This window comes from Pseudomonas sp. A39, assembly GCF_058145955.1.
In genome coordinates, this window is sequence record NZ_JBYVMD010000009.1 from 55984 (window position 1) to 110816 (window position 54833).

59 protein-coding genes are annotated in these 54833 nt (G+C 61.6%); 33 read left to right on the forward strand and 26 right to left on the reverse strand.

Translation table 11 applies throughout. From position 1 onward, the window contains the following. Positions 1–29 precede the first annotated feature (29 nt). Positions 30–377, forward strand: coding sequence for a hypothetical protein (locus AC3ZU9_RS09370; RefSeq protein ID WP_015886112.1), 348 nt, complete (start codon positions 30–32; stop codon positions 375–377). Here the strand turns inward: AC3ZU9_RS09370 and trxA are convergent. The 3 genes from trxA to AC3ZU9_RS09385 all read right to left on the reverse strand — a co-directional run bounded on the left by trxA (position 374) and on the right by AC3ZU9_RS09385 (position 2595). Continuing rightward, on the reverse strand, positions 374–1246 hold the full coding sequence (gene trxA, locus AC3ZU9_RS09375; protein ID WP_015886111.1) for a thioredoxin: 873 nt from the start codon (positions 1244–1246) through the stop codon (positions 374–376). The genes AC3ZU9_RS09370 and trxA overlap by 4 nt on opposite strands. Positions 1247–1486: 240 nt before the next feature. Beyond that, a complete protein-coding gene (locus AC3ZU9_RS09380; RefSeq protein WP_231808202.1) occupies positions 1487–2143 on the reverse strand; it encodes a class I SAM-dependent methyltransferase in 657 nt (218 codons plus the stop codon). Then, entirely contained in the window at positions 2140–2595 is a 456-nt protein-coding gene (locus AC3ZU9_RS09385; RefSeq protein ID WP_015886109.1) for a YbaY family lipoprotein, read from the reverse strand. Before AC3ZU9_RS09385 ends, AC3ZU9_RS09380 begins: the two co-directional genes overlap by 4 nt. Before the next feature lie 140 nt (positions 2596–2735). On the opposite strand from AC3ZU9_RS09385, the gene nrdR reads away from it, so the two are divergent. The 11 genes from nrdR to AC3ZU9_RS09440 all read left to right on the forward strand — a co-directional run bounded on the left by nrdR (position 2736) and on the right by AC3ZU9_RS09440 (position 10944). Beyond that, positions 2736–3206, forward strand: a complete 471-nt coding sequence (gene nrdR, locus AC3ZU9_RS09390; protein ID WP_015886108.1) for a transcriptional regulator NrdR — start codon at positions 2736–2738, stop codon at positions 3204–3206. Continuing rightward, on the forward strand, positions 3203–4339 hold the full coding sequence (gene ribD / locus AC3ZU9_RS09395; RefSeq protein WP_043205972.1) for a bifunctional diaminohydroxyphosphoribosylaminopyrimidine deaminase/5-amino-6-(5-phosphoribosylamino)uracil reductase RibD: 1137 nt from the start codon (positions 3203–3205) through the stop codon (positions 4337–4339). Before nrdR ends, ribD begins: the two co-directional genes overlap by 4 nt. A 48-nt stretch (positions 4340–4387) precedes the next feature. Continuing rightward, a complete protein-coding gene (locus tag AC3ZU9_RS09400; RefSeq protein ID WP_015886106.1) occupies positions 4388–5050 on the forward strand; it encodes a riboflavin synthase in 663 nt (220 codons plus the stop codon). 15 nt (positions 5051–5065) lie between these two features. Next, positions 5066–6157 (forward strand): bifunctional 3,4-dihydroxy-2-butanone-4-phosphate synthase/GTP cyclohydrolase II, encoded by a 1092-nt coding sequence (gene ribBA, locus AC3ZU9_RS09405; protein WP_015886105.1) that lies wholly within the window; start codon positions 5066–5068, stop codon positions 6155–6157. 90 nt (positions 6158–6247) lie between these two features. Then, positions 6248–6724 (forward strand): 6,7-dimethyl-8-ribityllumazine synthase, encoded by a 477-nt coding sequence (gene ribH / locus AC3ZU9_RS09410; protein ID WP_003176356.1) that lies wholly within the window; start codon positions 6248–6250, stop codon positions 6722–6724. Further along, positions 6721–7221 carry a transcription antitermination factor NusB gene (gene nusB / locus AC3ZU9_RS09415; RefSeq protein ID WP_015886104.1) on the forward strand — a complete coding sequence of 167 codons (501 nt, stop codon included), beginning with the start codon at positions 6721–6723 and terminating at the stop codon, positions 7219–7221. Before ribH ends, nusB begins: the two co-directional genes overlap by 4 nt. Before the next feature lie 18 nt (positions 7222–7239). Continuing rightward, positions 7240–8205 (forward strand): thiamine-phosphate kinase, encoded by a 966-nt coding sequence (gene thiL / locus AC3ZU9_RS09420; protein WP_015886103.1) that lies wholly within the window; start codon positions 7240–7242, stop codon positions 8203–8205. A gap of 62 nt (positions 8206–8267) precedes the next feature. Then, positions 8268–8996, forward strand: a complete 729-nt coding sequence (locus AC3ZU9_RS09425) for a type 2 periplasmic-binding domain-containing protein (RefSeq protein ID WP_102060252.1) — start codon at positions 8268–8270, stop codon at positions 8994–8996. 129 nt (positions 8997–9125) lie between these two features. Next, positions 9126–9743 (forward strand): GTP cyclohydrolase II, encoded by a 618-nt coding sequence (gene ribA / locus AC3ZU9_RS09430; RefSeq protein WP_046035696.1) that lies wholly within the window; start codon positions 9126–9128, stop codon positions 9741–9743. Beyond that, positions 9740–10159, forward strand: coding sequence for a nuclear FMR1 interacting 1 family protein (locus AC3ZU9_RS09435; protein ID WP_015886100.1), 420 nt, complete (start codon positions 9740–9742; stop codon positions 10157–10159). The genes ribA and AC3ZU9_RS09435 overlap by 4 nt, the downstream gene beginning before the upstream one ends. Further along, entirely contained in the window at positions 10156–10944 is a 789-nt protein-coding gene (locus AC3ZU9_RS09440) for a cobalamin-binding protein (protein WP_015886099.1), read from the forward strand. The genes AC3ZU9_RS09435 and AC3ZU9_RS09440 overlap by 4 nt, the downstream gene beginning before the upstream one ends. A gap of 19 nt (positions 10945–10963) precedes the next feature. Here AC3ZU9_RS09440 and AC3ZU9_RS09445 read toward each other — a convergent pair whose 3' ends face one another. The 7 genes from AC3ZU9_RS09445 to AC3ZU9_RS09475 form a co-directional block, all read right to left on the reverse strand. Beyond that, entirely contained in the window at positions 10964–12859 is a 1896-nt protein-coding gene (locus AC3ZU9_RS09445) for a TonB-dependent receptor domain-containing protein (RefSeq protein WP_490090630.1), read from the reverse strand. A gap of 77 nt (positions 12860–12936) precedes the next feature. Next, positions 12937–14835, reverse strand: coding sequence for a 1-deoxy-D-xylulose-5-phosphate synthase (gene dxs, locus AC3ZU9_RS09450; RefSeq protein WP_102060250.1), 1899 nt, complete (start codon positions 14833–14835; stop codon positions 12937–12939). Between the two features lie 110 nt (positions 14836–14945). Then, positions 14946–15833 carry a (2E,6E)-farnesyl diphosphate synthase gene (gene ispA, locus AC3ZU9_RS09455; protein WP_046035700.1) on the reverse strand — a complete coding sequence of 296 codons (888 nt, stop codon included), beginning with the start codon at positions 15831–15833 and terminating at the stop codon, positions 14946–14948. Continuing rightward, positions 15830–16072, reverse strand: coding sequence for an exodeoxyribonuclease VII small subunit (locus AC3ZU9_RS09460; RefSeq protein WP_003176346.1), 243 nt, complete (start codon positions 16070–16072; stop codon positions 15830–15832). Before AC3ZU9_RS09460 ends, ispA begins: the two co-directional genes overlap by 4 nt. 75 nt (positions 16073–16147) lie before the next feature. After that, positions 16148–17287, reverse strand: a complete 1140-nt coding sequence (locus AC3ZU9_RS09465) for a Fic family protein (RefSeq protein WP_490090631.1) — start codon at positions 17285–17287, stop codon at positions 16148–16150. Between the two features lie 89 nt (positions 17288–17376). Next, on the reverse strand, positions 17377–17757 hold the full coding sequence (locus AC3ZU9_RS09470; RefSeq protein WP_490090632.1) for a MerR family transcriptional regulator: 381 nt from the start codon (positions 17755–17757) through the stop codon (positions 17377–17379). Further along, positions 17696–18340, reverse strand: coding sequence for an NAD(P)H-dependent oxidoreductase (locus AC3ZU9_RS09475; protein WP_490090633.1), 645 nt, complete (start codon positions 18338–18340; stop codon positions 17696–17698). The genes AC3ZU9_RS09470 and AC3ZU9_RS09475 overlap by 62 nt, the downstream gene beginning before the upstream one ends. 211 nt (positions 18341–18551) lie before the next feature. Between AC3ZU9_RS09475 and AC3ZU9_RS09480 the strand changes: the two genes are divergently transcribed. Next, positions 18552–19340 (forward strand): PDDEXK nuclease domain-containing protein, encoded by a 789-nt coding sequence (locus AC3ZU9_RS09480; protein ID WP_102060248.1) that lies wholly within the window; start codon positions 18552–18554, stop codon positions 19338–19340. 179 nt (positions 19341–19519) lie between these two features. Next, positions 19520–20839 (forward strand): sensor histidine kinase, encoded by a 1320-nt coding sequence (locus AC3ZU9_RS09485; RefSeq protein ID WP_080943302.1) that lies wholly within the window; start codon positions 19520–19522, stop codon positions 20837–20839. Between the two features lie 52 nt (positions 20840–20891). Here the strand turns inward: AC3ZU9_RS09485 and ycaC are convergent, their stop codons facing one another. Beyond that, a complete protein-coding gene (ycaC, locus tag AC3ZU9_RS09490; protein WP_064052209.1) occupies positions 20892–21524 on the reverse strand; it encodes an isochorismate family cysteine hydrolase YcaC in 633 nt (210 codons plus the stop codon). 448 nt (positions 21525–21972) lie between these two features. Here ycaC and AC3ZU9_RS09495 point away from each other — a divergent pair, with 448 nt between their 5' ends. After that, positions 21973–22209, forward strand: coding sequence for a DUF6124 family protein (locus tag AC3ZU9_RS09495; protein WP_490090634.1), 237 nt, complete (start codon positions 21973–21975; stop codon positions 22207–22209). A gap of 56 nt (positions 22210–22265) precedes the next feature. Here AC3ZU9_RS09495 and fic read toward each other — a convergent pair whose 3' ends face one another. Then, entirely contained in the window at positions 22266–23387 is a 1122-nt protein-coding gene (gene fic / locus AC3ZU9_RS09500; protein WP_046035704.1) for a protein adenylyltransferase Fic, read from the reverse strand. Positions 23388–23480: 93 nt separating this feature from the next. Between fic and AC3ZU9_RS09505 the strand changes: the two genes are divergently transcribed. Next, complete coding sequence (locus AC3ZU9_RS09505) at positions 23481–23717, forward strand: hypothetical protein (protein WP_102060244.1); 237 nt, start codon at positions 23481–23483, stop codon at positions 23715–23717. 227 nt (positions 23718–23944) lie between these two features. On the opposite strand, the gene AC3ZU9_RS09510 is transcribed toward AC3ZU9_RS09505, so the two are convergent. The 9 genes from AC3ZU9_RS09510 to exaC all read right to left on the reverse strand — a co-directional run bounded on the left by AC3ZU9_RS09510 (position 23945) and on the right by exaC (position 33362). After that, on the reverse strand, positions 23945–24721 hold the full coding sequence (locus tag AC3ZU9_RS09510) for a LexA family transcriptional regulator (protein ID WP_015886088.1): 777 nt from the start codon (positions 24719–24721) through the stop codon (positions 23945–23947). A 213-nt stretch (positions 24722–24934) separates the two neighbouring features. Continuing rightward, complete coding sequence (gene ppa / locus AC3ZU9_RS09515; protein WP_003219382.1) at positions 24935–25462, reverse strand: inorganic diphosphatase; 528 nt, start codon at positions 25460–25462, stop codon at positions 24935–24937. A 109-nt stretch (positions 25463–25571) separates the two neighbouring features. Further along, positions 25572–26387 carry a M90 family metallopeptidase gene (locus AC3ZU9_RS09520; RefSeq protein WP_093544212.1) on the reverse strand — a complete coding sequence of 272 codons (816 nt, stop codon included), beginning with the start codon at positions 26385–26387 and terminating at the stop codon, positions 25572–25574. A 6-nt stretch (positions 26388–26393) separates the two neighbouring features. Next, a complete protein-coding gene (locus AC3ZU9_RS09525) occupies positions 26394–27050 on the reverse strand; it encodes a DedA family protein (RefSeq protein WP_043205963.1) in 657 nt (218 codons plus the stop codon). A 309-nt stretch (positions 27051–27359) separates the two neighbouring features. After that, a complete protein-coding gene (locus AC3ZU9_RS09530) occupies positions 27360–27818 on the reverse strand; it encodes a GNAT family N-acetyltransferase (protein ID WP_015886085.1) in 459 nt (152 codons plus the stop codon). 92 nt (positions 27819–27910) lie between these two features. Beyond that, on the reverse strand, positions 27911–28744 hold the full coding sequence (eutC, locus tag AC3ZU9_RS09535) for an ethanolamine ammonia-lyase subunit EutC (RefSeq protein ID WP_064052202.1): 834 nt from the start codon (positions 28742–28744) through the stop codon (positions 27911–27913). Then, entirely contained in the window at positions 28741–30135 is a 1395-nt protein-coding gene (locus AC3ZU9_RS09540) for an ethanolamine ammonia-lyase subunit EutB (RefSeq protein WP_015886083.1), read from the reverse strand. The genes eutC and AC3ZU9_RS09540 overlap by 4 nt, the downstream gene beginning before the upstream one ends. A gap of 64 nt (positions 30136–30199) precedes the next feature. Continuing rightward, the gene (gene eat / locus AC3ZU9_RS09545) at positions 30200–31633 is read right to left on the reverse strand and encodes an ethanolamine permease (RefSeq protein WP_122810764.1); all 1434 of its coding nucleotides are present in this window, start codon (positions 31631–31633) and stop codon (positions 30200–30202) included. 208 nt (positions 31634–31841) lie between these two features. Continuing rightward, positions 31842–33362: an acetaldehyde dehydrogenase ExaC gene (exaC, locus tag AC3ZU9_RS09550; RefSeq protein ID WP_015886081.1), complete on the reverse strand. Its 1521-nt coding sequence runs from the start codon at positions 33360–33362 to the stop codon at positions 31842–31844. Positions 33363–33635: 273 nt separating this feature from the next. On the opposite strand from exaC, the gene AC3ZU9_RS09555 reads away from it, so the two are divergent. The 4 genes from AC3ZU9_RS09555 to AC3ZU9_RS09570 are packed head-to-tail and all read left to right on the forward strand — an operon-like array spanning position 33636 to position 37853. Then, a complete protein-coding gene (locus AC3ZU9_RS09555; RefSeq protein ID WP_490090635.1) occupies positions 33636–35543 on the forward strand; it encodes a sigma-54-dependent Fis family transcriptional regulator in 1908 nt (635 codons plus the stop codon). A gap of 57 nt (positions 35544–35600) precedes the next feature. Continuing rightward, complete coding sequence (mpl, locus tag AC3ZU9_RS09560) at positions 35601–36950, forward strand: UDP-N-acetylmuramate:L-alanyl-gamma-D-glutamyl-meso-diaminopimelate ligase (protein ID WP_015886079.1); 1350 nt, start codon at positions 35601–35603, stop codon at positions 36948–36950. After that, positions 36947–37576 (forward strand): flavin prenyltransferase UbiX, encoded by a 630-nt coding sequence (gene ubiX, locus AC3ZU9_RS09565; RefSeq protein WP_010206807.1) that lies wholly within the window; start codon positions 36947–36949, stop codon positions 37574–37576. The genes mpl and ubiX overlap by 4 nt, the downstream gene beginning before the upstream one ends. Beyond that, on the forward strand, positions 37569–37853 hold the full coding sequence (locus AC3ZU9_RS09570; protein WP_015886077.1) for a YceK/YidQ family lipoprotein: 285 nt from the start codon (positions 37569–37571) through the stop codon (positions 37851–37853). Before ubiX ends, AC3ZU9_RS09570 begins: the two co-directional genes overlap by 8 nt. 189 nt (positions 37854–38042) lie before the next feature. On the opposite strand, the gene AC3ZU9_RS09575 is transcribed toward AC3ZU9_RS09570, so the two are convergent. The 3 genes from AC3ZU9_RS09575 to AC3ZU9_RS09585 form a co-directional block, all read right to left on the reverse strand. Next, positions 38043–38684 (reverse strand): oxidoreductase, encoded by a 642-nt coding sequence (locus AC3ZU9_RS09575; RefSeq protein WP_015886076.1) that lies wholly within the window; start codon positions 38682–38684, stop codon positions 38043–38045. Between the two features lie 29 nt (positions 38685–38713). Continuing rightward, a complete protein-coding gene (locus tag AC3ZU9_RS09580) occupies positions 38714–40432 on the reverse strand; it encodes a C13 family peptidase (RefSeq protein WP_490090636.1) in 1719 nt (572 codons plus the stop codon). A 104-nt stretch (positions 40433–40536) separates the two neighbouring features. Then, positions 40537–40992, reverse strand: a complete 456-nt coding sequence (locus tag AC3ZU9_RS09585; protein WP_003194496.1) for a MaoC family dehydratase — start codon at positions 40990–40992, stop codon at positions 40537–40539. Between the two features lie 176 nt (positions 40993–41168). On the opposite strand from AC3ZU9_RS09585, the gene AC3ZU9_RS09590 reads away from it, so the two are divergent. From AC3ZU9_RS09590 to AC3ZU9_RS09605, 4 genes are all read left to right on the forward strand, one after another. Next, complete coding sequence (locus AC3ZU9_RS09590) at positions 41169–41522, forward strand: CidA/LrgA family protein (RefSeq protein WP_015886074.1); 354 nt, start codon at positions 41169–41171, stop codon at positions 41520–41522. Continuing rightward, a complete protein-coding gene (locus AC3ZU9_RS09595) occupies positions 41519–42235 on the forward strand; it encodes an LrgB family protein (protein ID WP_015886073.1) in 717 nt (238 codons plus the stop codon). The genes AC3ZU9_RS09590 and AC3ZU9_RS09595 overlap by 4 nt, the downstream gene beginning before the upstream one ends. Before the next feature lie 21 nt (positions 42236–42256). Beyond that, positions 42257–42847, forward strand: coding sequence for an LON peptidase substrate-binding domain-containing protein (locus AC3ZU9_RS09600; RefSeq protein ID WP_015886072.1), 591 nt, complete (start codon positions 42257–42259; stop codon positions 42845–42847). Positions 42848–42947: 100 nt separating this feature from the next. After that, on the forward strand, positions 42948–43163 hold the full coding sequence (locus tag AC3ZU9_RS09605; protein WP_043205960.1) for a hypothetical protein: 216 nt from the start codon (positions 42948–42950) through the stop codon (positions 43161–43163). Here AC3ZU9_RS09605 and AC3ZU9_RS09610 read toward each other — a convergent pair. Together AC3ZU9_RS09610 and AC3ZU9_RS09615 are read right to left on the reverse strand one after the other, a co-directional pair. Further along, complete coding sequence (locus AC3ZU9_RS09610) at positions 43157–44473, reverse strand: bifunctional DedA family/phosphatase PAP2 family protein (RefSeq protein ID WP_490090637.1); 1317 nt, start codon at positions 44471–44473, stop codon at positions 43157–43159. The two genes, AC3ZU9_RS09605 and AC3ZU9_RS09610, sit on opposite strands and share 7 nt — an antisense overlap. A gap of 64 nt (positions 44474–44537) precedes the next feature. Beyond that, the gene (locus AC3ZU9_RS09615) at positions 44538–45221 is read right to left on the reverse strand and encodes a DNA-3-methyladenine glycosylase (RefSeq protein WP_015886069.1); all 684 of its coding nucleotides are present in this window, start codon (positions 45219–45221) and stop codon (positions 44538–44540) included. Positions 45222–45396: 175 nt separating this feature from the next. Between AC3ZU9_RS09615 and AC3ZU9_RS09620 the strand changes: the two genes are divergently transcribed. From AC3ZU9_RS09620 to AC3ZU9_RS09660, 9 genes are all read left to right on the forward strand, one after another. Continuing rightward, on the forward strand, positions 45397–46662 hold the full coding sequence (locus AC3ZU9_RS09620; protein WP_015886068.1) for a glutamate-5-semialdehyde dehydrogenase: 1266 nt from the start codon (positions 45397–45399) through the stop codon (positions 46660–46662). After that, on the forward strand, positions 46662–47306 hold the full coding sequence (gene nadD, locus AC3ZU9_RS09625) for a nicotinate-nucleotide adenylyltransferase (protein WP_043205958.1): 645 nt from the start codon (positions 46662–46664) through the stop codon (positions 47304–47306). The genes AC3ZU9_RS09620 and nadD overlap by 1 nt, the downstream gene beginning before the upstream one ends. A 69-nt stretch (positions 47307–47375) precedes the next feature. Beyond that, entirely contained in the window at positions 47376–47870 is a 495-nt protein-coding gene (rsfS, locus tag AC3ZU9_RS09630; protein ID WP_003237041.1) for a ribosome silencing factor, read from the forward strand. Positions 47871–47879: 9 nt separating this feature from the next. Continuing rightward, on the forward strand, positions 47880–48347 hold the full coding sequence (rlmH, locus tag AC3ZU9_RS09635) for a 23S rRNA (pseudouridine(1915)-N(3))-methyltransferase RlmH (RefSeq protein ID WP_003176297.1): 468 nt from the start codon (positions 47880–47882) through the stop codon (positions 48345–48347). A 15-nt stretch (positions 48348–48362) separates the two neighbouring features. Next, complete coding sequence (gene mrdA, locus AC3ZU9_RS09640) at positions 48363–50261, forward strand: penicillin-binding protein 2 (RefSeq protein ID WP_093544218.1); 1899 nt, start codon at positions 48363–48365, stop codon at positions 50259–50261. A gap of 31 nt (positions 50262–50292) precedes the next feature. Next, a complete protein-coding gene (gene rodA, locus AC3ZU9_RS09645) occupies positions 50293–51396 on the forward strand; it encodes a rod shape-determining protein RodA (RefSeq protein ID WP_015886065.1) in 1104 nt (367 codons plus the stop codon). 17 nt (positions 51397–51413) lie between these two features. After that, positions 51414–52424, forward strand: a complete 1011-nt coding sequence (mltB, locus tag AC3ZU9_RS09650) for a lytic murein transglycosylase B (protein WP_093544220.1) — start codon at positions 51414–51416, stop codon at positions 52422–52424. Beyond that, positions 52424–53428: a septal ring lytic transglycosylase RlpA family protein gene (locus AC3ZU9_RS09655; RefSeq protein WP_490090638.1), complete on the forward strand. Its 1005-nt coding sequence runs from the start codon at positions 52424–52426 to the stop codon at positions 53426–53428. The genes mltB and AC3ZU9_RS09655 overlap by 1 nt, the downstream gene beginning before the upstream one ends. 180 nt (positions 53429–53608) lie before the next feature. Beyond that, a complete protein-coding gene (locus AC3ZU9_RS09660; RefSeq protein ID WP_015886062.1) occupies positions 53609–54766 on the forward strand; it encodes a D-alanyl-D-alanine carboxypeptidase family protein in 1158 nt (385 codons plus the stop codon). Positions 54767–54833: the final 67 nt, after the last annotated feature.

Sequence of the window (54833 nt, forward strand, 5' to 3'; positions counted from 1 at the left end):
CTTGTCGGAAAAATGCAGGAGTAAGGACGATGTTGCGAATTCGTGGAACGGTCGGCGACCTGCCGGTGGACTTGACCCTGGAGCTCGATGACGGCGATTGGGCACGGCTGGGCGCGCACTTGCAGGCTACGCCCGTCGCCAGCCCGGCCGCCGCGCCCGTGGCTCCGGTCAAACACAATGATGAGCTGTGGCAGGGCGCCCAGGCGCTGTTGCGCAAGGCCGGACAGCTCAGTGGCCTGGAGTTGCTTGACCAGTTGGAAGGCCTGGCCGGCGACGCCTCGGCGGGCAAGCGACTGTTGGTACGCCTGCGCCACAGCGCCCAGGTGAAGGTTGCCAGCGGCGGGGATACGCCGCTGTACAGCTGGGTCGGCGATTAGTACAGCGCGGCGAACAACTTGCGGCGGTACACGGTCACCAGCGGGTGGTCGTTGCCCAGCAGTTCGAACACCTGCAGCAAGGTCTTGTGCGGCAGGCCTTCGCTGTAGCTGCGGTTGCGGATAAACAGCTTGAGCAAACCTTCCAGCGCCGCGTCGTACTGTTGGCGCGCCAGTTGCTGGATCGCCAACTGATAGGCCGCTTCGTCGTCCTGCGGGTTTTGCGCCAAGCGGCTTTTCAAGTCGGCGGCGTCCGGCAGGTCGGCAGCCTGGCGCAGGAAGGTGATCTGCGCCTTGGCCCCGGCGAGGGCGGCTTTGTGATCGTCGCTCTTCACCGCGTCCAGCACGGTCTGGGCTTCACCCAATTCACCGCGTTCGGCCAGGCAGCGGGCGTACAGGATCAACGCCGCGGCGTTAGTGTTGTCTTCGCCCAGCAGCGTCACCAGGACGGCCTCAGCATCGCTGATGCGACCTTCGGCAAACAGTGCCTGGGCCTGCTCCAACGGATCCGCCGCCGCCGGTGGTGGCATCTGCACATGGGGCTCGAGCATCGCTCGCACCGCCGACTCCGGCTGCGCTCCGGCGAACCCATCCACCGGCTGGCCATCCTTGAACAGCACCACCGTCGGCAGGCTCTGAATGCCAAACCGCGCAACGATGTCCTGCTCGGCCTCGCAATCGACCTTGGCCAGCAGCAACTCGCCCTGATAACTCTCGGCAACCTTCGCCAGCATCGGCATCAACGCCTTGCATGGCGCGCACCACTCGGCCCAGAAATCCACCAGCACGGGTTTTTCGAAGGAGTTCTGGATCACGGCCTGGTCGAAATTGGCGGTGGTGACGTCGAAGATATACGGCGTGGGTTCACTCATGGGGCGTCTCGAATAAAGCGGGAATGGGGCAACTATAAGGGCTGGCGCTGGCTACCGGAAGCGGCTTGGAGTTCAAACGCGTGATGCCTGCCACGGTAGTGAGCGGGCTTGCCCCGCGCTGGGTGGCGAAGCCGCCCCAATCCGGTCACCGCAACCTTCCAGACAGAATTCAGCCGCCTGTTTTGGGGCGGCTCCGCCACCCGGCGCGGGGCAAGCCCGCTCACTACAGGAGGGATGCTTTCAAGAGCGCCGCGAATGGTACAGGCTCACCTTACGAAACTCCCAAGGCTCGGCCAGGTCCGGCAATGTCAGCGCATCAAGGATCTCCAGCCGCTGGTAATCCGGGTGCTGGAAGTCCCTCACGCGCGAATCCGCCACCAACGCTTCGCGGCCCCGCGTGAGGAACTGGTCCAGCAGCGGCAGGTTCGCCCGGTCGTAGAGCACATCGGCGACCAGGATCAGGTCGAAGCGATCGGCTTCGGCGAAAAAATCGGCGGAGTAGCCCAGTTCTACACCGTTAAGCTCGGCATTCGCCCGGCATGACGCCAAGGCCAGTGGGTCCAGGTCGCAGGCCACCACTTCCCGTGCGCCAGCCTTGACCGCTGCAATCGCGGCCACGCCGGAACCCGCGCCGAAGTCCAGCACGCGCTTGCCCGCGACCCACTCAGGGTTCGCCGCCAGGTAGCGCGCCAGCGCCAGGCCGCTGGCCCAGCAAAAACTCCAGTAGGGCGGTTCATGCAGGATGCGGCGGGTTTCTTCGGGGCTGAAGGCGCGGTCCATGTTGTCGGCATCCAGCAGCCACAACGACAGCTCGGTGCCCGGCAACGGGCAGGGCACCAGCTGTGCGTCGCCGATCAGTTCGCTCAGCGCCGCTTGCAGGTCCAACGGTGGCGTCATGGTGCCTTGACGAGTTGCAGGGGGCCGGTGCTCTGGGTGATCGCCTGGGTGATGCGCACGGCGGGCAGGTGCAGGATCAGCTGGCCGGACTGGCTGGCGCGGCCGCGCAGTTCAACCCGCGCACCGGCGGGGAAGGCTTCGGGGTTGTAGCGCAGGCGGAAGGCCAGGGGCTGGCCATTGCCGGTCAGCACACTGCTGGCCAGCAGTTGTTGCGGACGCGAACGGTCGTCGATCACCAGCAACGCCATCTCGACTTCAGCGCCGGCCGGCACGTTGGTTAGGCTGCCGCTGATTTCACGCTGGTAGGCGGGCAGGGGACCGGTGTCTTCAATGCCGGGGACTTTTTTCTCTTGCGCCGGTGCCGGTTGAGGGGCGGCAGGCTTGGGGGCTTCGCTGCTGCAGGCGACCAGGACACTGAACAGGGTGAGCAAAACAAGTGGTCGTAACTGCATGTACGGCTCCAGAAAGGACAAAATCCGTGGCTTGAAAAATATGAAACATAATAGCCAGCCTATATACCGTAAAGGCTATGGCTTGTCTTGCCACGGGGATGCGCTACCATGGCCCTCCCTTTATTTGTTGCCTGCCCACCATGCACTGTCCCTTCTGCGGTGCCAACGACACCAAGGTCATTGACTCGCGTCTGGTCGCCGAGGGCGATCAAGTGCGTCGCCGGCGCGAATGCCTGGCCTCTGGCTGCGGTGAACGTTTCACCACCTTCGAAACCGCCGAACTGGTGTTGCCACGGCTGATCAAGTCCGACGGCAGCCGCCAACCCTTCGACGAAGAAAAACTGCGCGCCGGTATGCAGCGCGCCCTGGAAAAACGCCCGGTGAGTGTCGAGCGGCTGGAGGCGGCGCTGGTGCATATCAAGCACAAGCTGCGTGCGACCGGCGAGCGCGAGGTCAAGAGCCTGGTGGTTGGAGAACTGGTAATGGGCGAGCTACAAAAGCTCGACGAAGTTGCCTATATCCGTTTCGCCTCGGTGTATCGACGCTTCCAGGACCTCAATGAGTTCCGCGAAGAGATCGACCGCCTGGCCCGTGAGCCTGCCAAAGAATGAATTCACCCTCTGCCGAACAAGCTGTGCTCGACGCCCATTACATGGCCCGCGCCCTCGAACTGGCGCGCAAGGGTCTGTACACCACCCACCCCAACCCTCGGGTGGGCTGCGTGATTGTGCGCGATGGGCAGGTCGTCGGCGAAGGCTGGCACGTGCGCACCGGCGAGCCCCATGCCGAAGTTCATGCCCTGCGCGCTGCCGGTGACAAGGCGCGCGGCGCCACCGCCTATGTGACCCTCGAACCTTGCAGCCACTATGGGCACACCCCGCCGTGCGCCGATGCGCTGGTGAGTGCCGGGTTGGCGCGGGTGGTCGCGGCGATGCAGGACCCTAACCCGGAAGTCGCCGGGCGCGGCATGCAGCGCCTGGCCCAGGCCGGGATCGACGTGCGCAGCGGTGTGTTGGAAAGTGAAGCGCGGGCCCTCAACAGAGGGTTCCTCAAGCGCATGGAGCAGGGCCTGCCGTTTGTGCGGGTCAAGCTGGCGATGAGCCTGGACGGCCGCACCGCGATGGCCAGCGGCGAAAGCCAATGGATCACCGGCCCCGCCGCCCGCGCTGCCGTACAGCGCCTGCGCGCCGAGGCCAGCGTGGTGCTGACCGGCGCCGATACGGTGCTGGCCGACGGTGCGCGCCTGACCGTGCGCGCCGCCGAACTCGGCCTGGATGACGCCACCACCGCCCTGGCCATGTCGCGCCCGCCATTGCGCGTGCTGATCGACGGCCGCCTGCGAGTGCCGCTCAACGCGCCGTTCTTCAAGGCCGGCCCGGCGTTGGTCATCACCTGCGTGACCGCCGAAAATCAGTTCCCCCGTGGCCCTGAGTGCCTGGTGGTGCCGGGTGTCGAAGGCCAGGTCGACTTGCGCTCGGCACTGGTCGCGCTGGCTGCGCGTGGCGTCAACGACGTGCTGGTGGAAGCTGGTCCAAGCCTGGCGGGTGCGTTTGCCCAACAAGGCCTGGTAGACGAATACGTGATATTCGTCGCAGGCAAGTTCCTCGGCTCCGCCGCCCGGCCTTTGCTGGACTGGCCGCTTGATAAACTGGCCGACGCCCCCCAACTCAAGATCACTGAAATGCGCGCTGTAGGCGACGACTGGCGGGTCACTGCCATCCCTGTGCCAGCAGCGAGCGTATAATTCCCGGCCTGCGCTTGAGCGTCAGCCCCTCGTTTTCAGGAGAACGAAATGTTCACCGGCATTATCGAATCCATCGGCAGCATCCGTGCAATGACCCCCAAAGGCGGCGACGTGCGCCTGCTGGTTGAAACCGGCAAGCTCGACCTCGGCGACGTCAAACTGGGCGACAGCATTGCGGTCAGCGGCGTGTGCCTGACCGTCATCGAACTGCCGGGCAACGGTTTTGCCGCCGACGTCAGCCGGGAAACCCTGGACTGCACCGCGATGAACGATCTCAAGGCCGGCAGCCCGGTCAACCTGGAAAAAGCCCTGACCCCGACCACCCGCCTGGGCGGTCACCTGGTCAGCGGCCACGTCGACGGCGTCGGCGAAGTGGTCGCCCGCAGCGAAAATGCGCGGGCCGTGGAATTTCGTATCCGCGCGCCCAAAGAGCTGGCCAAATACATCGCCCACAAAGGCTCGATCACTGTCGATGGCACCAGCCTGACCGTGAACGCCGTGAACGGCGCCGAATTCGAACTGACCATCATTCCCCACACCCTCAGCGAAACGATCATGGCCTCGTACCAGCCGGGTCGCCGGGTGAACCTGGAAGTCGACTTGCTTGCCCGTTACCTGGAGCGCCTGTTGATGGGCGATAAGGCCGCAGAGCCAACATCCGGGAACATCACCGAAAGTTTTCTGGCCGCTAATGGCTACCTGAAATCCTGACCAAGGGGGTGCCCTGTGGCGCTCAATAGTATCGAAGAACTGGTTGAAGACATCCGCCAAGGCAAGATGGTCATCCTGATGGATGACGAAGACCGCGAGAACGAAGGCGACATCATCATGGCCGCCGAGGCCTGCCAGGCTGAGCACATCAACTTCATGGCCAAGCATGCCCGTGGGCTGATCTGCATGCCCATGAGCCGCGAGCGTTGCGAGTTGCTCAAGCTGCCATTGATGGCGCCGCGCAATGGGTCGGGTTTTGGTACCAAGTTCACCGTGTCGATTGAAGCGACTACCGGCGTGACCACCGGTATTTCTGCCGCTGACCGCGCGCGCACGGTGCAAGCCGCCGCCGCCAAAGACGCCAAGGCCGAAGACATCGTCAGCCCAGGCCACATTTTCCCGCTGATGGCCCAACCGGGCGGCACCCTGGCCCGCGCCGGCCACACCGAAGCCGCCTGCGACCTGGCACGCATGGCCGGTTTCGAGCCAAGCGGCGTGATCTGCGAAGTGATGAACGACGACGGCACCATGGCTCGCCGTGCTGAACTTGAAGCCTTTGCCGCCGAACACAACATCAAGGTGGGCACCATTGCCGACCTGATTCACTACCGGATGATCCACGAACGTACCGTTCAGCGGATTGCCGAGCAGCCACTCGACAGCGAACTGGGCCAATTCAATTTGGTCACCTACCGTGATTCAGTGGAAGGCGACGTGCACATGGCCCTTACCCTGGGCACCATTTGCGCCGAAGAGCCGACCCTGGTGCGCGTGCACAACATGGACCCGCTGCGTGACCTGCTGATGGTCAAGCAACCGGGCCGCTGGAGCCTGCGCGCCGCGATGTCCGCGGTGTCCGAGGCGGGCAGCGGTGTGGTGCTGCTGCTCGGCAACCCGGTGGATGGCGACGTCTTGCTGGCGCATATCCGCGAAACGGCTGACCACGCGCCGGTGAAAAAGCCGACCACCTACAGCATCGTCGGTGCCGGTTCGCAGATCCTGCGGGACCTGGGCGTGCGCAAAATGCGCCTGATGAGCGCACCGATGAAATTTAATGCGATATCCGGTTTCGACTTGGAAGTAGTAGAATACGTGCCCTCCGAATAAAGGCTGGCGGTTTTCGCCCTTTGTTCGCGGTTCAAATATCACTAAGGGACGCGTCATACACGCGTCCCGGCTCTTTAAGAGATTTGTCGAATGACCCTGAAGACCATCGAAGGTACCTTCATCGCCCCCAAAGGCCGCTACGCCCTGGTGGTTGGCCGCTTCAACAGCTTCGTGGTTGAAAGCCTGGTAAGCGGTGCCGTGGACGCCCTGGTTCGCCACGGTGTGAGCGAGAGCGACATCACCATCATCCGTGCCCCTGGCGCCTTCGAAATTCCACTGGTTGCGCAAAAAGTTGCCCAGCAGGGTGAATACGCGGCGATCATCGCCCTGGGCGCGGTCATTCGTGGCGGTACCCCGCACTTCGAATACGTGGCCGGCGAATGCACCAAGGGCCTGGCCCAGGTGTCCATGGAGTTCGGCGTACCGGTCGCTTTCGGCGTACTGACCGTTGATTCCATCGAGCAAGCCATCGAGCGCTCCGGCACCAAGGCCGGTAACAAAGGCGCTGAAGCTGCCCTGTCCGCGCTGGAAATGGTCAGCCTGCTGTCGCAGTTGGAGGCCAAGTGATTTCCGACGAGAGCGACAACTTCAACCCGCGTGACCCACGCCCAGCCGATGCCGGCAAGCCATCCAAGAACGAGAAGCGTCGCGCTGCTCGGCAGTTGGCGACCCAGGCGCTGTATCAGCGTCAGATAGCGGGCGCTTCGTTGAACGAAATCGAGGCACAGTTTCGCGTCGACAACGATTTCACCTTCGCCGACCTGCCGTACTTCCACGACATCCTGCACGGTGTGCATGCCCACCTGACCGAGATCGATGCAGCCCTGGCGCCATGCCTGGACCTGACCATCGACGAGCTGGACCCGGTTGAGCTGTGCGTGATGCGCCTGTCCGCCTGGGAGCTGCTGTATCGCGTTGACGTGCCGTACCGCGTGGTGATCAACGAAGGTATCGAACTGGCGAAAGTCTACGGTTCGACCGACGGCCACAAGTTCGTCAACGGCGTGCTCGACAAGCTGGCACCACGCCTGCGTGAAGCCGAAGTGAAGGCGTACAAGCGCTGAATCGCGCTTGAAACCTGAATGGGCGAGTTTGAGCTGATCCGCAACTACTTCGCCGCCGCGCCTTGTGCGCAAGGCGGCGAGGGGATTGCCCTGGGGATCGGCGATGACTGCGCCTTGCTGGCGCTCCCCACTGGGGAGCAGTTGGCAATCTCCACCGATACACTGGTGGCCGGGGTGCATTTTGCCGACCCCTGCGACCCCTTCCTGCTCGGCCAGCGCTCGTTGGCCGTGGCGGTGAGTGACCTGGCCGCCATGGGCGCCCATCCCCTCGCGTTTACCCTTGCCCTTACCACACCGACGGTCGATGCCGATTGGCTGCAACGCTATGCCCAAGGGTTGAATGCCATGGCGCAACGTTGCGGCGTGGGGTTAGTGGGCGGCGATACCACGCGTGGCCCCCTGAGCCTGACCTTGACCGTGTTGGGTCGTGTGCCGGCCGGGCAAGCCTTGACCCGCAGCGGCGCGCGACCGGGCGACCTGCTGTGTGTCGGCGGCGAACTGGGCAACGCCGCCGGCGCCTTGCCGCTGGTATTGGGCCAGCGCAGCGCCGATGCGGCGATCGCCGATCCGTTACTGGCTCATTACTGGTCGCCGCAACCGCAGTTGGCCCTGGGGCTGGCGCTGCGCGGCAAGGCCACGTCGGCGATGGATATTTCCGATGGGCTCCTGGCCGATTGCGGGCATATCGCCACGGCATCACAGGTCAGCCTGTTGATTGAGCGCCAGCGTTTGCCGTTGTCCACGGCGCTGCTGGCGTTCGTCGGTGATGACGAAGCGCGGGTGGCGGCCCTGAGCGGGGGGGACGACTACGTGCTGGCGTTCACCCTGCCGCCCGCCGAACTGGCACCACTGCTGGCCGATGGGTTGCCGATCCATGTGATCGGCCGGGTCGAGCCGGGGCAGGGCGTAACCCTACTCGACGCAGACGGGCAGGACATCACCCCAGCCATTCGTGGCTATCAACACTTTCGCGAGGCGCCGTAACCGGGCGACCTGCGCTACCCTATAGCCTCATACGGATGCAAAACCTGTAGGAGGTCATCATTATGGATGTGCGCCGCTGGCTGAGTGTTCTGCTGTGTTGCGTCGCCCCCTTGGCGCAGGCACAGGAGGCCGCGGTGGCTCCCGGTAAAGTGTCGCTGGCCAGTGAGGCCTGGGATGACTACACCAATGCCGATGGCAGCGGCCTGGCCTGGGACTTATTGCGACAGGTATTTGAGCCCGCCGGGTTCAAGCTGCAAACCCGCTCTGTGCCCTACACCCGCTCGGTTGGCCTGGCCCAGCGCGGCGAGGTGGATGGCTGGGTCGGTTCCTATCCGGGCGAAGTCAAAGGCGTGGTGTACCCGCATTGGCGCTACGATTCCGACCACATTTATGCGCTGGGGCTGGCGACCACGCCCACGCCGACCCTGACCACGCTGGCCAACTACCGCCTGGCGTGGGTGCGCGGCTACAAGTTCGAGGCGTACTTGCCGAATGTACAGCGCTTCAACCAGATCGAACGCCGCGATGGCATCCTGCCGATGCTCCAGCACGGCAGAGCGGACTTTTATATCGACTCCCTCACCGAGTCCAAATTCGTACTCAGCCAGGCGAAAGACCCCACACAGTTTAAGCTCACCCCTGTCGTTGAGTTGCCGCTCTACGTCGGGTTTACCGACAGCGAGCGAGGGCGGGTGTTGGCGGGCGTGTTCGACCAGCGTATGGACGCGTTAGTAAAAAGCGGCGAGCTGAGACCGATTTTCGAGCGCTGGCACCAGGCCTATCCCTTCTAACCTGCATAGAACCAGGACGAAGGCCAATCGAACCGATTGATCTTTATCAGCGATAATTCAGCTTAAGCGTCTGTAGGAACCTGCTGTTACAATGGCCGCCTTTGTAAAAACTGAAATCAGGAGCACACGGTGCCCGTCGTTTTCGTCGCTGCTTCCAAGCTGCCTACCCCTTTTGCCACGTTCACCATGAACGGCTTTCTCGAAGAAGCCACCGGGCGCGAGCACGTTGTGCTTAGCCTGGGCGATATCGCTGATGGCGCGCCGGTACTGGGCCGGGTGCACTCCGAATGCCTGACCGGCGATGCGCTGTTCAGCCAGCGTTGCGACTGCGGTTCGCAACTGGAAGCAGCCATGCGGGCCATCGCCCGTGAAGGCCGGGGCGTGCTGTTGTACTTGCGCCAGGAAGGCCGTGGCATTGGCCTGATGAACAAGATCCGCGCCTATGAGCTGCAAGATGGCGGTGCCGATACCGTCGAGGCCAACGAGCGCCTGGGCTTTGCCGCCGACCAGCGTGACTACGCGATCTGCCTGCCGATGCTGGAGCACCTGGGCGTCAACTCCCTGCGCCTGATGACCAACAACCCGCGCAAGGTCAAAGCCTTGACCGAGATGGGCATCACGGTCGCCGAGCGCGTGCCGCTGCACACCGGACACAATCCGCACAACAAACTCTACCTGGCCACCAAGGCCAGCAAGCTCGACCACATGATGGGTAACGAGCACCAGGGCGAGGTCGACCGCGCGTGACCCGTGGCCAGGTGAAACGGCGGCTATCCTTCAATTGGTGGCAGTACCTGGCCCTGGCGTTGCTCCCATTGTTTGTGATCAACCTGGTGTTTGGCCAAGCCGAGTCCCTGCTACCCGTGCTGGCCATGCCCTTCTTTATCGCCGGCGTGGCCTCGATGTTCCTCAGCCTGCGTTATTTCAACGGCTATAAACATGCGTTGATCGCCACCTCCAAAGCCCTCGATACTCCCGAAGAACCCGCTGCCTGGATCACCCTGGCGGCCCGTCGGCGCACGGCGTTGCTGATCGCTGCCGTGCCGGCCTGGATCGGTGCGTTGTCGGTGTTCGTCGGCCTGGAAGCGGTGCCGCTGTTCCTGCTGGCGCTGTCGACCGTGGTGCTGTTCTACCTCTATCGCATTCCCCGTCAACTGGGATGAGGTGTCACTGGCTGGCGGTGGTGCTGCTGGCATTCAGTGCCCAGGCGCTGGCGATCGAACGGGTCGTGAGCCTGGCGCCGTCGCTTTCTGAAATCGTGGTCGAACTGGGCGCCGCCGATCTGTTGGTGGGCGTGCTGGACGGCGGCGAGCGCCCGGCGGCGTTGGCGCAAGTGCCGTCGGTGGGGCATTACGGCCAGTTGGACATGGAGCGCCTGCTCAGCCTCAAGCCCGACCTGATCCTGCTCTGGCCCGGCAGTGTCGGCCCCGCCCAGCGTGAGCAGTTGCAGCGCCTGAATATCCCGGTGTACGTCGCCGAACCTCATAGCCTTGAACAACTCACCACTCAGGTCCAGGCCATCGCCGAGCAATTGGATCGCCCTGAGGCCGGACGGCAACTGGCCGCGCAATTGCGCCAACGCCTGGCCGAACTGCGCCAGCGCTATCAGCGTGCCGAGCCGCTGCGGGTGTTTTACCAAGTCTGGAATCAGCCGCTGTACACCGTGGGCGGTGGGCAGATCATCAGCGATGCGCTGACGGTGTGCGGTGCACGCAATGTGTTCGATGACCTCAAGCTGCCTGCGCCGCAGGTCAATATCGAGTCGGTGCTGCAGCGTAATCCCGAGATGATCCTGGTGGGTGATCAGGCTCAGCAGGAGGCCTGGAAGGTTTGGCCGACGATGGCGGCGCGGGTGCGGTTAGTGCCGGACAAAGGCCTGGAGAGGCCCAGTGGGCAGATGTTGGAGGCGGTGGGGCGGTTGTGTCAGGTGATTGCGCCGAACCTGTGATACCGCCGCCGCAGGCACCTCAGATCTCAGGCGTCCACGTCACCCCAAACATCCACACCCGACCCTCTTCGCGATAATCCTGATTGTTTAAAAAGCCCGGGTCGTTATAGCTGTAACGCGCCCGCGCATAGGACCTGTCCAGCAGGTTATCGACCTTCAACGACAGCGCCACTTGCCGATTCAACGCCCAACTGCTGCGCAACCCAAGCAAGGCATAGCCGCCCAGGCGGTGAGTGTTGTCTTCATCGTCATAGCTGCTGCTGATGGCCTGCCAGCTGGCGCCCAGCCCCAGCGTGTCGAATTGCCGATCCAGATCCAGGTTCAACGTCCGCCGCGCCCGGCGGGCCAACGTGTGGCCGCTGTCGCGGTCGCGTGGGTCGATGAGCGACAACCCAAGGTTGCCTTGCCAGCCAAACAGCTCCTGCTTGAGTGCGGCCTCAAAGCCGTTGATACGCGCCGACGCCACGTTCTGCGGCTTGCCGGAGCGGTCGAGGATGATCGCATCGCTCAAGTCGGTGCGGTACAGCGAGGCTTCAAGGCGCGTGCTGTCGCTCAGTTGACTGCGCCATTGCAACTCGTAGCTCTTGGAGGTTTCGGGCTGCAGGTCGGGGTTGCTGTACTGCGTGTCGGGGTAGTACAGGTCGTTGAAGGTCGGCGCGCGGAAGCCTTCGCTGTAGGTCAGCAGCAGGTCGTTGTCCGGGTTGACCGGCACTGTCACGGTGCCGCTCCAGCTGTTCTGCCCGCCGAACTGCTGGTTTTGGTCGCGCCGTAGCCCCAGTTCGGTGGAAAACCACTCGCCATGGAAGCGATGCTGTACGAAGGCGGCGCGGTTCCAGCGACTGTTTTCGGTGAAGGTGGTGGAGCCGTGGATGCGATCTTCGTACCAGTCGCCGCCAAGTATCAGGCTGTTCTGGTCATTCAGCGTCAGGTCGTTCTGCCAGTTGACCGAATCGCGGTAGGTGTTGAACACGCTGAAGTCATCGCTGAGGGTGTCGCGCTTGGTATCGCGGTTCTCGCTATGGCCCAGCTCCAGGCGCGATTGCCAGTGCTCGTTGAGCGTGGCATCGACATAGCCGCTGGCGCTGCTCACGGCGTAGTCGGTGTAGGGCTTTTGCCCAACTGTTTGCCCGGTGGCGAGGTCGTAGCGGCCGAAGCTGTTGTCGTATTCCGATTTGCCACGGTTATCCAACAGGTTGAAACCCGCCTCCAGCGCATCGCTGAAGGAATGGCTGAGGTTCAGGCTGAGGGACTGGTTGCGGTAGGCATCATGGTCGCCATCGCTGGGGAATGAGGTGTGCGTCGAGTTGATCCCGGCGGTGTCATCCAGGCTCGCCCCCAGGTTGAAACGCGTTTGTTCGTCGCCGCCGGAGAGGCCGAGGCTGCGCTCCCAGGTCTGATGGCTGCCAAACCCGAGTTTCAAGCGCGGCTGTACGCCTGGCTCGGCGTTGCGCCGGGTAAACACCTGGATCACCCCGCCAATCGCATCGCTGCCATAGATCACCGAGCGTGAGCCGCGCAGCACTTCCACCCGTTCGATCTGGTCGACATTGAGGTATTGCAGGCCGCTGTCGCCGGAGGTGGTATTGGCGATGCGCTGGCCGTCCACCAGCACCAGGCTTTGCGCGGATTTGGTGCCACGCATATAAATCCCCGGCAGGCTGCCACGGCCACCGCTGGGCGCGACTTGTACACCGGGCACGCGGCTGAGGAGGTCGGTGAGGCGGGTAGGCTGCAGGCGGTCGATGTCGTCGCGGGTGAACACCGTGTTGGCGGCGCTGCTGTCGTTGCGGGCCTGCACCTGGCGGTTGGCGCTGATGACGACGTTGGGGAGTTTCAGCGCGTCGTCGCGGGTGTCGGCCAGCAGGTCCGGGGCGCAGAGAAGCAGCAAGGGCAGAGCAAGGCGAAGGCGATTCATCGGCTGTCCGTAGCTTCAGACGTGATACATAAACCATGTGGGAGAGGGCAAGCCCCTCCCACCTGTTGAGCCGGTTTCTACAGCGCCAGCAGTGTCATGCGTTCGCGTACTGAGGTTTCAATGCCCGCTTCATCCAACCCACACTCCGCCAGCATCTGCGCCGGCTTGGCGTGTTCGACATACACATCCGGCAAGCCCAGGTGCAGCACGGACTTGAGGATATTCTCCCGCGCCAGGAACTCGCTGACCGCCGCACCCGCGCCGCCCATGATGGCGTTTTCTTCGACGGTCACCAGCAGTTCATGGCTGCCGGCGATCTCGCGCACCAAGGCCTCATCCAGGGGTTTGACGAAGCGCATGTCGACCACGGTGGCGTCGATCTTCTCGGCCACCTTCAGTGCTTCGGCCAATTGCACGCCGAACACCAGGAACGCGGTCTTGCTGCCTTGGCGACGCACGATGCCCTTGCCGATCTCGATAGGCTCCAGGTCCTTCTCGATCACGGCATTCGGGCCATTGCCACGCGGGTAGCGCACGGCGGCGGGGCCGTTGTACAAGTGGCCGGTGCTGAGCATCTTGCGCAGTTCGTTCTCGTCGCTCGGCGTCATCACCAGCATGCCGGGGATGCAGCGCAGGTAGGACAGGTCGAAGCTGCCGGCGTGAGTCGGGCCGTCTTCGCCCACCAGGCCGGCGCGGTCGATGGCGAACAGTACGTCGAGGTTCTGCACCGCGACGTCATGCACCAACTGGTCGTAACCGCGTTGCAGGAACGTCGAGTAGATCGCCACCACCGGCTTGGCGCCTTCACAGGCCATGCCGGCGGCGAAGGTCACCGCGTGCTGCTCGGCAATCGCGACGTCGAAGTAGCGCAGCGGGAAACGCTCGCTGAACGCCACCAGGTCGGAGCCTTCCTTCATCGCCGGGGTAATGCCTACCAGGCGTGGGTCGGCAGCGGCCATGTCACACAGCCATTCGCCGAACACACCGGAGTACTTCGGCCCGCTGGCCTTTTTCGGCGCAGCGGCGGGAGCGTTCAGTGGGTCGAGCTTGGTGATTGCGTGGTAACCAATCGGGTCGACCTCCGCCGGGGCGAAGCCTTTGCCTTTTTTGGTGACGATATGCAGGAATTGCGGGCCCTTGAGGTCACGCATGTTGCGCAGCGTGGCGATCAGGGTGGGCAAGTCATGGCCGTCGATCGGGCCGATGTAGTTCCAACCCAACTCTTCGAACAGGGTGCCCGGGACCAGCATGCCCTTGGCATATTCTTCGGTGCGCCGGGCAATTTCCCATGCGCCTGGCAGACGCGAGAGCACCTTCTTACTGCCTTCACGCATGCTTGCATACGTGCGGCTGGAGAGGATTTTTGCCAGGTAATTGGACAGGCCGCCGACATTGCGCGAGATCGACATGTCGTTGTCGTTGAGGATCACCAGCATGTTGGCGTCCACTTCCGGCGCATGGTTCAGCGCTTCGAAGGCCATACCGGCGGTCAGCGCGCCGTCACCAATCACGGCAATCGCCTTGCGATCGCTGCCCTGCAGGCGGGCGGCAATCGCCATGCCCAGCGCTGCACTGATGGAGGTACTGGAGTGGCCGACGCCAAAGGTGTCGTATTCGCTCTCGGCGCGGCGTGGGAAGGCGGCAATGCCGTCCTTCTGGCGCAGGGTGCCCATTTGCTCGCGGCGGCCCGTGAGGATTTTGTGCGGATACGCCTGATGGCCCACGTCCCACACCAGCCGGTCATCCGGGGTGTCGAACACGTAATGCAGGGCGATGGTCAGCTCGATGACGCCCAGGCCGGCACCAAAATGCCCACCGGTCTGGCCGACCGTGTAGAGCAATTCCAGGCGCAACTCATCGGCCAGGGTTTCCAGCTCGGCTTCACCCAGTCGACGCAGGCCGACCGGCGTGACAGCACGGTCAAGCAGGGGCGTGGACGGGCGCTTGCGGGGAATCTCTTGAAACGTCGTGGGCATCAGGCGAATCGTTATAGGTATAGAAGAGGCGGCAGTTTACCTCAAGCATCGCAAACTGCCCACGCAGAGCGCCGAACTTGGCCGATATGCGGCCGTAAAGGCCGCGCGTGTCAGTGGCGGCGTTCGACGATATACCGCGCCAGGTCACGCAGTGGCTCGGCCGCCGCGTCGAATGGTCGCAGGGCGTCCAGGGCCTGGTCACGCAGCTCCAGGGCATAGGCTTTGGCCGCAGCAAGCCCGAGCAGCGCAGGGTAAGTCGGTTTGTCCCGTGCGATATCGGCGCCCTGGCGTTTGCCCAGGGTTGCGGTGTCACTTTCTACGTCAAGAATGTCGTCCTGCACCTGGAACGCCAGGCCGATGGCCAGCGCGTAGGTCTTCAGCGCCGCCAATTGAGGCGCTTCAGCACGCCCGCTGGCCAGCGCGCCCAAGTGCACGGCGGCTTCGATCAAGGCGCCGGTCTTGTGGCGGTGCATGTGTTCGAGGGCTTGCTGGTCCAGCTTGAGGCTGACCGAACCCATGTCGATCGCCTGCCCGCCCACCATGCCTGCCGGGCCCGCAGCGTGTGCGAGTGCGGTCACCATGCGCAGGCGGAGCTCGGCATTGACGCTGCTCAGCGCCGGGTCCAGCAACGCGCTGAACGCCAGGCTCTGCAAACCGTCACCGGCCAGGATCGCATACGCTTCATCGAAGGCTTTGTGGGTGGTGGGCTGGCCGCGCCGCAAATCGTCGTCGTCCATCGCCGGCAAATCGTCATGCACCAGGGAGTAGGCGTGAATCAGCTCGACCGCGCAGGCCGCGCCGTTCGCCTGTTCGGCCGGCGCACCGAGTGCTTCACAGGCCGCATACGCCAGCAACGGGCGCACACGCTTGCCGCCATTCATCACGCTGTAGCGCATGGCCTCATAGAGGCGCTTCATTTCCGGGCTTGGCGCAACAAACAAGGGTTCCAATGCCGCATTGACCCGGGCTTGGCTACTGGCCTGATACGCGTCGATCATTCGGGCTGTTCCGCATCGAAAGGTTCTTCGGCCAACTCCCCGTCACGTTCCAGCAGTACTTGCACCTTCTGCTCCGCCTGCGCGAGCGCGCTCTGGCAGTCACGGGTCAGGCCGATGCCTTGCTCAAACGCGGTCAACGAGTCTTCCAGCGACAACTCACCGTTCTCCAGACGCTCGACCAGGGTTTGCAGGTCGGCGAGGGATTGTTCGAAATCGAGTGCAACTTTTTTGCGGGCCATGGCGGCTATTCCGGTAGACGGTAAACCGGCGCGACACTAGCAGACATGGGGATTCTGGGCAAATGAGTGGGGGTGTCACCTGTTCGCTGTATTGACTTGATACCGCGTGCTGCGGCCGCCTCCGGGGAGTCGAACCAGGCAGTTCTTTTCCAGCAAATCAGCCAGATGCCGCGTCGCCGTGGCCTTGGACACCTTTGCCACTGCTTGGTACTGCGCCGCGCTGACACCGTGCTCAAAACCCTTTTCACCGCCATCGAGCAGGCGGTTGAGCACCTTGATCTGTTCGGCAGACAACGCGAGGTCGCGGTGCTGCTGCCAGAACCGGCTTTTGTCCAATACCCGGTCAATCCGCACCATGGCTTGCTGCAGGCTGCGCAGCAGGGTCTTGAGGAACCATTCCAGCCAGTCGGTAATATCCAGCGTGGCTTTTTGGCTGGACTCCAACGCTTTGTAATAGCCTGTGCGGTCCTCAAGAATGCTGGCCGACATGGCGTAAAAGCGGATGGCCTGGTGTTCGCCCTGGGCCAACGCCAAGTCGGTGATGGTGCGTGTCAGTCGACCATTACCGTCATCGAACGGGTGTAGCGTGACAAACCAGAAATGCGCCACGCCGGCGCGGACCAGCGGGTCCAGTTCCGGTTGATTCCGGCTGGTTTCGAACCACTCGAGGAAGTCTTCCAGCGCTTGCTCCAGGCCTTTGCGCGGCGGTGCCTCGAAGTGCACCATCGGCCGATCAAGCCGCCCCGACACCACCTGCATCGGCTCATCGCCACGCAATGCTCCAACATTCAGTGCACGTGCGGCATAACCCGCTTCCGGTGCTGGAAACAGCCAATGATGCCAGTTCAAAAGACGGGCGAGGGTAAAGGGCTGGGCGTATTGCTCGGTGGCGTCCATCATAAGATCGGCCAAGCCTTCACTGCGACGGCTGACGCTGGCGTCCTTCAACGGCTCCAGGCCCAGGCGCCGTGCCAGTGATGAGCGCACCGAGCCCACATTCAACTGTTCCCCCTCGATGGCCGAAGAGGTCAGGATGTTTTGCAGCAACGCATCCAGCTCGTTGTGCGCGTTAACCGCCTGGCTGACGGTGCCGAGCATGCCCAGCAGCTTGCCTTGCGCTTGCCCGCACTCACGTAGCAAGGCCGCCAAGCGTCCTGGTTGCCAATGGAAGTGCGGCCAGTCGGGGTGTTGCCAGATCCAGAACGGGTGGTCCATGGGAGGTACCTGGTTGCGTGAGCCGAATAAAAACGTTATTCGGCTCATGTAGTGAGCCGATTGTGCCTCCTATTCGGCTCATCGTCCACTCAGGCAGATGTTGTGGCCGGTTGAGCGCAGCGGCCTCCTGCATCCTTTAGCTGGGCTTCGAACGCAAGCAATCCTGCCTGCGTCTTTTGCAGTGCTGCAATCTGAGTGGCCAATTCGTGTTTCTTCTCGGCGATTGCCTGGTCCGCCCGCTCCCAGGGCAATACATCGCCTACGTGGCCTGCAAGAATCTCCTGCAACTCCTTGAGCTTGAACCCCAATTGCTGCGCGCACTTGATAAACATCAGCAGCTCAACGCTTTGCTCCGAATACACCCGGTATTGACCCTGGCGCTGCGGCGGCGGCAACAGGCCGATCGCCTCATAGTGACGAATCGCCTTGATGGTGGTGCCCGCCAACTGCGCGGCTTTGCCGATGTACATGAAAACTCCCTTTTTCAAATAGTCCGCCGGCCTGCTTCAGCCACTTCGCCCGATGCGCCGGTGTAGACCCCAGTATCGGCCCGAACATCAAGGTCTTGATTGGCTTGATGCCGCAAAACGCCAGCGTAGTCGCACGCATCTGGTGAATGCCCGGCATGCGATAGACCCAGCGGTAATACCACGGGGGCGTGTCCAGGGTCACTAACAAGTGCGCGGTGCGTCCTTGCAGCAGTTTGTCAGGGAATGCCTTGCCCGCTCGGTATTTGAAGGCAAAACCGGGTAGGAAGATGCGGTCGAGGAAACCCTTCATCAACGCCGGGATACCGCCCCACCAGATCGGAAAAACAAATACCAGATGAGTCGCCCAGAGGATGTCGGACTGGGCGCTGAGCAAATCGGGCTCCAAGGCTTGAATGTCGCTGTAGCCGTTGTGAAGCACCGGGTCGAAAACGAGTTCACCCAGGCGTAGCACACGTACCTCATGGCCGGCGTTTTTCGCCGATTGGGTGTAGGTGTCTGCGAGGGCCGAACAGAAACTGGTGCTAGAGGGGTGGCCGAGGATGAGCAGGGTGCGATGAGCCACGGAGAGTGTCCTGGAAAAAAAGAGGCTCAGGGTAGGGGCTGCCGTATAGGGGAGAGTCAAGATTTGACGCCGAGAGGGGACGATTTTTAATCGCCAGTAGGACGATTCCGAGTCCTTCGCAAGCGCCTTCCTGATGCGGGCTCCAGCGCTTGTGAGAGCAAAATCCCCTGGCTAGGCTTCCTCCCGTTGCTAATACGAGAGTGAGCCAGGCATGAAAGAGCGATCGATTGGCGTGACCACGGCCCCCGAGGGTTACCACGATTGGCTGGTCGATCTCAAAAGTCGCATTCATACCGCTCAGCAGCGCGCTACGCTGGCGGTAAACCGCGAGTTGGTGCTGCTTTACTGGCAGATCGGCAACGATATCCTGACCCGCCAGGCGAAGCAGGGCTGGGGCGCCAAGGTCATTGAGCGCCTTGCGCAGGATCTGCGGGCCGCCTTCCCGGAGATGAGGGGGTTTTCACCGCGTAATCTCAAGTACATGCGCGCTTTTGCGGAGGCTTGGCCAGATGTGGAGTTTGTGCAACAAGCTGCTGCACAATTGCCCTGGGGGCATAATTTAGTCCTGCTGGACAAACTCCCCGGTCCCGAAACCCGCCGCTGGTATACCTCCCAGGCAATCAAGCACAACTGGTCGCGCAATGTGCTGGTCATCCAGATTGAGGCCCGCCTGCTGGAGCGCAGCGGCAATGGCGTGAGCAATTTTGAGAGCCATCTGCCCAAGCCTCAATCCGATCTGGCGCGCGAGTCCCTCAAAGATCCTTATCGCTTTGATTTTCTCAGCCTGACTGCGGATGCGCATGAGCGTGATATCGAGAGCGCCTTGATCAAGCACGTCACCGATTTTCTGTTGGAGCTGGGTGCGGGCTTTGCCTTTGTGTCGTTGCCGGCAGAACTGCAAACCAGCCTGCCTACTATTGAACAGATCGAGCGTGAGTTGGCCGGTGACGGTGCTCCCGTTCAAGAGAAAGAGTCACCCATCCAGGCTGGGAACGAATAATCGCTCAGTGCTTCTAAGCAACGGCTTCATTCACACCGTTTACCGCCGGAGCGCCCAAAAAACACAACCAACCCTCGAAGGCTGCCTGACTGAGGCACGGAAATAAGGTTCTCTTCATTTACCTTGCTGCGCCGTGCTTCGCCGAGCATCATTCTTTTCCCTGGACCCGACCGCGACGTATGCAGATGCCTCATCTTCCTGCCCCGCTCCCCGCCAACGAGCAGGAGCGCCTCTGGTCCCTGGAATCTCTGGGCATCCTAGACAGCGCGCCTGAACCTGGTTTTGATGACATTGTGTTGCTGGCAACCAACCTGTGCGACGTACCGATTGCGTTGGTATCGCTGGTGGACAAGGAGCGCCAGTGGTTCAAGGCTTGTATCGGCCTCGACGTTCGTGAGACGCACCGCGACCTGGCGTTTTGCGCGCACGCCATCCTGTCTCCCGATGAGGTGCTGGTGGTCGAGGACGCCGCCCTGGACGCGCGTTTCGAACACAGCGCGCTGGTGTTGGGGCCGCCGTATATCCGCTTTTACGCGGGCGCACCGATTCGCGATGATCGTGGTTTTGCACTGGGCACGGTCTGTGTCATCGATACCCGGGCCCGCACGCTGACGGTCGCGCAACACAATGCCTTGTTGGCGCTGGCCCGGCAAACCGCCTCGTTGCTGCAACTGCGTCTGCTCAGTGAACAGCGGGAATTGCGTGCCCGGCACCTCGAACACGAACTTGCTCAAGCGCAGGCGCTGGGGCGCCAGGCCGAACAGTTCATGCACCATGCCAAGCGGGTTTCCTCGCTTGGCATGGTGGCGGCCAGCATCGCCCACGACTTCAACAACCTCCTGCAAGCGTTGAGTGCCAGCTTGCAGATGGTGCGATTGCGCGCGCGCCGCCCGGACGACGTCGAGCGCTTCAGCGATGCCGGCCTGCAAGCGGTGGATCAAGGCCGTTTGCTGGTCAATCACCTGCTGACCAGCGTGCGTCACGACAGCCCCAACTTGATGTGCATCGACGTCAATGAGCGCCTTGAAAGCATGCGTGACGTGTTGCTGCGGACGGTTTCGGACGGGGTCGAGCTCTCCCTCGACCTGGCGGCTGCCGGCACCGGTGTGTTGTGCGAAGAGGCACAATTGAGCGCCGCGGTGATCAACCTGCTGGCCAACGCCCGCGATGCCCTGGGCGGCAATGGCCGCGTGAATATCCGCTCACGGCTGGTCAGCGTCGAGCAGGACGAAGCGCTGGCTGCGGGTAATTACCTGCTGCTCAGCATCACCGACAACGGCCCCGGTATGCACGAGGAACTGGCTGCCCAGGTCTTCGAGCCGTTCTTCACCACAAAATGCGCGGGCAAAGGCACCGGCCTTGGGTTGTCCCAGGTATTGGAGTTCGCCCAACGCGCGGGAGGCACGGTCAAAGTGCAAACCGCCCCAGGCGCCGGCACCACGATGAACCTCTATCTGCGGGCCCTTGGCCGTATCGACGCCAACCTGCCCGTCGGCTGAAACGCCGAAAGCCTGCTTTTAAGGGCAGGCTTTCGGTATGCAGCGGTTTACGTCAGTCCTTGCGCGCTGTCAGCGCAGAGTAACCATTCATCAAGTTGCGATAGTTGGGAATACGTTGCGACAACAGATTCCCCAGGCCTTCGATATCGTTGCGCCAGTCGCCCTGCAACTCACACGCTACCGAAAACCAGTTCATCAACTGCGCTCCGGCTTGCGTCATCCGGCTCCACGCCGCCTGCTGCACCGTGGTGTTGAAGGTGCCCGACGCATCGGTCACCACAAACACGTCAAACCCCTCCGCCAGCGCCGACAACGTCGGGAACGCTACGCACACATCCGTGACCACACCGGCAATGATGATCTGCTTACGGCCGGTGGCCTTGATCGCCTTGACGAAGTCTTCGTTGTCCCACGCATTGATCTGACCAGGGCGCGCGATGTACGGCGCATCCGGGAACATCTCTTTCAGCTCCGGTACCAGCGGGCCGTTGGGGCCTTGCTCGAAGCTGGTGGTGAGGATCGTCGGCAGGTTGAAGAACTTGGCCAGGTCGGCCAGGGCGAGCACGTTGTTCTTGAACTCGTTGGGCGAGAAGTCCTGGACCAGGGAGATCAGGCCGGTTTGGTGGTCGACCAGCAGAACGATGGCGTCGTCTTTGTTCAAGCGGTTGTAGGTTGCAGTGCTCATGGTTGAATCCTTTTTGTTTAAGTAGGGAAGGGCGTTGCGTTCAACATGGGCATAGATTAATGGGTGGGTGGCGAGGGATAAATCGGGTGAAATAGGTAATACAGTCAACTCATAGGAGACAATGCTTGCATGGCCAGCAGTACCGATCCCTTTCATTTGCAGGACGTTTCCTAGAGAATCCCAGCCGCTTGCGCCAGCAAAATCCCGCGACTAGGCTGCGGTTTGTCACTGCCTATTCAGTGATCGGGTTTAGTCGCCCGGATTCGATTGGCGCATAAGCACCCCATGAGCCAGGCACTCTTTCGCCTGCATCTTATGGTGGCTGTGCGCAGGGCACCTCTGGGTGCGCCGGGGTTCCAATCGACCGGTCGACTAACCTGCGTACAGCTGCCGCCTTTTGTTTAGTCGCGGGAAGTGGCAGCTCCAAATTATCGATTGGAGTGTTGCTATGGATAATGTTGTTTCGGATTCGCCGTCATCGGCAGCGACCAACCCATTTACCGTCAATGAAGAGCTGAGCTTCGAGGATGCCTGGGTGCGTGTAGCGGAGTTGCTGCAGTGTGCGGTCGCTACGTCCCAGGTGCTTGGGCAACAGCTGGCTGCGCCGCAGAGGGCAGTGATGCATTTGGTGGAGATGGCGAAGATGGTGGCGGATCGGGCTGTGGAGTGTATGCAGCCTAAGTAAGACAACTTCGCCTGTTCAGCCTTCAACGTTCAGGCGATTCAATCTTTAAGTACAGCTCAGGCGTATAGCCTGAAGTCGTTGCTGTCGCGAATCAGTAGCTGCATCAGCTTGGGATGAATGAAGAGCTTTTCCTTGCCGATCTGAACCTCTTCTAAAACGCCAATAAAGACCAATTCTTTGAGGTAGCGAGAGGCGGCCTGGCGTTGAGCGATCTGCTTGTCGACGACGTTGCTGATGCGGCAGTAGGGCTGTTCAAAAATCACATCCACTAATTCGCGGGAATAGGTTTTTGGCAGGCGCTCACGGACAAACTGGCTGGTGTGCTCGGATAGGCTGCGAATGGCCGCAATTTTGGCGGTGGTCCATCGAGCGGTTTCTTCCACGGCGGTGAGCATGTACAGCAGCCAGGGCTCCCAGGCTTGTTCGCGCGTGACATCAAGTAGTAGTCGGTAGTAATCGGCTCTATGCGCAATGATGAAATGACTCAGGTAGAGAATCGGCAGATTCAACAGTCCTTCCTGAATCAAATACAGGGTATTGAGCACCCGCCCAGTACGGCCATTGCCGTCGGTGAACGGGTGAATGGCTTCGAACTGGTAGTGCCCCACGGCCATTCGTACCAGAGGATCGAGGTCGGTCTCGTTGTGTAGAAAACGTTCCCAGTTGGCTAGCAAGTCGCGTAAGCGATCTTCACCCTCTGGGGGGGTATAGATGATTTCGCCGGTACGATCATTGGCCAATTGGACGCCAGGGACTCGGCGGATGTCCATGTTAACGCCCTTGAGCGTACGACAGATCTCTACGGCCGTACCGGTGGATAGTGGTCGCTCAGCCAACGATTGGTAGCCGTTATGCAGAGCTTTGCGGTAACGCAACGCCTCTTTGGTCGCCGGGTCTGCATGGTTGGCGCCATCCTGAGCGTGCTGGAAGAGCAAGTCCGTAGTGGTGACGATGCTTTCGATCTCAGAACTGTCCTTGGCCTCCAGCAACGGGATGGTGTTTATCAGCATCGTTTGGTTAGGGATCAGCTCGGCCGCTTGTTTCAATTCGGCCAAGGCTGCACGGGCTTCAATGCAGCGTTTGAGTACTGCCCGGGTTTCCAGCTCAGTTGTCGGCGGCAATGGCGGAAGCTGGTTGTAGGGTTTATCGGCCTGCCAAGGAAAATGGGATTGAGTCATCGGGGCGTGCGCTCACTAGGTCGTCCAATTAACGGCTAGGCCGCTCTCGTGAGCGCCTTTCTCATGTCGTCAGTGTAAGCATGTGAGCAGAACGTGTCGCTGTTTTTGTATTTTTGCGACATGTTTCCTGCTCGTGTCGCTGGTAACGACATGTTGAATATCGACCAGCCTGCAACCGACACCCAGGGTATGAACCAAGCTGCGGTTACACTGATTCAGTTGGATCTCAACGCTAAGTTTGTCCAGTGGATCAGCCTTGAGTGGTGTGGGCATCCAATTCGATGCCGGCTTGGCTTGCCAGGCGGTCGTGGTAGTGAGTTGCTCAACTAACTAATAATAAATATTGCAGGCATTAAAAAGCCGGCTTGTGGCCGGCTTCTCGGGGACTGCTTCAGCTTGTTTTTGACAAGCCTCACCAGCCTTCAAATCGCTCAGCCCACATCGCGTCTGGCTGAATAGTAGGGGCATCCGCGGGAACTCCTCCGCTTCGCCGAGCAGGGTGGATAGCCTCAAGCCACCCCCTGCCAAATGTGCGGCGCATGATACCCACATTCATTTCAAATGCCCACCTCCGGATCCGATTTAGAGCCTTCCCAGCCGATTAAATGCTCATCCAGCGGCACGGGTGGGCGACGGTTGTTCAGTGTGGACCACCAGAATACCCAGCCCAGGATCTCGACGTTCTGCTCAAAACGTTGCTCATGAGTCAGGTACTCGTCGGGATGCTCGCCAGCATTGTGGCTGCGCATGCGCAAGCCGCCACCGGGTCGGTTGTAGAGGTATTTGATGCGCAGCATGCCGTCGTGCTCTACCGCGTAAATCTCGCCGTCGATGATTTGGGTGCGGCCTCGGTCGATGGCGAGGGTGGCGCCTTGTTGGATGATGTCGATCATGCTGTTGTCGACCATGTAGGCGCCCAGGGCGCGGTCGGGGTTTACGGTGAGGGTCTGGAGGGTGTGCAGGGAGACGCGGATGCGCTCAGTTGAGGTGAATGAAGGGTGGAGGTCGATCTCCACGTCGATTTTTTCCGGGAGACAGGCGGGGCCTGTGAGGTATTTGCCGCTTCCTTCGCGGGTGGTGGGCAGTCCTTTTCGGGTGTCCGGGCCTTCCAGCAGGAAGTTGGCCGGTGGGTGTTTGGGGCCTTCGCCGGTGCGCAGCCAACGGCTGGAGATGCACAGCAGTTCTGCGATCTCGTTGAGTCGACCCATGGGTACACCGCGCTTGAACCAGTTGTTCACGTGTTGAGGCGTGACACCACGGTTTTTGGCGAAGTCGGAGGCGGAAAGATGAACTTCCCGCAGTAGCGCTTTTAAACGATCACCTGATGTATTCATAAACGCAGAGTTTACTGGCCGGGAATACAGATCAAATAAACCATGCGTTGAGTTGCGGTTGTAGGTCTTTGCTTAGTTGTAGCTTGATACTTCGGATTTTGAATGAAGTTAAACAGTGTTTATAAAACATTGAACTTGTCGTTTAGCGTTTCCCACAAAAAAGCCCCGAATGATCGGGGCTTTTTCAATTGCCGAAGCAATGAGGAACCGGTATCAGCCTTTGTAGGCAGCAACCGACTTCAGGATCTCGGCGCGGGCGGCGTCTGCGTTGCCCCAACCGTCGATCTTCACCCATTTGCCTTTTTCGAGGTCTTTGTAGTTCTCGAAGAAGTGCTTGATCTGTTCCAGCAGCAGTGGCGGCAGGTCGGTGTATTCCTTCACGTCGACGTACAGCTGGGACAGCTTGTCGTGAGGGACCGCGATCACTTTGGCATCGCCGCCGCCGTCGTCGGTCATGTTCAGGATGCCGACTGGGCGTGCGCGGATAACCGAGCCTGGAGTAACCGGATAAGGGGTTACGACCAGCACGTCGAGGGGGTCACCGTCGTCAGCCAGGGTGTTAGGGATAAAACCGTAGTTGGCCGGGTAGAACATCGGGGTGGCCATGAAACGGTCAACGAACAGGCAGTCGCTGTCTTTGTCGATTTCGTATTTGATCGGCGCGTGGTTGGCCGGAATCTCGATGGCGACGTAGATGTCGTTCGGCAGGTCTTTGCCAGCCGGAATCTTGCTGTAGCTCATTGGGCGTTGCCCCCGTTAGTTGGCCAAGAAACTTGGCCGGATTGGCCTAAAAGTGGCGGCGATTATAGGCACATTCCGCCGCCGATGCCATGCGCCAGACGTCGTACGGTCATTCGCCCTGCGACTGATAACGCGGGTCGTCGGCTTGCAGTCGAGTAAGGCGGGCCAGGGGATCCTGGCGATAAAAGCGGCTCAGTTGGGCGTACACCTGTGGATAACAACTGACCAGTAAATCCGGGGCGCTGAAAAAATACTCGCTGGTGACGGCAAAGAATTCCGCCGGGTTTTCAGCGGCGTAGGGGTCAATCTCAGTTTCAGCGTCCGGGTTGTCGTCCAACTGGCGATTGAGGTCGTCGTAGGCGCTTTGCATCACGCTGGCCCATTCCTGCACGCGCATGTCGTTGTGCAGCGGCGGCAGGCCGTTGGCGTCGCCGTTGAGCATGTCGAGCTTGTGCGCCAGTTCGTGGATGACCAAGTTGTAGCCTTCCCAGTTGCCGCTGGCGAGCACGCCGGGCCAGGCGAGGATCACCGGGCCTTGTTGCCAGGCTTCGCCGCTGTGTTCGCCGTCCCATTCGTGCTCGATGCCGCTGCTGTCGCGATGGCGCTGGGGGCTGACGAAGTCGTCGGGGTACAGCACGATTTCGTGAAAGCCCTGGTACCAGTCAAGGTCGCCGAGGTTCATCAGCGGCAGTTGCGCCTGGGCGGCGAGCAGCAGGCGTTGTTCCTGGTGCAGCTCAACGCCGGGCAGGGCGGTCAGGTGCTTTTCGGCGAGGAACACCACGCAGGCTTCGCGCAGCCACTGGTCCTGCTCGGGGCTGATGCCGTCAAGGAAGGTCAGGTGGTGGCGCACCCGTTGCCAGGTGTCCTCGGCAATCGGGTGCTTGGCCAGCAAGCGCCGGCGACGCCAGGCGCTGAGGGACCACATCGCAGGTTACTGCGGCTTGGCTTCGGAGGACGCGCGGCCAAAACGGCTGCGGAACACGCCAATAATCATCGGCACCAGCGACAGCAGGATGATGAACACTACCAGCAACGACAGGTTTTTCTTGATAAACGGTACGTTGCCGAAGAAGTAGCCCAGGGTCACCAGGCCGCCGACCCACAGAATGGTGCCGAGCACGCTGAACCCGAAGAACCGCGCGTAGGGCATTTTCGCGATACCGGCAACGAACGGTGCAAAGGTGCGCAGGATCGGCAGGAAGCGCGCCAACGTCACGGTTTTGCCGCCGTGCTTGTCGTAGAAATCGTGGGTTTTTTGCAGGTAGTCGCGACGGAAGATTTTCGAGTTCGGGTTGTTGAACAAGCGTTCGCCCAGCGTTCGCCCGATCACGTAGTTGGTACTGTCGCCCAGGATCGCCGCCAGCATCAACAAGCCGCCGAGCAGGACCGGGTCCATGCCGCCACCTGCCGCCACGGCGCCGGCGATGAACAGCAACGAATCACCCGGCAGGAACGGCATGACCACCAGGCCGGTTTCGCAAAAGATGACCAGAAACAGAATGGCGTAGATCCACGGACCGTAATTGGTTACCAGCAGGTCGAGGTACACATCGAGATGCAGGATAAGGTCGAGCGGGTTGAAATCCATGGATGGCACCTGTGTGAATGGCCCGGCTCAGCAGGCCTGTGCGGAAGCTCGGGTAATAAGGCTACAAGTGTATGCCGCATTTCTTACAACCCTGAAAGGTCCGCATTATACGGATTGAGTCGTGAAAAGCGTGTTGGTTTTGTAGCGGGGGATGTCGTGGTACTCGGGCTTGCAAGCGCTGCAGGGCTAAATGTGGGAGGGGGCTGTCCCCCGATGAGGCAGTGCCAGTTACAAATTGGCTGACTGACACACTGCTATCGGGGGCAAGCCCCCTCCCACATGAGATTTGAGGTGTTTGGGCTGCCGCGATCAATCCTCACTGATCGGCAGCGTGTAGTTCTTGAATTCAGTGTCTTCGCGAAACCCGATCGACTCATAGGTTTTCTGCGCCACTTCGTTGTCACTGCTGGTCGACACCCGCAGCCGCACCGCGTGGGTTTCCTTGGCCATCTTCTTCGCCGTGCGCATCAGGTTATCCGCCACCAGTTGCCGGCGAGCATCCTCCGCCACATAGATGTCATTGAGGATCCACACCCGCTTGAGCGACAACGACGAAAAGCTTGGGTACAGCTGGCAAAAGCCCAGCAACTTCTTGTCGTCATCATCGGCCAGGGCCAGGTAAATCACCGACTCCTTGCGGCGCAGGCGTTTTTCCAGAAAGCCCCGCGATGAGTCCGGGAAGGGCAAGGCGCCGTAGAACTCACGGTATTTGACGAACAGCGGGGTCAACAGGTCCAGGTGTTCCAGGGTCGCTTGAGTAATCCGCATGCCAGGCCTCAACTTCCAAATGGGGTATGACCACACGAGCGGCCGTGACTCGATGCTGCCTAAAGGCACGAAAAAGCGCAATCGTGCCGCAATCAGTCATCCGGTGAACTGAGCAGGAAATTGCCTTTCATCAGGTCAGGATCATCGGATTCGAGGGTCTGGACCTGCGCCTCGTCCTTGAGATTGACCCCCGACAGTTGCCGCCGACACGCCTCTCGCATCAAGTAAAGCAGGCGGTGGGCCGCCATGCCGTAGCTCAAGCCTTCCAGGCGTACGTTGGAGATGCAATTGCGATAGGCATCCGTAAGGCCGACCTTGGGGTTGTAGGTGAAATACAGTCCCAGGCTGTCCGGCGAACTGAGCCCAGGCCGCTCGCCGATCAGGATCACCACCATCTTGGCACCGAGCAATTGCCCGATTTCATCCGCCACTGCCACGCGGCCTTGTTCCACCAGGATCACCGGTGACAAGGACCACCCTTCAGCGTGGGTTTGTTCCTCCATGCGCGTCAGAAACGGCAAGGTATGTTTATGCACGGCCAGTGCCGATAAACCATCGGCCACGACCACTGCCAAGTCCACGCCGCCGGGATTGGCTGAGGCGTGGTCACGCAAGGCCTGGGCCGATTCATCGCTGAGGCGCCGCCCCAGGTCCGGGCGTTGCAGGTAGCTGTGCCGGTCGGCAGCAGCGCTGTGCAGCAGCAGGCTGTCGCGGCCGCGTTCGGCCAATTGGCTGCTGAGGCCTGCATGGTCGAAAGGTAAATGCACCGCGTCCCGCGCCTGAGCGTGGGCGAACTGAAAATCCAGCTGCGCGTTGGTGGGGATACTGGTGCCGGTGCGGCCCAGGGCGATACGGGCTGGCGTCAGGCGGCGCAGTTCCAGCCAGGGGTTATCAGGCAGGTCGAGTTGCACAGGCGGCTCCTTCATCCCAATTGCGCCAAGGCTTGGCGAAACGCCGGTGGCAGGCTGTTGCCGAAGTGCACCTTGCCGTCGGCTTGCGTGAAGATGCCCATTTTCGCCAACCACTGCTCAAACTCCGGCGCCGGCTTCAACCCCAAGGTCTGGCGGGCGTACAAGGCGTCGTGGAACGAGGTGGTCTGGTAGTTGAGCATGATGTCGTCGGAGCCGGGAATGCCCATGATGAAGTTGATCCCGGCCACGCCCAGCAGGGTCAGCAGGGTGTCCATGTCATCCTGGTCGGCTTCGGCGTGGTTGGTGTAACAGATGTCGCAGCCCATCGGCACGCCGAGCAGCTTGCCGCAGAAGTGGTCTTCAAGGCCGGCGCGGATGATTTGCTTGCCGTTGTACAGGTACTCCGGCCCGATAAAGCCCACCACGGTGTTCACCAGGAACGGCTTGAAGTGCCGGGCCACCGCATAGGCGCGGGTTTCGCAGGTTTGCTGGTCGACACCAAAGTGCGCATTGGCCGACAAGGCGCTGCCCTGGCCGGTCTCGAAATACATCAGGTTCTGGCCCAACGTGCCGCGATTGAGGCTCAGACCCGCTTCGTAACCCTCCTGCAGCACGCTCAGGCTGATGCCGAAACTGGCGTTGGCCGCCTCCGTGCCGGCAATCGACTGGAACACCAGGTCCAGCGGCACGCCACGGTTGATCGCTTCGATGGACGTGGTGACGTGGGTGAGTACACAGGCCTGGGTCGGGATTTCGTAGCGTTGGATGATCGCGTCGAGCATTTCCAGCATGGCGCAGATCGAGGCGATGCTGTCGGTGGCCGGGTTGATGCCGATCATGGCGTCGCCGTTGCCATACAGCAGGCCGTCGAGAATGCTCGCGGCGATGCCTGCCGGTTCGTCCGTCGGGTGGTTGGGCTGCAGGCGTGTGGATAAACGACCGCGTAGGCCCAGGGTGCCGCGAAATTGCGTGACCACGCGGATCTTCTGCGCCACCAACACCAGGTCCTGGACGCGCATGATCTTCGACACGGCGGCGGCCATTTCCGGTGTCAGCCCTGGCGCCAAGGCGCGTAGGGCGTGTTCATCGGCCGCGTCGCTGAGCAGCCAGTCGCGCAGGCCGCCGACGGTCAGGTGGCTGACGGCGGCAAATGCCTGTTTATCGTGGGTGTCGATGATCAGGCGGGTGACTTCATCGCTTTCATAGGGGATCAGCACTTCTTGCAGAAAGTGTTTCAGCGGGATATTCGCCAACGCCATCTGCGCCGCCACCCGCTCACCGTCGTTCTGTGCGGCCACGCCGGCGAGAAAGTCTCCGGAACGCGCGGGGCTGGCCTTGGCCATCACGTCCTTGAGGCTGTCGAAGCGGTAGGTTTGAGCACCCACCGCGTGGGAAAAGCTTGCCATACAGTGTCTCCTTGATGGCGCGGGCCCACTGTGAGAATGGCACCCGCGTCGAGGTTTACGGCATCTAGTGCAGGGCGGCCTCTGCGGCCTGGATCGCCGCGAATTCCTCTTCGGGCGTACCCGCTACCAAGTGATGCCGGCTGTAGAAAGCAAAGTAAGCAATTAATACTCCATAGATGATCGCGGCGCCAATCACCACGCGCGGATCCACCAGAAAGCCCGCCACTACGGCCACACAGGCCAGCACCAGCGCAACGCCTGAGGTGAAAATACCGCCCGGCGTGCGGTACGGGCGATCCATTTTGGGGCGACGGATGCGCAAGGTGATGTGCGCGGCCATCATCAGCACATAGGAAATGGTCGCGCCGAACACCGCTACCAGAATCAGCAGATCACCCTGGCCGGTCAGCGACAGGCCAAAGCCGATGATGCCGGGGATCACCAGGGCCAGCACGGGTGCCTTGCTTTTATTGGTCTGGGACAGTTTGCGCGACAGGTAGCCGGCGCGGGACAGGGCGAAGATCTGCCGCGAATAGGCGTAGATGATCGAGAAAAAGCTCGCGATCAGCCCTGCCAGGCCGACCAGGTTGACGAAGCTGCCCATCCAGGTCGAGCCGCCGTAGGCCAAGGCCAGCGCTTCTACCAGTGGGTTGCCGGACTTGACCAGCGCATAAGTGCCGGCGCCCCCTGGAGCAATCACCAGGATCAGCAGGGCAAAACTGGTCAGCACCACAATGGCGCCGATCAAGCCGCGCGGCAGGTCGCGCTTCGGGTTCTTGGTCTCTTCAGCGGCCAGGGGTACACCCTCTACCGCCAGGAAAAACCAGATGGCATACGGAATCGCCGCCCACACACCCACGTAGCCGAAGGGCAGGAAAGTGCTGGCGCCCTTGGCCTCGCTCACCGGGATATCCAGCAGGTTGGCGACGTTGAAGTGCGGCACCATGGCGACCAGGAATACCCCCAGCGCAATCGCAGCAACGGCCGTAATCACAAACATCAGCTTCAAGGCTTCGCCGACACCGAAGATGTGGATGCCGATAAAAATGATGTAGAACGCCAGGTAAATCATCCAGCCGCCGATGCCGAACAGCGATTCGCAATAGGCGCCGATAAACACCGCGATGGCGGCGGGGGCGATGGCGTATTCGATCAGGATGGCCGTGCCGGTGAGGAACCCGCCCCAGGGGCCGAAGGCGCTGCGGGCAAAGCCGTAGCCACCGCCGGCGGTGGGGATCATGGACGACAGTTCGGCGAGGGAAAAACACATGCACAGGTACATGGTGGCCATCAGCAAGGTGGCCAGGAACATGCCGCCCCAGCCACCTTGGGCCAGGCCGAAGTTCCAACCGGCGTAGTCACCGGAGATCACGTAGGCAACGCCAAGGCCGACTAACAGCACCCAGCCGGCGGCGCCTTTTTTCAATTCGCGTTGTTGGAAGTATTGGGAGTCGACTTTTTCAAAGTCGACGGATGAACTTGTAGGTTCGCTAGGCATGGGAAAGTACCTTTCGTTGTTATTTTTTTTAGTTCGGCATCTTTGTGCCGGATGCACTTCGCAAGTACTTATGAAGATCTAAAACGGTGGGAGTGGGCTTGCCCCCGATGACGGTGGATCAGTTAAAAAGTTAGGGGCTGACACACTGCAATCGGGGGCAAGCCCCCTCCCACATTTGATTGCATTTCAAATGTGGGAGGCGGGTTAGTTAAAAGAAGCCCAGTGGATTAATGTCGTAACTCACCAGCAAGTTCTTGGTCTGCTGGTAGTGATCCAACATCATCTTGTGGGTTTCACGCCCCACGCCGGACTTCTTGTAGCCACCGAATGCGGCATGCGCCGGGTACAGGTGGTAGCAGTTGGTCCACACGCGGCCCGCCTTGATCGCCCGGCCCATGCGGTAGGCGCGGTTGATGTCGCGGGTCCACACCCCGGCGCCCAGGCCGAACTCGGTGTCGTTGGCAATGGCCAGGGCTTCGGCTTCGTCCTTGAAGGTGGTGATGCTCACCACCGGGCCGAAGATTTCTTCCTGGAACACGCGCATTTCATTGGTGCCCTTGAGCAGGGTCGGCTGGATGTAATAGCCGCCGGCCATATCGCCGGTGAGCTTCTCGACCTTGCCGCCGGTCAGCAGTTGCGCGCCTTCGCCCTTGGCGATTTCCAGGTAGGACAGGATCTTGTCGAACTGCTGCTCGGACGCCTGGGCGCCGACCATGGTGTCGGTGTCGAGCGGGTCGCCACGTTTGATCGACTCGATCTTCTTCATCACCACTTTCATGAAGTCGTCGTAGATCGACTCTTCCACCAGTGCGCGGGACGGGCAGGTGCACACTTCACCTTGGTTGAAGAACGCCAGCACCAGGCCTTCGGCAGCCTTTTCGATAAACGACGGTTCGGCCTTCATGATGTCGGCAAAGAAGATGTTCGGCGACTTGCCGCCCAGCTCCACCGTCGACGGAATAATATTCTCGGCCGCCGCATGCATGATGTGCGAGCCCACTGGCGTGGAACCGGTGAAGGCAATCTTGGCGATGCGTTTGCTGGTGGCCAGGGCTTCGCCGGCTTCTCTACCGAAACCGTGCACCACGTTCAGTACGCCCGGCGGCAGCAGGTCGCCGATTAATTCCATCAGCACGTTGATGCCCAGCGGGGTTTGCTCGGCAGGCTTGAGCACCACGCAGTTACCGGCGGCCAGGGCCGGGGCAAGCTTCCATGCCGCCATCAGCAGCGGGAAGTTCCACGGGATGATCTGGCCAACCACGCCCAGTGGCTCATGGAAGTGATAGGACGCGGTGTGTTCATTGATTTCGGCGCTGGTGCCTTCCTGGGCACGGATGCAACCGGCGAAATAGCGGAAGTGGTCGGCCGCCAGCGGAATGTCGGCGTTGAGGGTTTCACGCACGGCCTTGCCGTTGTCCCAGGTTTCGGTAATGGCCAGCAGTTCGAGGTTCTGTTCGATGCGGTCGGCGATTTTCAGCAGGACCAGCGAGCGGTCCTGGGCCGAGGTCTTGCCCCAGGCGTCGGCGGCGGCATGGGCGGCGTCCAGGGCTTTGTCGATGTCTTTGGCCGTGGAGCGCGGGAATTCGGCGATGGGCTTGCCGTTGACCGGCGAGGTGTTGGTGAAGTAGTTGCCATCGACCGGCGCAACGAACTCGCCACCGATGTAGTTGCCGTACTTGGCCTTGAACGAAACGATGGCGCCTTCAGTACCGGGGTGTGCGTAACGCATGGTGGGTATCTCCTGGCTTTTATGTTTATTGGGAGCGCAGCGCAGCAAGCGCTTGATAAAGCGTAGAGCAAAGGTTGGGCCACCGCTTCGTGGGCCAGGGAAATCAAGGGCTTGGGCATTGTTGCAAGGCGTTGCTGTGGCAGGGCTGATACAGGTCATGTGACAGTTTGTGCCATATACGGTACAGCCCGTGACCAGTGGGTCGGCCCGGGATTGCATTGGTCGGATGGCTGGGGGATGCTGGGCGCTCTCACGCAGGGAGAATAATAAGAAATGCACAACGATCATTTCAGTCGCCATGCCCAGCAGGTGCTCACCGTGGCGCATGGCCGCGACCCGTCCAGCGACCCCTCCATCGCCCGCTCCTGGCTGCGTTGTCTGGAGGACTACCACCTCGACCCTGCGCAAACCATTGCCCCCACCGTGCTCGAACACGGCCGCCTGCTGGAAAGCCGCGAGCGTCTGCAACAGGTGCTGCACATCGCAGGCAGCGAGATGAACAGCCTGCATCAGCAGCTCTCGGGCGCGGGGCACGCCGTGCTGCTCACGGATGCGCGGGGCGTGATCCTCAACTGTGTCACTGCGCCGTCCGAGCGTAAGATTTTCGAGCGCGCCGGGCTGTGGCTGGGGGCGGATTGGAGCGAAGCCTGCGAAGGCACCAATGGCATCGGCACCTGCCTGGTGGAGCGCCAATCCCTGACCATCCATCGCGATGAGCACTTTCGTGGCCGGCATACCGGGCTGACGTGTTCGGCTAGCCCGGTGTTCGATCCCCACGGTGACCTGCTGGCCGTGCTGGATGTGTCGTCGGCGCGCGAAGCCGTGTCGCGCCAGAGCCAGTTTCACACCATGGCGTTGGTGAACCTGTCGGCGAAGATGATCGAGAGTTGCTACTTCCTGCGTCACTTTGAACACCACTGGTTGCTGCGTTTTCATCTGCAGGCGGAGTCGGTGGGCCTGTTCAGCGAAGGGCTGCTGGCGTTTGATGGCAACGGGCGCATTTGTGCCGTCAACCAGAGCGCGCTGAACCTGCTGGGGCAGCTGCGTGGCGGCTTGTTGGGGCAGCCGGTGGAGGCGTTTTTCGAATGCTCCCTGGACCAGTTGCTCGGGCGCGCCAGTGCCAATGCCACGGCCAGTTGGCCGCTGCGTACCCGTGATGGCCGGCCGCTGTTCGCGGCGCTGCGCGGCCAGGCGCGCAGCGTTCCCGCACCGGTCGCCAGGCCTGCCGTGGTGGAGCGGCCGCGCCTGCCCGGCATCTGCCTGGGCGATCCGGCGCTGCAACGGGACTTCAGCAAGGCGCTGCGGGTATTCGAGCGCGATGTGCCGTTGCTGATCAATGGCGAAACCGGTTCCGGTAAAGAGGCCTTCGCCAAGGCGGTGCACCAGGCCAGCCAGCGTGCCGACAAGGCATTCGTGGCGCTCAACTGCGCCGCCATCCCGGAAAGCCTGATCGAAAGCGAACTGTTCGGCTATCGCGGCGGCAGCTTTACCGGCGCGCGCAAAGAGGGCATGCAAGGCAAGTTGCAGCAGGCCGATGGCGGCACCCTGTTCCTCGATGAAATCGGCGATATGCCCCTGGCGCTGCAAACCCGTTTATTAAGGGTGCTGGAGGATCGGCTGGTGGTCCCGCTCGGCGGTGAGCCCCAGGCTGTGAACGTACGAATTATCAGCGCAACCCACCGGAATTTGCTGGATCGTGTGCAGGACGGCAGCTTCCGCGAGGACTTGTATTACCGGCTCAATGGCCTGGAAGTCGGGTTGCCCGCTTTGCGCGAGCGCAGTGATAAATCCCAGTTGCTGGACTTCCTGCTGGCGCAGGAGGCCAACGGCGAAGCGGTGGCGCTCGACCCGGCGGCGCGTATGGCGCTGTTGGCATTTGCCTGGCCGGGTAACGTGCGCCAGTTGCGCACGGTGCTGCGTACGTTGGTGGCGCTGTGTGATGAAGGGCGCGTAGCGCTTGAGGACTTGCCCGCGCAGATTCGCCAGGCCCGCCCGGTGGTCGTCGCGCAGGCCAGGCCCGCAGAGTCGCCGCTGGAAGACGCAGAGCGCCTGGCATTGCTGACCGCTTTGCAGCAACAGCGCTGGCACATGACGCACACGGCGGAGCAGTTGGGCGTCAGCCGCAACACGCTGTATAGAAAGCTGCGCAGGCACGGCATTGCACGCCATGCCCTCAGCTAAAGGGTGCGATTTTCGCCCCCCTGCGCTAACCTGCCTCGATGTTTTACGAGGTCGACTATGCACATTCATATTCTCGGTATTTGCGGCACGTTCATGGGCTCGATGGCGGTACTGGCCAAAGAGCTGGGCCATCACGTCACCGGCTCCGACGCCAACGTTTACCCGCCCATGAGCACGCAACTCGAGGCTCAGGGCATTGCGTTGACCCAAGGCTACGACCCCGCGCAATTCAACCCGGTGCCGGACCTGGTGGTGATCGGCAACGCCATGTCGCGTGGCAACCCGGCGGTCGAGTACGTACTCAATAAAGGTTTGCCTTATGTGTCTGGCCCGCAATGGCTGGCCGACCATGTGTTGCAAGGCCGGTGGGTGCTGGCGGTTGCCGGCACCCACGGCAAGACCACCACCAGCAGCATGCTGGCCTGGGTGCTGGAGCACGCGGGCATGAGCCCGGGTTTCCTGATCGGCGGTGTGCCGCAGAACTTCTCGGTCTCCGCGCGTTTGGGTGATACGCCGTTCTTCGTGATCGAGGCAGACGAATACGACAGCGCCTTCTTCGACAAGCGCTCCAAGTTCGTTCACTACCGCCCGCGCACGGCGATCCTGAACAACCTGGAATTCGATCACGCCGATATCTTCCCCGATCTGCCGGCCATCGAGCGGCAGTTCCACCATTTGGTGCGCACTATTCCAAGCGAAGGCCTGGTGATCCACCCGACCACCGAGCCCGCCTTGCAGCGTGTGATCGAGATGGGCTGCTGGACCCCGGTGCAGACCACCGGGGCGGGCGGGCAGTGGCAGGTCAAGCTGCTCAGCGAAGACGGTTCCAAGTTTGAAGTGCTGTTCGACGGCGAAGCCCAGGGCATTGTCGATTGGGACATGACCGGCCAGCACAACGTCGCCAATGCCTTGGTGACCCTGGCGGCTGCGCGGCATGTGGGCGTGGTGCCGTCCATGGGCATTGCCGCCTTGAGCGCATTCAAGAGCGTAAAGCGGCGTATGGAAAAAGTCGCCGACGTGAATGGGATTACCATCTACGACGACTTTGCCCACCACCCGACGGCCATTGCTACCACATTGGATGGCCTGCGCAAGCGTGTCGGTGATGCGCCGATCATTGCGATCATCGAACCGCGCTCCAACTCCATGAAACTCGGCGCGCACCGCGATGGTTTGCCCGAAAGCGTCAACGATGCCGACGAGGCGGTGTGGTATGCCCCCGCCAACCTCGGCTGGGACCTGCCGGGCATCGCCGCCCTGTGCACCGTGCCCTCCACCGTCTGCGATAGCATCGAGGGCATCATTGAGCACGTTCGGCAGCAGGCCAAACCCGGTACCCACGTGGTGGTCATGAGCAACGGCGGCTTCGGCGGCCTGCACGGCAAGTTGGCCGAGGCGCTGAAATGAGCGGGCCGGAACGTGTCACCCTGGCGATGACCGGTGCATCGGGCGCGCCCTATGGCCTGCGGCTGTTGGATTGCCTGGTGCGCGAAGAGCGCGAAGTACACTTCCTCATCTCCAAGGCCGCGCAATTGGTCATGGCCACTGAGACCGACGTGGCGTTGCCGCCCAAAGTGCAGATGATGCAGGCCTTCCTCACTGAGTACACCGGTGCGGCGGCGGGGCAGATCAAGGTCTACGGCAAAGAGGACTGGATGTCGCCCGTGGCCTCCGGCTCGGGTGCCCCGGCGGCGATGGTGGTGGTGCCATGTTCCACGGGCACCTTGTCGGCGATTGCCACCGGTGCCTGCAACAACCTGATCGAGCGCGCGGCCGACGTCACCTTGAAGGAGCGCCGCCAGTTGATCCTGGTGCCGCGTGAAGCGCCGTATTCGAGTATTCACCTGGAGCACATGCTCAAATTGTCGAACATGGGCGTGACGATTCTGCCGGCCTCGCCCGGTTTCTATCACCAGCCGCAGACCATCGATGACCTGGTGGACTTTGTAGTGGCGCGTATTCTCAACCTGCTGAACATCCCCCAGGATATGCTGCCGCGTTGGGGTGAACACCATTTGAGCAGCGATGAATAAGGCCCTGCTGATCTTGCTGGCGTTGCAACTCACGGGCTGCGCCACTGCGCGCACCTTGGATGCCGCGCAGCCAAACGCGCCAGTGGTGTATGCCGGCACGCGGTTGGATTTGTATGCAATGAACGGTGGTTGCTGCGCCAAGGATCGGTTTGGTGCTGAGGCGCCGACTTATCCGGGTGTGGACCTGCCGGCGAGTGCGTTGCTCGATACCTTGTTGTTGCCGCTGTCGGTGTTGACGGTGCTGGGCGTTGGATTCAACGCCACAGGCGGCCTATAGGGCCCATCTTTGTAGTGAGCGGGCTTGCCCCGCGCTGGGCTGCGAAGCGGCCCCAATAAATACACCGCCGAACTTCAGGTAAACACCATTCGCCTGGTTTGGGGCCGCTTCGCAGCCCAGCGCGGGGCAAGCCCGCTCACTACAGGGAGATTTTCAGCCTTTGAACAGGCTTGCCCGGTCACCGCAACATTACTTACCTAGCTTGCGCAACTCATCCGATTCCACCACCCGCACCCCATCCTGCTCTTCCAGCGCCAGGCGCCACATGGCTCGCGCCAGTTCGCACACTTCGATGCCGTGGTACTTGCCCGGAATCAACCGCGACAACGGCCCGGCCAATTGTTCGGCCAAGCGCGGCTCCAACCGCTCCCCCAGCAGCAACGACGGCCGCACGATGGTCAGTTGTGGCCAGTCCTGGGTCTTCAGCGCCTGTTCCATTTCCCCTTTGACCCGGTTATAGAACACCGAGGATTTCGGGTCGGCGCCGATCGCGCTGATCACGATCAGGTGCCGCGCGCCCATTTCCCGCGCACGCTTGGCGAACGCCACGACCATGTCCAGGTCGACGGCGCGGAAGGCGGCTTCGGAGCCTGCCTGTTTGATCGTGGTGCCGAGGCAGCAGAAGGCGATGTCCACCCGGCCACTCAGTTGCGGCAGAAACACGGCCGGGTCGCCCACCGGGTTTTCCAGGCGCGGGTGTTCGGCCAATGGTTTGCGGCTGGGTGCGAGCACGCGGGTGACGGTGGGTTCGTTGAGCAGGCGGTCAAGCAGGTGTTCGCCGGTAAGGCCGGAAGCTCCGGCGAGCAAGATATGCTGAGGCGTCAGGTACATGGTGTTTCCCCCTTGTTACACAGTTCAGCTTAGTTGCCTTTGGCTTCCTTGCTATTCATTGAGACGCTTTCGAGCGCTTTTCGTGCCTGCTGTTTGCGTAATAATTGCCAGTGGGCGATGACGCCCTTGGGGGCCCAGATCTGCGGTTCGGAGGCTTCGAAGTTGTCCGCCTGTTCGCGTTCGGCCACCTGCAGTTGTGCCAGCTTGAAGGCTTGCTGCAAGTCGTCGGTCTGGTTGAAGGCTTGGGCGAAGAGGGCATCGCCAAAGTAGGTGAAGTCAGCTTCCTCGGAACACCCGAAGGACACCCGGTCGGCCCGCGAGGCGGTCATGATCAGGGTGCGTTCATCTTTCAGCGCCGGGATGAACCCGCCGGAGTAGCAGGCCGAAATCACCACGATTTTGTCGCGGTTCTTCAACGGTGCCAGTACGGCGGCCAACTCATCGGCAGGCAAATCGGCCAGCTCCATGCGCGGTTGGTCCAGCACCAGTTCGTGTTCGTGGGTGCCGTGGCTGGTCATGTAGATAAATACCAGGTCTTCCGGGCCGGTGCGCTCGGCCAGGGTTTGCACGGCGCGACGCAGGCTTTCGCGCGTGGCCAAGGGGCGGTCGGCGATGTGGTCGCGGTGATTGACCAGGCGAATCTGCCCACGCGCGCCGAACCGGGTGGCGAGCAGGTTACTGACGTAGTCGGCCTCGCGCAGGAACACGCTTTGTTTACCGTCGCCGGCCACGGCCAGGGTATAGAGCTCTACGGCGGGGGCGGAGGCGGGCACGGCGGCAAGGGCCGCATCCAGAAGGTGGCCCTGGGCTAGTACGCCGATTTCCAGAGGGTCGGGCAACAGTTTTCCGTCGGCATCGCGCACGCGCATGCCATTGACCCAGGTGCCGGCGTGTACGGTGCCGTCAGTAAGGACAAGGGTGCCTTTGCCTTGATAGCTGTCGCTGTCGAAACCACCGATATAGAAACTGCCGTCGGACAGGTTCAGGCGGCCCTCACCGGTAAAGCGCCAATCGCTGAACTGGCCGACATAGTGGCTGCCGTCGACGCCGATCAATTCGCCTTTGCCGCTGAGCGCGCCCTCCTTGAACTGGCCGATCCACACGTCGCCGTCGGCGTTCTCATAGCGGCCCTTGCCGTTGAGCTGGTTCTGTTTGAACTGGCCGACATAGATATCGCCGTCGGCACTGTTGAACGTACCGTTGCCTTCCAGTTGGCCATCGACGAAATGGCCGCTGAACTGGTTGCCGCTGTCATCGTTGCGCTGGCCTTCGCCATTCGGTTTGCCGTGGGCGAACTGGCCTTGATACTGACTGCCGTCAGCCAGTTCCAGACGACCGAGGCCCGAATACTGGTCGTCCTTGAATTCGCCGCGATAGGTCATTTGCCCCTCTTTGAGGGTGCCTTCGCCGTTGCGCCGGCCATTCTTGAAGCCGCCCACATAGTGGCTGCCCGCGGTGGTCAGGCTGCCCTGGCCATCGAACAAACCCTGCTGGAACTGGCCTTTATAGACTTCGCCATTGCTGCCATGCCACTCGCCCTGGCCGTGCCATTGGCCTTTGTCGAACTGGCCGGCGTACCAACTGCCGTTGGGGTAGTCCACGCGCCCCTGGCCTTGCAGCAAGCCATTGACCACATCGCCCCGGTAGCGTCCGCCGTCGGGCAGGCGCGCATCGGGCGGCAACAGCGATTCGCCATCTCCGCAAGCGGTGAGCAACAGGGCAAGGGCGAGGGGAGCGAGTGGGCGCATAGCGGGATCCGGATAATTGAGCGCCGAGTATGCCGCAGCTGCGAGTTACATACATAAATTTACATACACTGTGGTGAGGTTTTATCCCTCACCACAGGGAAGGCTTACACGAAGCAGAGCGACAACGACTCAGCAATGTAAGCCGGTTTTTCCTGCCCTTCGATTTCCAGGGTGGCGGTGGCCTTGAACAGCCATTGGCCAGGCTTTTTCTCGGTGACGTCGGTGAGGGTCACGTTCAGGCGCACCTTGGAGTTGACCTTCACCGGCTGGATAAAGCGCACACTGTCCAGACCGTAGTTGACCGCCATCTTCAGGCCTTCAGGCATGATCAGGATGTCTTCCATCAACTTGGGCATCAGCGACAGCGACAGGAAACCGTGGGCGATGGTGCTGCCAAACGGAGTCTGCGCGGCCTTGACCGGGTCGACATGGATGAACTGGTGGTCGCCCGTGGCCTCGGCGAACAGGTTGATGCGCGCCTGGTCGATGGTGAGCCACTCGGAACGTCCCAGTTCCTTGCCGACATAGTCTTTGAGCTGCGCTACGGGTACATAGGGCATTGCGTCTCTCCTTGGTTCATCATGCGGTGCACAACGTCGGGGTTTTATGGGTTACAGAGAACCAATGTAGATCATCATGGCCAATCAGCCCGGTCAACCCACCATGCTTTTGGCGAATGCCGGTGCATAGGGCGGGCGTGCTTATAATGCGGGCGAGTCTTGAGGGGGAAGAACGGATGCTGTTACGTGGCCTGACCTGGCTGGTGCTGTTTCAACTGATCGGCACCGCAATCAACCATTTGCTGTTGCCGGTGCTGCCGGGCCCGATCATCGGGTTGCTGCTGATGTTGGGCTTTCTGGTCTGGCGAGGTGAAGTCGGCGAGCCATTGAGCCTGGCGGCCAGCAGCCTGTTGCGGTACCTGCCGTTACTGCTGGTGCCGCCGGCGGTGGGGGTCATGGTGTATGCCAAGGACATCGCCGCTGATTTCTGGGCCATCGTCGGCGCGCTGGTGCTGTCGCTGGTGATCGCCATGGGCTTTGTCGGCGTGCTGATGCAACAGATGGTCAAGCGCAAGGAGAAGGATCAATGACCTTCGACTGGCAGGGCGCGTGGACGGCGGTGATCCACCATCCGTTGTTTGGCATCGGCATCACCCTCGGCGCTTATCAAGTGGTACTCGCAGGTTTCGAGAAAACCCGCTGGATCTTCCTGCAGCCGGTGCTGGTGTCCATGCTGCTGGTGATCGGCGTGTTGCTGACCTGTGGCCTGAGCTACGCCGAGTACCGCAAGAGCACCGAAATCATGGGCATCCTGCTGGGCCCGGCGACGGTGGCCCTGGCCGTACCGCTTTATTTGAACCTGCGGCGCATCCGCCAATTGTTCTGGCCGATTTTTACTACGCTGGTGGTAGGCGGTGTGCTGGCTACCGGGCTCTGTGTCGTGCTGGGTAGGTGGTTTGGCGCCGAACACATGATGTTGATGACCATGGCGCCTAAGTCGGTGACCTCGCCGATTGCCATGCTGGTGGCCGAGCAGATCGGGGGCGTGGCGGCGCTGGCGGCGGTGTTTGTGCTGATCACCGGGGTGGTGGGTGCGATGATCGGCCCGGCGTATTTGTCACGGTTGGGCGTGCACAGCCCGGAAGCGCGCGGCATGGCGCTGGGCATGACCGCCCATGCTGTCGGCACCTCGGTGGCCTTGCAGGAAAGCGAAGAGTGCGGCGCCTTTGCAGCGCTGGCCATGAGTCTGATGGGCGTGGCCACGGCAGTGTTCCTGCCGCTGGCCGTGTCGGTGATCGTTTAAACCGGGTTTAAGGAAACCTTTATGAGTCTGGCGCTGTTCCCGCTCAATACCGTGCTGTTCCCTGGCTGCACCCTCGACCTGCAATTGTTCGAGGCGCGCTACTTGGACATGATCAGCCGCTGCATGAAAAAAGGCGAAAGCTTCGGCGTGGTGTGCATCCTCGACGGTAAGGAGGTAGGCATGGCCCCGGACGGCTACGCGCTGATCGGCTGTGAAGCGCTGATTCGCGACTTCAAGCAGCAGGACAACGGCCTGCTGGGCATTCGCGTGGAAGGCGGTCGCCGGTTCCGGGTACGTGACGCCGGCGTGCAGAAGGACCAATTGCTGGTGGCCGACGTGCAATGGCTCGAAGACCTGCCGGACCAGCCGCTGGAAGAAGAGGATGCCGACTTGCTGGCGCTGCTGCAGGCATTGGCCGAGCACCCGATGGTGGCCTCGCTGGACATGGACGCCCGCGCCGAAGGGCAGCAAGCCTTGGGCAACCAGCTGGCGTATCTGCTGCCCTTCACCGAGGCCGACAAGATCGACCTGCTGCAACTCGACGACCCGCAGCAGCGGCTGGACGCGATCCAGATGTTACTGGATGAGTTGCAGGGTGAGCTGTTCAACTGACTTCGGAAATATCCGGCGTTGTTATCAGACGTTCCTTCGTTGTCCCGTGCGCGGGGCCTGAAATAGTCTCCGATCACACACTCAGGGTCAGGGGATGAACATGATTCGGCTAGCGCACTCGGAGCAGGCGGTCTGGGACGGGTTTCTCATCAGCGTGACCGCGCAACTGATCCAGCAAGATGCAAACCGCGGCCCGGAGTACATCGCCGAGCGCGCGGCGGAAATTGCCGATGAGATGTTGCTAGAGCGGCGTGAACGCTGCGTTGAGCGCCGAGCCGCCTCCGTCGATTGGATCGGCCCGGCCAAGGGTCAGTAGGCATATCGGAGCAGGGCGTGAGGGGTGCCGGTGAGCGCGATGAAGCTCAGCACCGCGATCAGCGCCGGTAACAGCAGCCACCAGGTCTTTTGCGACATGGCCGGCAGCGGGCTTCGATACTCGCTGGCGCCCAGGCTGAATGCACACACCGTCATCGCCAGCAGCGTGCCGGCCAGGATGTCGGTGGGCCAATGGGCGCCGAGGTAGACCCGCGACAGCGCAATGAACGCCGCGGGAATGCAGCCCAGCAGCATCCAGGTCAGGCGCAGCCGGATGGGTTGTCCACGACCGGCCAATACCGCCAACGCCAGGAAAAACGCGAACGCGCCGGACGCATGGCCGCTGGGCATGCTGAAACTGGTCAGTGGGTCTGTAAGGATTTCCGGGCGGCCACGGGCGAAAAACAGCTTGGTTCCCGTATTGATGACAGCAGACCCGGCCAACGTGGCGCCGACGAACACAGCATGACGCCATTGCCGCGCCAGTAACAGCAGGCCGGTGAACACGGCGCTGGCGAAAAACATTTTCTTGAACTCACCCAGTTGGGTGATCCGCACCATGACTTCGTCGAGCCACGGGCTACGATGCTCCTGCACGAGGGCGCTCAGGCCCTGGTCAAAGTTGTCCAGCGAGTGATAGCCGATAAACACGGCGATCAACAACGTCAGGCTGGCGCAGCCGACCCACAAGGTGGCGCGACGATGGCCGCGCAAGCTGCTGTTCAGGCTGAGCCCAATCAACACAGCAAGGCACGCAGCCACCACCGCCGCCTCGGGCCAGAAACCTTCGGGCAACGGCAGGCGGAAGGCGGCACCAGTCGCCCAGCCCGGCAGCAGATAGGCGACCGACCAGCCCGCGGCGGCCACAATGCTCACCACCGCGAAGCGCGGAAACGGCATGTCGCACATCCCGGCCACCATCGGCAGCATGGGGCGCAGCGGGCCGATGAAGCGTCCGACCAGCAGGCTGGCGATGCCGTATTTGTGGAAGTAGGTTTCAGCGCCGTTCATCCATTCGGGGTGATGGCGAAGGCCGGGCAGGCGCCGGATGTTCTGATGGAAATGTCGACCCAGGTAATAGGAAATCCCGTCCCCGAGTAGCCCCCCCAGGAAGCCCACCAGCAGGGTTTCGCTCAATGACAGCGCGCCGCTGCCGGCCAGCGCCGCAATCGCAAACAATAAAACCGTGCCCGGCACGATCAGCCCGGCAATGGCCAGGCACTCCACACAGGCGACGATAAACACCGCGACCGCCAGCCATTCGGGGTTCAGGGTCAGCCAGCCGGTAATGCTATCGAGCCATTGGCCCATACAACGTCACTCCCTCTATGTAATACATAACTTGATCTGCTGTGTTGCAGCCGTCTAGATCCATTCAAATCAAAACGTAGTCGCGGCCTTCGACCTGGCCCCGGCGCAGCGGGTTCCGTGTGCAATATGGCGCATAGCCTGCATCGACGAAGCGGTACATCAGGTGTTCATCGCGGCCGCTGGGGATGCCCAGGCGGGTGGTTTGTATGATCTGCGTCGGGGTCTGGCCCACGTCTTCAACGTAGAGCAACGCCTGATCGAAGCGCTTGGCGTCCCACATCGGTACCTTCAACCCCAGGGCTTTGCACAGCAGTGTCTGGCCGGCGCACAGCTTTTGCGCGGCGCGCGGGCTGCCATCGGCGTTCGGGTTGTTCAGCAGCATCTGCGCCAGGCTGGCCGGGCCGGACACGTCGTCGACCCATGGATACGCTGATTTGATCAGCACGGCATTGCCCGGCCCATGGGCGCTGAAGTTCAGGGAGTCGCCGCCACGGGCGTAGTACATGTAGATATGGCCACCATCCAGAAACAAAGCCTTACGTTTTTCTGTGTAGCCCAATGAAGCGTGACTGCCTTTTTCGGCCACGTAATACGCTTCGGTTTCAATAATTCGCGCCGAAAGCCAGATTTCGCCGACACGATGGCGTATGACTTTTCCGAGCAATGCTTGCGCGAGGATTTGCGCGTCCCGGTCGAAGAAGCGGTCGGGCAGGGCGCTGGCGGGGCGTTGGGGCGATGAGCTGGGCATGGCGGTCAGGGGTAAATACGGCTAAATGTGACCGAATCATAACAACTCCCACCTTAATTACCGCTGAACCCCAGGTTTTTACAGTTCATTTCGACCATCCGCCCCTCACCGCTGTCAGTCGGGCGGCGTCACAGCTATAATCTGCCGCTTTCCTCTTTGCCAAGACTCCCTGACCATGACTGAGTCCGTTCTTGACTACATGACCCGCCTGGGTCGCGCTGCCCGTCAGGCCTCGCGGTTGATCGCCCGTGCGAGCACCGCGCAGAAGAACCGTGCCTTGCTGGCCGCCGCCGACGCTCTGGATGCTTCGCGCTCCGAGCTCACCGCCGCCAATGAACAGGACCTGGCCAACGGCCGCGCCAATGGCCTGGAGCCGGCCTTGCTGGACCGCCTGGCGCTGACCCCGGCACGCATCGACGACATGATCGAAGGCCTGCGTCAGGTGGCCAAGCTGCCTGACCCCATCGGTGAAATCCGCGACATGCGTTACCTGCCGTCCGGCATCCAGGTCGGCAAGATGCGCGTGCCCCTGGGCGTGATCGGCATCATTTACGAGTCGCGTCCGAACGTGACCATCGACGCCGCGAGCCTGTGCCTCAAGTCCGGTAACGCCACCATCCTGCGTGGCGGTTCCGAGGCGATCAATTCCAATCGTGCCATCGCTGCCTGCATTCAACAGGGCCTGGCCGTGGCCGAGTTGCCCGCCGAAGTGGTGCAAGTGGTTGAGACCACCGACCGCGCCGCCGTGGGGGCGCTGATCACCATGCCGGAATTCGTCGACGTGATTGTGCCGCGCGGTGGCAAGAGCCTGATCGAACGCGTCAGCCGTGATGCCAAGGTGCCGGTCATCAAGCACCTGGACGGTGTATGCCACGTGTTCATCGACATCGCCGCCGATATCGACAAGGCGATCCGCATCGCCGACAACGCCAAGACCCACCGCTACGCCCCGTGCAATACCATGGAAACCCTGCTGGTGCACGTCGGCATTGCCGATCGCGTGCTGCCGCCGCTGGCTGCCATCTACCGCGACAAGGGCGTGGAACTGCGGGGTTGCGAGCGCACCCGAGCGCTGCTGGGGGCGGACGTGATCGAGGCGACCGAGCTGGACTGGTACACCGAATACACGGCACCGATCCTGTCGATCAAGATTGTCGACGACCTGGACGAGGCCATCGAACACATCAACACCTATGGCTCCAAGCACACTGACGCCATCGTTTCCGAGCATTTCAGCGATGCGCGGCGCTTCCTCAACGAAGTGGATTCCGCTTCGGTGATGATCAACGCCTCCACGCGTTTTGCCGACGGCTTCGAGTATGGCCTGGGCGCGGAGATCGGTATTTCCACCGACAAGCTCCATGCGCGCGGCCCGGTTGGCCTGGAAGGCCTGACCAGCGAGAAGTACGTGGTGTTCGGCGACGGTCATGTGCGCACTTGATGGCTAAACGCATCGGGCTGCTCGGCGGTACCTTCGACCCCGTGCACATCGGCCATTTGCGCAGTGCCCTGGAAGTCGCGGATGCCCTCGCGCTGGATGAGTTGCGCGTGATGCCCAACGCCCGGCCGCCCCATCGCGATACACCGCAGGTGTCGCCGCAGCAGCGCCTGGAAATGGTGCGGTTGGCGGTGCAGGGCATCGCGCCGCTGGTGGTGGACGACCGCGAGCTCAAGCGCGATAAACCGTCCTACACTGTTGACACCCTGGAGCTGATGCGCGCCGAGTTGGCCGCGGATGACCAGTTGTTTCTGCTTTTGGGCTGGGACGCATTTTGCGGCCTGCCCTCTTGGCATCGCTGGGAGGAACTCCTCCAGCATTGCCACATCCTGGTTTTGCAACGCCCGGATGCCGACAGCGAACCGCCGGATGCCTTGCGCAACCTGCTGGCCGCGCGGTCGGTAAGTGACCCCTTGGCCCTGACCGGGCCGAACGGGAATATTGCATTCGTCTGGCAGACCCCGCTTGCGGTGTCCGCCACCCAGATCCGTCAACTGCTGGCCAGCGGGAAGTCGGTACGTTTCCTGGTGCCTGACGCGGTCCTGGCCTACATCGATGCGCACGGGCTTTACCGTGCGTCGAACTGAAAAGGCGCGCTTGAACGTACGTACAGTCGTACAGCGAGCGCCCGAACATACGAGCAAAACGAGTTTTATATGACGAACAAAGACGTAAGCAAAGTTAAGCGCAAAGGCACCTTCAAAAGCGCCCCGCTGCCGGTTGAAGCCCATGTTGGCCCTGAGCTGGCTGGCGAAGAGCTGGTAAAAGTCGCCGTGGCGGCCCTGGAAGACGTGAAGGCCCAGGACATCCAGGTGCTGGACGTGCGCGACAAGCAGAGCATCACCGACTACATGATCATCGCCACCGGTACCTCGAACCGCCAGATCGGCGCGATGCTCGACAAGGTCCGCGAAGCCGTCAAAGCCCAAGGCGTGAAGCCGCTGGGTGAAGAAGGCAAGGGCGACAGCGACTGGGTGCTGCTGGACATGGACGACGTGATCGTTCACATGATGACTTCCAACGCTCGCCAGTTCTATGACCTGGAGCGTCTATGGAAAGGCGCCGAGCAGAGCCGTGCCGCCGATGGCAAGCACCACAGCCCGGAAGTGGGCCACGCGCACTTCGACAAGCTCAACAAAGACCAGGAATAAGGAACGGCTGTGCGCCTGCGTCTGATCGCTGTCGGTTCACGCATGCCCAAGTGGGTGGAAGAAGGCTGGCACGAGTATGCCAAGCGTCTGCCCGCTGAGCTTTCGCTTGAACTGGTGGAAATACCGCTCAATACCCGGGGCAAGAATGCCGACGTGGCGCGCTTCATCCGTCAGGAAGGCGAAGCCATGCTGGCCAAGGTCGGCCCTAACGAGCGCATCGTCACCCTTGAAGTGCACGGCAAGCCCTGGAGCACCGAGCAACTGGCGGTGGAGCTGGATCGCTGGCGCCTGGATTCGCGTACGGTCAACTTCATGGTCGGCGGCCCCGAAGGGCTGGCGCCGGAAGTCTGTGCGCGGGCGGACCAGCGTTGGTCGCTGTCGGCGCTGACGCTGCCGCACCCGTTGGTAAGGATCCTGATCGGTGAACAGCTGTATCGCGCCTGGACAGTTCTGTCCGGGCACCCTTACCACAAATAATCTGCGCCCCTCCCGATGACCCAACCGATCCGCATCAAGGACCACGAGAAAGACGCACGTCTGGTACGCGCTCGGGTCGTGTTCGGTGCTTTTTTGGTGGTGGGGTTGATCGGGGTGTTGATTGCGCGCCTGTATTTCCTGCAGGTGATCCAGTACGACTATCACTCCACGCTGTCCGAAAACAACCGGGTGCATGTGCAGCCGATTCCGCCCACCCGTGGGCTGATTTTCGACCGTAATGGCGTGGTGGTCGCGGATAACCGGCCCAGCTTCAGCCTGAGCATGACCCGCGAGCGTTCCGGCGACTGGGCGCAGGTCCTCGACGTGATCGTCGAGGTGCTGCAACTGACGCCGGAAGACCGGTTGATCTTCGAGAAACGCATGAAGCAGGGGCGCCGACCTTTCGAGCCGGTGCCCATCCTGTTTGAGCTGACCGAAGAGCAGATCGCGCGGATCGCGGTAAACCAGTTCCGTCTGCCGGGCGTGGAAGTGGTGGCGCAGTTGGTGCGGCATTACCCGCAAGGGCCGCACTTTGCCCACTCCGTCGGCTACATGGGGCGGATCAACGAGAAAGAGCTGAAAACCCTCGACCCGGTCAATTACAGCGGCACCCACCACATCGGCAAAACCGGCATCGAGCGTTTCTACGAGCCCGAGCTGCACGGCCAGGTGGGTTACGAGGAAGTCGAGACCAACGCCCGCGGCCGCGTGCTGCGGGTGCTCAAGCGTACCGACCCGGTACCGGGCAAGGACATCGTGTTGAGCCTGGACATCAAGCTGCAGGAAGCGGCCGAGATGGCGTTGGGCGGGCGACGGGGTGCGGTGGTCGCGCTGGACCCGAAGACCGGCGAAGTGCTGGCGATGGTCAGCCAGCCAAGCTTTGACCCCAACCTGTTTGTCACGGGCATCAGCTTCAAGGCTTACGCCGAGTTGCGCGATTCCATCGACCGCCCGTTGTTCAACCGCGTGCTGCGCGGCCTGTATCCGCCGGGGTCGACGATCAAACCGGCCGTGGCAATTGCGGGGTTGGACGCAGGGGTGGTCACGGCCTCCAGCCGCGTGTTCGACCCGGGCTACTACATGCTGCCCAACTACGATCACAAATACCGTAACTGGAACCGCACCGGTGACGGCTATGTCGATTTGGACACCGCGATCATGCGCTCCAACGACACCTATTTTTACGACCTGGCCCATAAGCTGGGTATCGACCGTTTGTCCGCCTACATGGGTAAGTTCGGCCTCGGCCAGAAAGTCTCCCTGGACATGTTCGAAGAATCCCCAGGCCTGATGCCGTCGCGGGAGTGGAAGCGCGCGACCCGTCGCCAAGCCTGGTTCCCTGGCGAAACGCTGATCCTCGGCATCGGCCAGGGCTATATGCAGGCAACACCGTTGCAGCTGGCCCAGGCTACCGCGCTGGTGGCCAACAAAGGCATCTGGAACCGCCCGCACCTGGCCAGGACCATCGAAGGCGAAAAGCCTTTGGATGAAAACCCGATCCCGGACATCGTGCTGCGCGACCCGTCCGACTGGACCAAGGTCAACCACGGCATGCAGCAAGTCATGCACGGCGCCCGTGGTACCGCGCGCAAGGCGGCGATCGGCGCGCAATACCGTATCGCCGGCAAGAGCGGTACCGCCCAGGTAGTGGCAATCAAGCAGGGCGAAAAATACGACCGCTCCAAGGTCCAGGAACGTCACCGCGACCATGCCCTGTTCGTCGGTTTTGCGCCGGCGGACGACCCGAAGATCGTGGTGGCGGTGATGGTCGAGAACGGCGAGTCCGGTTCCGGCGTCGCCGCGCCCGTGGTGCGCCAAGTGATGGACGCCTGGCTGTTGGCCGACGACGGCAGGCTCAAGCCCGAATATGGCGGCCCCCCTTCAAGCACCGAGGTTACGGCCAGTGAAGAGTAATTTTGACCGCATCCTCTCCAGTGAGGACGTGATGCGTCGCCGCGCGACGTTGCTGCAGCGCATGCACATTGACGGCCCGTTGCTGATCCTGCTGCTGACCCTGGCGGCCGGCAGTCTGTTCGTGTTGTATTCGGCCAGTGGTAAGAACTGGGACCTGCTGATCAAGCAAGCGTCGTCGTTCGGCCTGGGCTTGTTGTCGATGGTAGTGATCGCCCAGCTGGAGCCGCGCTTCATGGCGCGCTGGGTGCCGCTCGGTTATGTAGCGGGCGTGTTACTGCTGGTGGTCGTGGACGTAATGGGCCACAACGCCATGGGCGCGACCCGCTGGATCAACATTCCGGGGGTGATTCGCTTCCAACCGTCGGAATTCATGAAGATTCTGATGCCGGCGACCATCGCCTGGTACTTGTCCAAACGCACCTTGCCACCGCAGCTCAAGCACGTGGGGATCAGCCTGATCCTGATCGGCGTGCCGTTTATCCTCATCGTGCGCCAGCCGGACCTCGGTACCTCGCTGCTGATCCTGGCCGGCGGTGCGTTCGTGCTGTTCATGGGCGGCCTGCGCTGGCGCTGGATCCTCAGCGTGCTGGCCGCCGCCGTGCCCGTGGCCGTGGCCATGTGGTTCTTCTTTATGCACGACTACCAGAAGCAGCGGATCCTGACCTTCCTCGACCCCGAAAGCGACCCGCTGGGCACCGGCTGGAACATCATCCAGTCGAAGGCGGCCATCGGTTCCGGCGGCGTATTTGGTAAAGGTTGGTTACTGGGCACCCAGTCGCACCTGGACTTTTTGCCCGAGAGCCACACCGACTTCATTATTGCGGTATTGGGCGAAGAGTTCGGCCTGGTAGGCATTTGCGCGCTGTTGCTGATCTATTTGCTGCTGATCGGTCGCGGCCTGGTGATCACTGCGCAGGCGCAGACGCTGTTCGGCAAATTGCTGGCCGGCGCGCTGACCATGACGTTTTTTGTTTACGTTTTCGTCAACATCGGTATGGTCAGTGGCCTGCTGCCGGTGGTGGGGGTGCCGTTGCCGTTCATTAGCTACGGCGGAACTTCGCTGGTGACATTGCTGTCAGCGTTTGGGGTTTTGATGTCGATTCATACGCATCGCAAATGGATCGCACAGGTTTGAATAAGGTGAAGATGTCAATGCAAGTAATGCGCGGCTGGGCGACTCGGCATGCGTCCTGGATGGGCCTGATTGGGCTGCTGGGCGCAACGCAAGAGGCGCAGGCCGGTGACTACGATGGTTCACCCCAGGTCGCCGAGTTCGTCGGTGAAATGACCCGCGACTATGGTTTTGCCGGTGAACAGCTGATGGGCGTGTTCCGCGAAGCCCAGAAAAAGCAGGCGATCCTTGATGCCATTTCCCGCCCTGCCGAACGTGTGAAGCAGTGGAAGGAATACCGTCCGATGTTCCTGACCGACGCCCGCGTGGCGCGTGGCGTTGACTTCTGGCGCCAGCACGAAGCGGTATTGGCGCGCGCCGAACAGGAATACGGTGTGCCGGCCCAAGTGATCGTTGCGATCATCGGCATTGAAACCTTTTATGGGCGCAATACCGGCAGTTACCGGGTGATCGACGCTTTGTCGACCCTGGGCTTCGATTACCCGCCCCGCGCCGACTTCTTCCGCAAGGAGCTGCGCGAATTCCTGCTGCTGGCCCGCGAAGAACAGGTCGACCCACTTACCCTCAAAGGCTCCTACGCCGGTGCGATGGGCTTGCCGCAGTTCATGCCGAGCAGCTTTCGCGCCTATGCCGTGGACTTTGACGGTGACGGGCACATCAATATCTGGAGCAATCCCGACGACGCCATCGGCAGCGTGGCCAGCTACTTCAAGCGCCACGGCTGGGTCGGCGGCGAACCGGTGGTGATTCGCGCCGATGTCTCCGGCGATCGCGCCGATGAAGGGCTTACCCAGGGCATCGAGCCGGCCAAGACGGTCGGGGAGTTGCGGGCGTTGGGCTGGTCGAGTCAGAATGCGCTGCCTGATGATATGCCAGTGACCGCGTTCCGCCTCGACGGCGAAAACGGCCCGGAATACTGGATGGGCCTGAAGAATTTTTACGCAATCACGCGTTATAACCGCAGTGTGATGTACGCCATGGCCGTGCATCAGCTGTCAGACATGCTGGTCCAAGCACGGGGCAACAAGTAATGCGGGCATCGCCGTTCAAACAACCGCTCAAGCTGGTGGCGTTCGCCGCGTTGTCCTTGCTGGTCGTCAGTTGTTCCACCACCAACAGCCGCGCGCCGGCGCAAAAGTCCGGCGGCGCAGTCGTCCGTGCCCAGCCGGGCCTGGACATCAACCGCGCACACAAAGACGGCGCGCCGTGGTGGGACGTCGACGTGTCGAAGATCCCGGATGCCACGCCAACCCTGCACACCGGCCCGTACAAGGCCAACCCCTATACCGTGCTGGGTAAGAGCTACTTCCCGTTGCAGGACTCCAAGACTTACGTCCAGTCGGGTACGGCATCCTGGTACGGCACCAAGTTTCATGGCCAGAACACCGCCAACGGCGAAGTGTATGACCTGTACGGCATGAGCGCGGCCCACAAGACCTTGCCGCTGCCCAGCTATGTACGGGTGACCAACCTGGACAACAACCGCACGGTGATCCTGCGCGTCAACGACCGTGGGCCGTTCTATTCGGACCGCATCATCGACTTGTCCTACGCCGCCGCGAAGAAACTCGGTTACGCCGAAACCGGTACCGCGCGCGTCAAGGTCGAAGGTATCGACCCCGCGCAGTATTGGGCCCAGCGCGGCAAACCGGCGCCGTTGATGCTTAACGAACCGCAAACCCAGCAGCCGCAAGTGACCGACTCAACCGGCAAGATCGAGCAGTGGACGCCGCCACCGGCACAGCATGCGCCTGACACGGTGGTCGTACCCCATGCCGCGCCGGGCGCTTCGATGGCTGGCGGGCAATACCTGCAGGTCGGCGCTTTCGCCAACCCGGATGCGGCAGAACTGTTAAGGTCCAAGCTCAGCGGTATGGTCAACGCACCGGTCTTCATCAGCTCCATCGTGCGTAATCAACAGACGTTGCACCGTGTGCGAATGGGCCCGATAGGCTCGCCGAGCGAAGTCGCCCAAGTACAGAACAGCGTGCGCATGGCCAACCTGGGGCAACCCAGCGTGGTCACTGCCGAATAATAAAAGATTGATGGTTCAAGCCCGTGCGCGGGCCTGGGCCCAGGTTGTTGGCTCGTTGAACAATAAAAACCCGGGGGCAAGGGGTGAGCGGGCAACCGAACACGTGACAGTCTGGAAGCGGGCTGTCTGAATAAGTTTTGCCCGCGAGGGCAAGTTTCCATAAGCAATTTCGAGAGACGGATGAACATCACCACCTTAGCCAAACGCACGTGCCTGCTTATCTCGCTGATCATCACCCCGGCCGCCTGGGCGGTTGAAATGGTGCCGGCTTCACCGCAACTGGCTGCCAAGTCCTGGGTCCTCATGGACGCTGCCAGTGGCAACGTGCTGGTCGAGAGCAACGGTGACCAGCGCCTGCCGCCGGCCAGCCTGACCAAACTGATGACGGCCTACATCGCGACCCTGGAAATCCGTCGCGGCCAGATCGGCGAGAACGACCCGGTCACCGTCAGCGAAAACGCCTGGCGTACCGGCGGTTCGCGGATGTTCATCAAGGTGGGTTCGCAGGTCACTGTGAGCGACCTGCTGCACGGCATCATCATCCAGTCCGGTAACGACGCCAGCGTCGCCCTGGCCGAGCACATCGCCGGCAGCGAAGACGCGTTCGCCGACATGATGAACAAAACCGTGGCCGACCTGGGCATGACCAACAGCCACTTCATGAACCCGACCGGTCTGCCGAACCCAGAGCACTACTCGTCGGCTCACGACATGGCCATCCTGGCGCGCGCGATCATCCGCGTCGACCCGGTGCACTACGCGATCTACTCCCAGAAGGAATTCTTCTGGAACAACATCAAGCAGCCTAACCGCAACCTGTTGCTGTGGCGCGACAAGACCGTCGATGGCCTGAAAACCGGCCACACCGACGAAGCCGGCTACTGCATGGTGTCGTCCGCTGTACGTGACGGCCAACGTCTGATCGCGGTGGTCTTCGGTACTAACAGCGAGCAGGCCCGTGCGGCCGAGACGCAAAAACTGCTGACCTACGGTTTCCGTTTCTTCGAAACCCAGACCTTCTATCAGAAGGGTGCTGAGCTGGCGACCGCGCCAGTGTGGAAAGGCGCTACCTCCCAAGTCAAAGCCGGCCTGGCTGAAGACCTGACCCTGACCATGCCTAAAGGCCAGCTGAAAAAGCTCGCAGCCAGCATGACCATGAACCCGCAGTTGGTTGCCCCAATCGCCAAGGGTGATGTGATCGGTAAGGTTGAAGTGAAGCTGGACGACAAAGTGGTTCACAGTGCCGACCTGATCGCACTGGACGCCGTTGACGAAGGTGGTATCTTCCGCCGCGTCTGGGATAGCATCCGTCTATTCTTCTACAGCTTGTTCAACTGATAGTGTGCACCTGCAAAGCCCCGTGTTGATCCGACACGGGGCTTTGCCCGTCGCCACGGCTTACGCT

Bases quoted from the DNA above. Each gene is read 5' to 3' on its own strand.
- nadD (WP_043205958.1), top strand. From the start codon at position 46,662: ATGGCTAAACGCATCGGGCTGCTCGGCGGTACCTTCGACCCCGTGCAC.
- AC3ZU9_RS09620 (WP_015886068.1), top strand. From the start codon at position 45,397: ATGACTGAGTCCGTTCTTGACTACATGACCCGCCTGGGTCGCGCTGCC.
- eat (WP_122810764.1), bottom strand. From the start codon at position 31,633: ATGCCTAGCGAACCTACAAGTTCATCCGTCGACTTTGAAAAAGTCGAC.
- ribD (WP_043205972.1), top strand. From the start codon at position 3,203: ATGAATTCACCCTCTGCCGAACAAGCTGTGCTCGACGCCCATTACATG.
- AC3ZU9_RS09655 (WP_490090638.1), top strand. From the start codon at position 52,424: ATGCGGGCATCGCCGTTCAAACAACCGCTCAAGCTGGTGGCGTTCGCC.
- ppa (WP_003219382.1), bottom strand. From the start codon at position 25,462: ATGAGCTACAGCAAGATTCCGGCTGGCAAAGACCTGCCGAACGACATC.
- AC3ZU9_RS09445 (WP_490090630.1), bottom strand. From the start codon at position 12,859: ATGAATCGCCTTCGCCTTGCTCTGCCCTTGCTGCTTCTCTGCGCCCCG.
- AC3ZU9_RS09575 (WP_015886076.1), bottom strand. From the start codon at position 38,684: ATGTACCTGACGCCTCAGCATATCTTGCTCGCCGGAGCTTCCGGCCTT.
- AC3ZU9_RS09540 (WP_015886083.1), bottom strand. From the start codon at position 30,135: ATGGCAAGCTTTTCCCACGCGGTGGGTGCTCAAACCTACCGCTTCGAC.
- rodA (WP_015886065.1), top strand. From the start codon at position 50,293: ATGCGTCGCCGCGCGACGTTGCTGCAGCGCATGCACATTGACGGCCCG.
- AC3ZU9_RS09385 (WP_015886109.1), bottom strand. From the start codon at position 2,595: ATGCAGTTACGACCACTTGTTTTGCTCACCCTGTTCAGTGTCCTGGTC.
- fic (WP_046035704.1), bottom strand. From the start codon at position 23,387: ATGACTCAATCCCATTTTCCTTGGCAGGCCGATAAACCCTACAACCAG.
- dxs (WP_102060250.1), bottom strand. From the start codon at position 14,835: ATGCCCACGACGTTTCAAGAGATTCCCCGCAAGCGCCCGTCCACGCCC.
- AC3ZU9_RS09520 (WP_093544212.1), bottom strand. From the start codon at position 26,387: ATGTGGTCCCTCAGCGCCTGGCGTCGCCGGCGCTTGCTGGCCAAGCAC.
- AC3ZU9_RS09440 (WP_015886099.1), top strand. From the start codon at position 10,156: ATGAGGTGTCACTGGCTGGCGGTGGTGCTGCTGGCATTCAGTGCCCAG.
- ubiX (WP_010206807.1), top strand. From the start codon at position 36,947: ATGAGCGGGCCGGAACGTGTCACCCTGGCGATGACCGGTGCATCGGGC.
- AC3ZU9_RS09425 (WP_102060252.1), top strand. From the start codon at position 8,268: ATGGATGTGCGCCGCTGGCTGAGTGTTCTGCTGTGTTGCGTCGCCCCC.
- nrdR (WP_015886108.1), top strand. From the start codon at position 2,736: ATGCACTGTCCCTTCTGCGGTGCCAACGACACCAAGGTCATTGACTCG.
- AC3ZU9_RS09580 (WP_490090636.1), bottom strand. From the start codon at position 40,432: ATGCGCCCACTCGCTCCCCTCGCCCTTGCCCTGTTGCTCACCGCTTGC.
- AC3ZU9_RS09465 (WP_490090631.1), bottom strand. From the start codon at position 17,287: ATGGACCACCCGTTCTGGATCTGGCAACACCCCGACTGGCCGCACTTC.
- thiL (WP_015886103.1), top strand. From the start codon at position 7,240: ATGGGCGAGTTTGAGCTGATCCGCAACTACTTCGCCGCCGCGCCTTGT.
- AC3ZU9_RS09510 (WP_015886088.1), bottom strand. From the start codon at position 24,721: ATGAATACATCAGGTGATCGTTTAAAAGCGCTACTGCGGGAAGTTCAT.
- ispA (WP_046035700.1), bottom strand. From the start codon at position 15,833: ATGATCGACGCGTATCAGGCCAGTAGCCAAGCCCGGGTCAATGCGGCA.
- mpl (WP_015886079.1), top strand. From the start codon at position 35,601: ATGCACATTCATATTCTCGGTATTTGCGGCACGTTCATGGGCTCGATG.
- AC3ZU9_RS09590 (WP_015886074.1), top strand. From the start codon at position 41,169: ATGCTGTTACGTGGCCTGACCTGGCTGGTGCTGTTTCAACTGATCGGC.
- mltB (WP_093544220.1), top strand. From the start codon at position 51,414: ATGCAAGTAATGCGCGGCTGGGCGACTCGGCATGCGTCCTGGATGGGC.
- AC3ZU9_RS09555 (WP_490090635.1), top strand. From the start codon at position 33,636: ATGCACAACGATCATTTCAGTCGCCATGCCCAGCAGGTGCTCACCGTG.
- AC3ZU9_RS09585 (WP_003194496.1), bottom strand. From the start codon at position 40,992: ATGCCCTATGTACCCGTAGCGCAGCTCAAAGACTATGTCGGCAAGGAA.
- trxA (WP_015886111.1), bottom strand. From the start codon at position 1,246: ATGAGTGAACCCACGCCGTATATCTTCGACGTCACCACCGCCAATTTC.
- AC3ZU9_RS09570 (WP_015886077.1), top strand. From the start codon at position 37,569: ATGAATAAGGCCCTGCTGATCTTGCTGGCGTTGCAACTCACGGGCTGC.
- AC3ZU9_RS09370 (WP_015886112.1), top strand. From the start codon at position 30: ATGTTGCGAATTCGTGGAACGGTCGGCGACCTGCCGGTGGACTTGACC.
- rsfS (WP_003237041.1), top strand. From the start codon at position 47,376: ATGACGAACAAAGACGTAAGCAAAGTTAAGCGCAAAGGCACCTTCAAA.
- AC3ZU9_RS09400 (WP_015886106.1), top strand. From the start codon at position 4,388: ATGTTCACCGGCATTATCGAATCCATCGGCAGCATCCGTGCAATGACC.
- AC3ZU9_RS09610 (WP_490090637.1), bottom strand. From the start codon at position 44,473: ATGGGCCAATGGCTCGATAGCATTACCGGCTGGCTGACCCTGAACCCC.
- AC3ZU9_RS09460 (WP_003176346.1), bottom strand. From the start codon at position 16,072: ATGGCCCGCAAAAAAGTTGCACTCGATTTCGAACAATCCCTCGCCGAC.
- ycaC (WP_064052209.1), bottom strand. From the start codon at position 21,524: ATGAGCACTGCAACCTACAACCGCTTGAACAAAGACGACGCCATCGTT.
- mrdA (WP_093544218.1), top strand. From the start codon at position 48,363: ATGACCCAACCGATCCGCATCAAGGACCACGAGAAAGACGCACGTCTG.
- AC3ZU9_RS09595 (WP_015886073.1), top strand. From the start codon at position 41,519: ATGACCTTCGACTGGCAGGGCGCGTGGACGGCGGTGATCCACCATCCG.
- AC3ZU9_RS09480 (WP_102060248.1), top strand. From the start codon at position 18,552: ATGAAAGAGCGATCGATTGGCGTGACCACGGCCCCCGAGGGTTACCAC.
- AC3ZU9_RS09615 (WP_015886069.1), bottom strand. From the start codon at position 45,221: ATGCCCAGCTCATCGCCCCAACGCCCCGCCAGCGCCCTGCCCGACCGC.
- AC3ZU9_RS09485 (WP_080943302.1), top strand. From the start codon at position 19,520: ATGCAGATGCCTCATCTTCCTGCCCCGCTCCCCGCCAACGAGCAGGAG.
- AC3ZU9_RS09470 (WP_490090632.1), bottom strand. From the start codon at position 17,757: ATGTACATCGGCAAAGCCGCGCAGTTGGCGGGCACCACCATCAAGGCG.
- AC3ZU9_RS09600 (WP_015886072.1), top strand. From the start codon at position 42,257: ATGAGTCTGGCGCTGTTCCCGCTCAATACCGTGCTGTTCCCTGGCTGC.
- AC3ZU9_RS09530 (WP_015886085.1), bottom strand. From the start codon at position 27,818: ATGCGGATTACTCAAGCGACCCTGGAACACCTGGACCTGTTGACCCCG.
- AC3ZU9_RS09660 (WP_015886062.1), top strand. From the start codon at position 53,609: ATGAACATCACCACCTTAGCCAAACGCACGTGCCTGCTTATCTCGCTG.
- AC3ZU9_RS09380 (WP_231808202.1), bottom strand. From the start codon at position 2,143: ATGACGCCACCGTTGGACCTGCAAGCGGCGCTGAGCGAACTGATCGGC.
- exaC (WP_015886081.1), bottom strand. From the start codon at position 33,362: ATGCGTTACGCACACCCCGGTACTGAAGGCGCCATCGTTTCGTTCAAG.
- AC3ZU9_RS09495 (WP_490090634.1), top strand. From the start codon at position 21,973: ATGGATAATGTTGTTTCGGATTCGCCGTCATCGGCAGCGACCAACCCA.
- AC3ZU9_RS09605 (WP_043205960.1), top strand. From the start codon at position 42,948: ATGATTCGGCTAGCGCACTCGGAGCAGGCGGTCTGGGACGGGTTTCTC.
- AC3ZU9_RS09525 (WP_043205963.1), bottom strand. From the start codon at position 27,050: ATGGATTTCAACCCGCTCGACCTTATCCTGCATCTCGATGTGTACCTC.
- ribH (WP_003176356.1), top strand. From the start codon at position 6,248: ATGACCCTGAAGACCATCGAAGGTACCTTCATCGCCCCCAAAGGCCGC.
- eutC (WP_064052202.1), bottom strand. From the start codon at position 28,744: ATGAAGGAGCCGCCTGTGCAACTCGACCTGCCTGATAACCCCTGGCTG.